This window comes from Geodermatophilus sp. SYSU D00691 (assembly GCF_054050275.1).
On record NZ_JBJGYZ010000015.1, the window covers coordinates 54,472 to 110,919 of the forward strand.

Below are 56,448 nucleotides of genomic sequence, written 5' to 3' on the forward strand. Positions count from 1 at the left end.
AGGCGACCGCGCGCGCGACGACCTCGGCGTAGACCCGCTCCCGCGCGGGGGCGGTGAGCAGCTTCGAGTCGGCCAGGCCGGGGACGCGGCCGCGGCGCCCCGCCGGGAGGATGCACGCCGCGGCGACGAGCGGTCCGGCGCAGGCGCCGCGGCCGGCCTCGTCGGCGCCGGCGATCGCGGCGAACCCGCGCCGGCGCAGGCGTCGTTCCATGTCCCACAAAGCATCGGCACGCTCGTCGGCCGGCTGCTCGGGGGAAGCGGAGCGGGCGGGGAGGGGACGCAGAGCCATCGCCGTCCGACCCTACGACGAGGCGGGGACAGGACGGCGGCGGACACCACCCGGCGGACACGGCTCGGGCCGGTCCCCCGCGAGGGGGACCGGCCCGAGCCGGGGTCGGACCGCCGAGGAGGCGGACGGTCCGTGCTGTGGGTGGTGCGGGTCAGGCGTCCGCGTCGACCTCGGCCGCGGCGGCGGTCAGCGCGTGCGCGCCGCAGGTGCAGGCGCCACCGGCACCGCCGCGCGAGGAGAGCACCAGCGACACCGCGTGGGCGCGGTCGCGGGCACCCAGCTTGCGCAGGATGGCCTTGACGTGGCTCTTGACCGTGTCCTCGCTGATGAACAGGTTGCGCCCGATCTGGCGGTTGGACTGACCCTGGATCAGCTCGTCGAGCACGTCCTGCTCGCGGCGGGTCAGCGGCACCTCGGGGACGAACGGCTTGCCCGCCGGCACGGCCGACGGCTCGACCCGGCGGATCTGCGGGTCGACGACGGTGCGGCCGGCGCGGGCGGCCAGGATCGCCCAGCCGAGCAGCGTGGGCGAGGTGTTCATGAGCAGGTAGCCCCGGACACCGGCGGCCACGGCCTCGTTGACGACGGCCGGGTCCTCGGAGGTGGCCAGCGCCACGATCGTCACGCGGGGGAACCGGCGACGCAGGTCGCGGCAGGCGTTGAGGGTGGCCGCCTTGCCCGAACCCAGCTCGACCACGACGGCGTCGGGGCGGGCGGTCTCGACCAGGGTCAGGGCCCGGCGCAGCTCGCCCGGGGTGCCCACGGACTGCATGCCGGCGGTCTCGTTGACCATGCTGACCAGGCCGCGACGCAGCACGGGGCTGTCGGCGAGGAGGAGCACGCGGGTCACGCCGCGGGCGGTGCTCGCCATGGGTGCAGACACAACTGACTCCGTTTCAACTCCGGGAAGTTCCAACACCTCCATCGGAAGGGTGAAACGGTTGCTTTACCCCTTTTCGGGAAATTTCTGGGACGGCGAGCAAATGCCGTTCCCTGCGTCCCGGGTCACACGCGAAACGGCGCTCGGCCATTCGGGAATGGCGGCGCGAATGGTTTCAGCGACGGCGCCGGCGGCGCCACAGCGCGAACGGCACCACGGCCGCCAGGCCCACGGCCTCCGGGGCGACGACCGCACCGGGCCTGCCGGCGGCCTCCAGCCCCTGGATGTCCGGGGAGGCGAGCAGGCCGAACCGGTCCAGCGGCCACACGATGACGGCGGCCTTGCCGATGACGTCGGACACCGCGACGGTCCCGGAGTACTCGTCGCCGACGTGGTTGCGGGAATCGGCCGAGGCCGACCGGTGGTCCCCCATCACCCAGAGCCGGCCGTCGGGAACGGTCACCGGGCCGAAACGGCGCGATTCGATCGGGTTGTCCTCGTAGATGTAGGGCTCGTCGAGCGGGTCGCCGTCGACGGTCACCCGCCCTTCGGCATCGCAGCACTCGACCGTCTGCCCGCCGGTGGCGATCACCCGCTTGACGTAGTCGTCCTCGCTGGGCGGCGCGACCCCGATCGAGCGGCCCAGCCACAGCAGGGCGCCCGAGAACCAGTTGCTGGGCTCGGAGACCTCGACCTCCGGCGACCAGGTGTCGGGGCCCTTGAAGACGACGATGTCGCCGGGCTCGGGTTCGCCGAACCAGTACGGCACCTTGTTGACCAGCACGCGGTCGCCGGTGCAGCCGGTGCAGCCGTGCAGGGTCTGCTCCATCGACCCGGAGGGGATGAAGAACGCCTGCACGAAGAAGGTCTTGACCAGCAGTGCCAGGACGAAGGCGATCAGCAGCAGGACCGGGAGCTCGCGCAGCAGCGAGCCCTTCTTCTTCGGCTCGTCCCGGCGCCTGCGCCGGGAGCGTGCCTGCCGCTCCGGCGTCGGTTCGTCCTCCGTGGTCTCCGGCTGACCGGAGCGGGGCTGGCCGTCGTCCCCCGGAACGCCGTCGGCGGGCCCCGCGGGCCGATCGCTGCTCATCGGGGACCAGCGTACGGCCGGGCAGGACCCGCCGTGGTCACCCCGGGGGACCCGGGTGCGACGAGTGGTGCGTGGGGTCAGCGCGCGACCGGCTCGCGCTTCTCCTTGATCTTGGCGGCCTTGCCGCGCAGCTCGCGGAGGTAGTACAGCTTCGCGCGGCGCACGTCGCCGCGGGTGACGACCTCGATCTTCTCGACGACCGGGGTGTGCACCGGGAAGGTGCGCTCCACGCCGACGCCGAAGCTCACCTTGCGCACGGTGAAGGTCTCGCGGATGCCGCCGCCCTGACGGCGGATGACGACGCCCTGGAAGACCTGGATGCGCGAGCGGTTGCCCTCGACGACGCGGACGTGCACCTTGACGGTGTCGCCGGGACGGAACTCGGGGATGTCGTCGCGCAGCGAGTCGGCGTCGAGTGCGTCCAGGGTGTTCATCTCAGCAGTCCTGTCGTCCTAGCGGTGGTTCGTTCCCGGTCCGGACAGCCGTGGTCCCCGGCTGGCCTTCGGCGGGGGCAGCGGCTCTCGCGGAGCGCGTGCGTCAGCGGCACTGACGTCTGCAGCAGCTCTCTACTGTGCCACAACTTCAGTCGACGCTGCGCGGCGGCCCCGTCCAGGGGCCCGCGAGCAGCTCCGGCAGCACCGCGGCGAGCTCCCGCGGGGCGAACTCCTCGCCGCTCGCGGCGACCTCCGCCGGCGTCCACCAGCGCCACGGCTGGTCCTCGTAGAGCTCCAGCTCGGTCTGGCCGCTGACGTCGACCTCGTGCTCGACGTCGCGGAGGACGAAGTAGGTCTCCCGCGCGTCGACCAGCTCGCCGAGGAACGGGACGACGACGCGGCGGATCCACACCGGCCCCTCGAGGACCGCCGGGTCGACGACGAGCCCGATCTCCTCGGCCAGCTCCCGCGCCGCGGCCAGCCGCACCGGCTCCCCCGCCTCGACCTCGCCGCCGGGCGTGTACCAGTACAGGACCGGCCCGGGCGGGGTGCTCAGGTCGACCAGCCGCGCGCCGAACAGCAGGACCCGTCCCCCCGGGTCGAGCAGGACCACACGCGCGCTGGCGCGGATCCGGGGTCGCTCAGCCACCCTCGAGGACCGCCCGGTCGGCGTCCGACAGCGCGTCCTCCGGCAGGCCGGCCAGCAGGTCGGGCCGGCGGGCGGCGGTGCGCCGCAGCGACTCGGCCCGCCGCCAGCGCGCGATCGCCGCGTGGTCGCCGGAGAGCAGCACCGGCGGGACGTCGAGCCCGCGCCACGACGCCGGGCGGGTGTAGGAGGGTCCCTCGAGCAGGCCGTCGGCGTGCGAGTCGTACTCGACCGACTCGCGGTTGCCGACGACGCCGGGCAGCAGGCGGGTGACCGCCTCGACCATGACCAGGACGGCGGACTCGCCGCCGGCCAGCACGTAGTCGCCCAGCGAGACCTCGGACACCGGCCCGGCGGCCGCGGCCCAGTCGGCGACCCGCTGGTCGATGCCCTCGTAGCGGCCGCAGGCGAAGACCAGCCCCGGCTCGGCGGCCCACTCCGCGGCCATGGCCTGGGTGAACCGGCGCCCGGCCGGCGTCGGCACGACCAGCCGGGTGCCCGGCGGGCGGACGTCGTCGAGCGCCCGTCCCCACGGCTCGGGGCGCATCACCATGCCGGGGCCGCCGCCGTACGGGGCGTCGTCCACGGTGCGGTGGACGTCGTCGGTCCACCGCCGCAGGTCGTGGACGGCGATGCTCACCAGTCCGCGCTCGGCGGCCTTGCCGAGCAGCGACTGGCGCAGCGGCGCCAGGTACTCGGGGAAGATCGTGACGACGTCGATGCGGTAGCCCATCAGAGCTCCAGCAGCCCCTCGGGCGGGTCGACCACGAGGTGCCCGGCCGCGAGGTCGACGGTGGGGACGATGGCCTTGGCGAACGGGATCAGCACCTCGCCGCCGTCCGGCCGGCGCACCACCAGCAGGTCGGCGCCCTCGTGGCGGACGGCCGCCACCTCGCCCAGGACCGTGTCGTCGGTCAGCCGCGCGGTCAGACCGACCAGCTGGTGGTCGTAGAAGTCGTCGGGGTCGTCGAGGTCGGGCAGCGCCGCGACGTCGACCAGCAGGAGGGTGTCGCGCAGCTCCTCGGCGGCCTCGCGGCTCGCGACGCCCTCGAACGTCAGCAGCAGCACGTCGCGGTGCCAGCGGGCGCTCTCGATGGTCAGCGGGCCGCGGGAGGCGGGGTCGGTGACCAGGGCGGCCCCGGGGGTGAAGCGCAGGTCGGGGTCGTCGGTGCGGACCTCGAGGGTGACCTCACCCCGGACGCCGTGGGGCCGGCCGATGCGGCCGACCACCACGGTGTCCGGGGTGTCAGGGGTCGTGCTCAGGTGCGTTCAGCGTCCGTCGGTGTCGACGACGTCGACCCGCAGGCCGCGGCCGCCGACGCCGGTCATGACCTGGCGCAGCGCCTTGGCGGTGCGCCCGCCGCGGCCGATGACCTTGCCGAGGTCGTCGGGGTGCACCCGGACCTCGAGGGTCTTGCCGCGGCGGCTGTTGAGCAGGTCGACGGTGACGTCGTCGGGGTGGTCGACGATGCCCTTGACCAGGTGCTCGAGCGCTTCTTCGAGCACGTCTTACTCGGCGGGCGTCGCAGCCGGCCCACCGGCGGCCGGGCCCTCGCCGCCGGCGGCCGCGGCCTCGGCCACGGTCTCGGCAGGCGCCTCGGCGGCCTTCTTCGGGGCGGCCTTCTTCCTCGGCGTGGTGGCGCCCTCGGCGGCCTCCTCGCCACCGGCGGCGCGGACGGCGGCCTCGTACAGGGCCTTCTTGTCCGGCTTGGGCTCGGCGACCTTCATCGGCGCCGGGGCCGGCTCGCCCTTGAACTTCTGCCAGTCACCGGTCACGCGGAAGATCGCGGCGACGGCCTCGGTCGGCTGCGCGCCGACGCCCAGCCAGTACTGGGCGCGCTCGCTGTCGACCTCGATGAAGGAGGGCTCCTCCTTCGGGTGGTACTTGCCGATCGTCTCGATCGAGCGCCCGTCCCGCTTGGTGCGGGCGTCGGCGACGACGATGCGGTAGTACGGCGCGCGCATCTTGCCCAGGCGCATGAGCTTGATCTTGGTGGCCACGGTGGGTGGTGTACTCCTCGAACGCAGTGTCGGTGCTCGCCGGACGCGACGTGTGGGGGTACGCCGGTGGCGGAGCCAGGGACACGGCCGGCAACGGTGAGAGGGCCGCCCACCGCCGTGTTCGACCGACCATCATGCCAGATGCCGGGACGACGCCTCGCGGCCGCGGGGTGATCCTCGTCGAGATCGGCGCTGTCGCACGGTTTCCGGGGCGGAGGCGTGCGAGAGCGCCGATGTCGACGTCCCCGACGGCGGCGGCCTCAGCCGCGGACGGCGGCCAGCACGCGGGCGGCGGCCTCGCCGACCGGCACCTCCTGGCGCTCCCCGCTCGCCCGGTCGCGCAGCTCGACCACGCCCTCGGCCAGCCCGCGGCCGACCGTGACGATCGTCGGCATGCCGAGCAGCTCGGCGTCCTTGAACTTCACCCCGGGGCTGACCTTGGGCCGGTCGTCGTAGAGCACGGTGAGCCCGGCGGCGACCAGCTCGTCGGCCAGCGCCTGCGCCGCCTCGAACACCGCGGCGTCCTTGCCCGTGGCGACCACGTGCACGTCGGCCGGCGCGATGCTCCGCGGCCAGCACAGCCCCAGCTCGTCGTGCGTGGACTCGGCGATCGCGGCGACGGCGCGGGAGACGCCGATGCCGTAGGAGCCCATCGTGACCGTGACGAGCTTGCCGTTCTCGTCGAGCACCTTGAGGTCCAGCGCGTCGGCGTACTTGCGGCCCAGCTGGAAGATGTGGCCCATCTCCACGCCGCGGGCGAGCTCGAGCGGGCCGGAGCCGTCGGGCGCGGGGTCGCCCGGCAGCACCTCGGCGGCCTCGATGACGCCGTCCCAGGTGAAGTCCCGCCCGGCCACCAGGTCGAAGACGTGCTTGCCGGCCTCGTTGGCGCCGGTGATCCACCGGGTGCCGGGCACGACGCGCGGGTCGACCAGGTAGCGGATGCCGGTCGCGCTGTCCTTGCCCAGCACCTCCGGGCCGATGTAGCCCTTGACCAGCGCCGGGTGCTTCTCGAAGTCGGCGAACGGCTCGACCTCGGCCGGTGCGACCTGCGCCTCGAGGCGCTTGGCGTCGACCTCGCGGTCCCCCGGGACGCCGATGACGAGCGGCTCGCGGACGCCGTCCGGGTGCACGAGGGTGACCACGACGTTCTTGAGCGTGGACGCCGCGGTGTAGCCCGCGTCGGGGAACAGCTGCTGCGCGACCGCGACGAGCGTCTCGATCGTCGGGGTGTCGGGGGTGTCCTCGACGTGCGCGTCGGGCAGGCCGTCGAGCGGCACGGGCTCGGGGACGACGGTGGTGACCGCCTCGACGTTGGCCGCGTACCCGCCGGGCGAGCGGACGAAGGTGTCCTCGCCGATCTCGGTCGGGTGCAGGAACTCCTCGCTCTTGGACCCGCCCATGGCGCCCGACATCGCCGAGACGATGACGTACTCCAGGCCCAGCCGGTCGAAGATCCGGATGTAGGCGTCGCGGTGGGCGGTGTAGGAGCGGTCCAGCCCGGCGTCGTCGACGTCGAAGGAGTAACTGTCCTTCATCGTGAACTCGCGACCGCGGAACAGGCCCGCCCGCGGACGCGCCTCGTCGCGGTACTTGGTCTGGATCTGGTACAGCGAGAGCGGCAGGTCCTTGTAGGACGAGTACATGTCCTTCACGAGGAGCGTGAACATCTCCTCGTGCGTCGGCCCGAGCAGGAAGTCGTTGCCGCGGCGGTCCTGCAGCCGGAACAGGCTGTCGCCGTACTCCGTCCAGCGGCCGGTCGCCTCGTAGGGCTCGCGCGGCAGGAGGGCCGGGAAGTGCACCTCCTGGGCGCCCATGGCGTCCATCTCCTCGCGGATCACCCGCTCGACGTTGCGGAAGACCCGGTAGCCCAGCGGCAGCCAGGTGAAGCCGCCGGGCGCGGCGCGGCGGATGTAGCCGGCGCGGACGAGCAGCCGGTGGCTCGGCACCTCGGCGTCGGCCGGGTCGTCGCGCAGCGTGCGCAGGAACAGAGAGGACATCCGCAGGAGCACGGACCCAGTCTCCCAGCAGACCTCAACCGATATCTGCGGGCCCGGCCGAGGACTCGGCCGGGCCCGCCCCGGGTGCCGTGCGGTCAGTCATCGGAGCCGCGGCCGCTGTTGCCGCTGTCGCCACCGTTGTCGTCCCCCGAGGCCGTGCTGCCGGTCCGGGTGGCCGCCGCCGACCTCGGCGCCGCGGTCGACGCGCTGCTGGGCAACGTCTTCGCGCACACCCCGGAGGGGACGGCGTTCCGGGTGGCGGTCCGCCCCCGCGCCGACGGCGGGGCCGAGGTGTCCGTCGCCGGCTCCGGCCCGGGCGTGCCCGAGGCGTCGCTGGAGCGCGGCCGCAGCGGCGGCGGCTCCACGGGCCTCGGCCTCGACATCGCCCGGCGGACGGCGGAGAGCTCCGGCGGGGCCCTGCGCGTGACGTCGTCCGCGGCCGGCGCGGTGGTCACCCTCTCTCGGGCCCCCTGCCTAGCGCGCGGCAAGTCCCGGGCAAGCGGGCCGGGCGACGGTGCTCCGCGACGGGCCGGCGGCCGTAACCGGAACGGAGATCCCATGCGCACCCCCCGACGGCCCGCCGCCCTCGCCCTGGTAGCGGCGGCCGCCGAGGCGAGCGAGACCGCCGACCCACCGCTCGAGGAGACCGGCTCGACCGGGACCGCCGACCCCACCGCTGCCCCGACCGGCACCGACGGCGAGCAGCTACCCGTCCCGGGGCAGGGCGTGCCCGGCGACGTGGGCCTCTGCCAGGCCGTCGCCGGCTGGTACGGCCACGTCGCGCTCGCCCTCTTCGGGGTGGACGGGACCGGCGCCATCGACCCGGCCGAGATCGTCCCGTGATCGACGAGGTCGAGGCCGGCACCCCGATCCTCGACGCCCTGCCGGTCCTCGACGAGCCCATCACCGCCTTCGGCGAGGCCTGCGTGGCCGCCGGGGTCAGCGTCTGAGCGCAGCGGAGTCCGAGGACCGCACTTCCCGCGCCCTCGGACTCCGCTCAGACGATGCGGCCGCGCAGGATGCGCAGCGCGGGGCGGGCCAGCACGTCGAGGTCGGCGCACGGGTCGGCGTCGTAGACGACGACGTCGGCCAGCGCCCCCTCCTCCAGGCACGGCAGCCCGAGCCAGTCCCGGGCGGCCCACGACCCGGCCGCCAGGGCGGCCTCGGCGGGCAGCCCGGCCGCCGCGAGGGCCCGGATCTCGTCGGCGATCCGGCCGTGCGCGATCCCGCCGCCGGCGTCGGTGCCGGCGAACACGGGCACGCCGGCGTCGTACGCGGCCCGGACGACGGCGCCGGCCGAGGCGTGCAGCCGGCGCATCGTGGAGGCGTACGCGGGGAACTTCTGCTCCCCCGCCGCGGCGAAGCCGGGGAAGTTCTCGACGTTGACCAGCGTGGGGACGACGGCGGTGCCCCGGGCGGCCATCCGGCCGATGAGCTCCTCGGTCAGCCCGGTGCCGTGCTCGATGCAGTCGATGCCGGCGTCGATGAGGTCGGGCAGCGCGTCGGTGCCGAAGGTGTGCGCCGTGACCCGCGCGCCCGCGGCGTGCGCGGCGGCGATCGCGGCCTCCACCGCCTCGCGCGGCCACTCGGGGGCCAGGTCGCCGACGCCGCGGTCGATCCAGTCGCCGACCAGCTTCACCCAGCCGTCGCCGCGGCCGGCCTGCGTGGTCACCTCGGCGGCGAGATCGGGGGGCGCGACCTCGACGGCCACGCCGGGCATGTAGCGGCGCGGCGCCGCGACGTGCCGGCCGGCGCGGATGATCCGCGGCAGCTCCGGGTCGTCGTCGAGGGAGCGGGTGTCGACCGGGACGCCGCAGTCGCGCAGCGCGAGGACGCCGGCGTCGCGCTCGGCGATGGCCTGCGCGCGCAGCTCCGCGGGGTCCTCCACGGGGGCGCCGCCCGGGCCGATGCCGACGTGGCAGTGGGCGTCGACCAGGCCGGGCAGCAGCCAGCCGCCGCGGCTGACCGTCTCGGCGCCGGGCACCGGGTCGAAGGTGATCCGCCCGTCGCGCACCCACAGGTCGCGGTGCTCCCCCTCGGGGAGGACGACACCGGCGAGGTGGACGGCGGGGGTCACCGGCCGCCGTCGTCCTTGAACTGGTCGAAGTTGAGCTTGGACAGGTCGGGCAGGCCCTGACCCGGGGGCAGGCTCGGCATGCCGCCGGGCATCCCGCCGGGGAAGCCGCCGGCGCCGCCGGGGAAGCCACCCGGCAGCCCGCCGGGCGCGCCCATGGGCCGGCGGGCGGGGCCGCTCTTGCCCTTCCCCTTGCCCTTCTTGCCCTTCTTCGACTGGGCCTGCATCTGCCGGCCCCGGGCCTTCTTCGACATGGGGCCCATCCCGGGCAGGCCCATGCTGCCGGCCATCTGGCCCATCATCTTCTGGGCCTGCGCGAAGCGCTCCAGCAGCTGGTTGACGTCGGTGACGCTCACGCCCGAGCCGTTGGCGATCCGGACCCGCCGCGAGGCGTTGATGATCTTGGAGTTGACCCGCTCCTCCGGCGTCATCGAGCGGATGATCGCCGCGGTCCGGTCGAGGTCGCGGTCGTCGATCTGCTTGAGCTGCTCCTTCATCTGCCCGGCGCCGGGCAGCATGCCGAGCAGGTTGGCGATCGGGCCCATCTTGCGGATCGCCATCATCTGCTCGAGGAAGTCCTCGAGCGTGAAGCCCTCGCGGCTGACGAGCTTGCCGGCCATCTTCTCGGCCTGCTCGGCGTCGAAGGCCTGCTCGGCCTGCTCGATGAGGGTGAGCACGTCTCCCATGCCGAGGATGCGCGAGGCCATCCGCTCGGGGTGGAAGACGTCGAAGTCGGTGAGCTTCTCGCCGGTGGAGGCGAACATGATCGGCTGCCCGGTCACGTAGCGGACCGAGAGCGCGGCACCACCGCGGGCGTCGCCGTCGAGCTTGGTGAGCACGACGCCGGAGAAGCCCACGCCGTCGCGGAAGGCCTCGGCCGTGGTGACGGCGTCCTGACCGATCATCGCGTCGACGACGAACAGCGTCTCGTCGGGCTGGACGACGTCGCGGATCGCCGCGGCCTGCGCCATCAGCTCGGCGTCGATGCCGAGGCGGCCGGCCGTGTCGACGACGACGACGTCGTGCATGGTGCGGCGGGCGTGGTCGATCGAGTCGGCCGCCACCCGCACCGGGTCGCCGATGCCGTTGCCGGGCTCGGGCGCGAACACGTCGACCCCGGCCTGGCCGGCGACGATCGACAGCTGGTTGACCGCGTTCGGGCGCTGCAGGTCGGCGGCCACGAGCAGCGGCGTGTGCCCCTGCGACTTCAGCCAGCGGCCCAGCTTGCCGGCGAGCGTCGTCTTGCCGGAGCCCTGCAGGCCGGCGAGCATGATCACCGTCGGCGAGGTCTTGGCGAACCGCAGCCGGCGGGTCTCGCCGCCGAGGATGCCGATGAGCTCCTCGTTGACGATCTTGATGACCTGCTGCGCCGGGTTCAGCGCCTGCGAGACCTCGGACCCGCGGGCCCGCTCCTTGATCGCGTTGATAAACGCCCGCACCACGGGCAGCGCGACGTCGGCCTCGAGCAGCGCGATGCGGATCTCCCGCGCCGTCGCGTCGATGTCGGCGTCGGTCAGCCGACCCTTGCCCCGCAGGCCGGTGAAGACCTTGTCCAGGCGGTCGGAGAGCGTCTCGAACACAGCACGTCCTCAGCAGAGATTCCGGGCACGGCCGAGCCGCGCCTCCTGCAGCCAGGGTATCCAGGCGGCTGCGGGAAAGCTCAGGCCGCGCGGGTCAGCCGCATCGCGACCACGGGGACGACGTCGCCGACCACCAGCGCGGTGCCGCAGTCCGCGCACGCCCACTCGGGGCACTCGCTGCCGTCCCCGGTGTGGCCGTCGACGCACGGCGGCTGCACGAAGTCGCGGTCGTCGCCGCAGGTCGGGCAGGGCCAGGTCCGGCTCTCCACGAGAACTCCCCCTCGTCGCTCGGCGGGACCGGTCCGTCCCGCGGCGTCGACACTCGCACGACCCACCGACGGGAGCCGGGAACCCGGCCCGGCGTGTCGCGCGACAGGACGGGGTCGCGTGCGCTAGGAGACGTCGGCCGGAGCCCCCCGCGCGGCGTCGACCAGCGCCGCCTCGACCCGCTGCCGCTGCTCGGCGTCGATCGGCCGCCCCTCGGGGTTCACCACGTAGAAGCTGTCGGCCGCGTCGGCGCCGAAGGTCTCGATCCGGGCGGAGGTCACGTCGAGCCCCTCGTCGGCGATCGCGGCGGTGAGCCGGTACAGCAGCCCCGCCCGGTCGCCGGCGCGGACCTCGACGATGCCCGTGGCCACGCCGCTGACCTCCGAGTCGTGCCACGAGATGCGCGGTGGCGCGCTGCGCCCGCCGTTCTGCCGGTAGTCGGCCTCCCGCTGGCGCAGCCGGTCGGCGAGCGAGAGCGTGCCCTCCAGCGCCGCCCGCACGCCGTCGGCCAGGATCTCGGGCACCGGCGCCCGCCCGAACCGCGGGCGCACGGCGAAGACGGCGGTCGCGTGCCCGTTCTCCGCCGACACCTTGGCCGCCCGCACGTCGAGCTGGTTGAGCGCGAGCACCCCGGCCAGGACGCTGAACAGGCCGTGCTGGTCGGGTGCGCCGATGGTCACCTGCTGGCCGTCGGCGACGTCCTCCACGCCGACGGTCAGCGCGCCGGGGCCGCCCGGCGCCGTCGCGCTCACCTGCGGCTCGGTGGGGTGCAGCACCGGCTCCGGATCGTCGGCCGCCGTCGTGCCGAGCCGCGCCTGCACCCGGGCCACGAGCCCGGCGACGAGGTGCGCCTTCCACGGCGACCACGCCGAGGCGCTGGTCGCCGCGCCGTCGGCCTGGGCGATCGCGTGCAGCAGCTGCAGCACCGCCGGGTCGCGGCCGATCGTGCCGGCCACCCGGTCGACCGTCGCCGGGTCGTCGATGTCGCGCCGGGTGGCGGTGTCGGGCAGGAGCAGGTGGTGCCGCACGAGCGCGGCGACCGTGGCGACGTCGGCCGGGGTGAACCCCATCCGCGCGGCGATGGCGGCGGCGATCGGCTCGCCGACGACGCTGTGGTCGCCGGGCCAGCCCTTGCCGATGTCGTGCAGCAGCGCCCCGACGAGGAGCAGGTCGGGCCGGTCGACGTCGTGGGTGAGCTCGGCGGCGGCCGCGGCGGCCTCCACGAGGTGCCGGTCCACGGTGAAGCGGTGCCACGGGTGCCGCTGCGGCAGCGAGCGCACCCGGTCCCACTCCGGCAGCAGCCGGGCGAGCAGACCCTCCTGGTCGAGCTGCTCCAGGACGGCGACGGCGGGCCGGCCGCTGGCCAGCAGTCTGAGGAACCACCAGCGCACCTCGGCCGGCCAGGGCTCCGGCAGCGGCGGCGTGTGCACCGCGAGCACCTTGAGCGTGTAGGGCGACAGCGGCACGTCGGCCCGGGCCGCGGCCGCCGCGGCGCGCAGCAGCAGCCCGGGGTCGGCGGCGGGCTTCGCGTCGCGGGCCAGCACGACCTCGTCGCCCTGCCGGACGACGCCGTCGGCCAGCGGCTCGCGGCGGACCCGGCGGTAGCGGCCGCGGGGACGGCGGACGAGCGCCGCGTCGACCCGCCGCCACGTCTCGTCGGCGACGAAGGCCAGCCGGCGCCCGGCCAGGCTCACCTCGCGCAGCAGCGCGTCCTCGTCGGCCAGCCCCAGGGCGTCGGCCACCGGCCGCTGCTCCTGGCGGACCAGGACGTCGCCGGGCCGGCCGCTGCGCCGGCGCAGCTCGTCGCGGACGTCGAGCAGGAAGGCGTAGGCCTGCTCGGCCTCGGCGGTCGGCTCGTCGGCCAGCTGGGCGGCGGCGATGGCGCGCAGCACCTGGCCCTCGCGCAGGCCGCCGTAGGCCTCCTTGAGGTCGGGCTCGAGGAGGAAGGCCAGCTCGCCGACCTGGCGGGCCCGGCCGCGCCGCAGGTCGCGCAGCTGCGGCAGCAGCTTCGACGCCGAGGCGCGCCAGCTGGCCAGCGTCGCCGCGCGCAGGCCGGCGGCCAGCTCGGGATCGCCGGCGACGAGGCGGGCGTCGAGGAGCCCCAGCCCGGCCTTGACGTCGGCCGAGGCGACCGAGACCGCCTCCGACACCGACCGCACCGAGTGGTCCAGGCGCAGGCCGGCGTCCCAGATCGGGTACCAGACGGCGTCGGCGAGGGCGGCGATCTCCGGCCGGCCGTCGTGGACGAGCACCAGGTCGAGGTCGCCGTGCGGCGGCGGCTCGCGCCGGCCCAGACTGCCGACGGCGACGAGCGCGAGGCCCTCGGTGCCGGAGCGGGGCGGCGGAGCCCCGCGGCGCTGCTTCGGCGGCGGCGTCCCCGCCGCGGCGTCGGCCAGCAGGCCGGTCAGCCAGGAGTCCAGCGCCGCCACCCGCTCGGCGCGGAGCATCCCCGGCAGCGCCTCGATGTCCAGCACGTCGTCCCCTCTGCGCGACCGGTCCGGCCTCGGTGGAAGTGCGTCGGCCGGGGCGACGGGTTGCCCCGCTGCCCCGGCCGACGGGTGTCCTCAGCTGCTCACGCAGCCCTGCTCAGAGCGCGTCGTCCCCGCGCTCGCCGGTGCGGACCCGGACGATCTCGTCGATCGTGGTGACCCACACCTTGCCGTCGCCGATCTGCCCCGTGGAGGCGGCCTCCACGACGGCGTCGACGACGCGGGCGGCGTCGAGCTCGCTGACGACGACCTCGATGCGGACCTTCGGCACGAAGTCCACCTGGTACTCCGCCCCTCGGTAGACCTCGGTGTGCCCCCGCTGGCGGCCGAAGCCCTGGACCTCGCTGACCGTGAGGCCGGCGATCCCGATCAGCTCGAGGGCGTTCTTCACGTCGTCGAGCTTGAACGGCTTGATGATGGCGGTGACCAGCTTCACGCCCCGACCCCTTCCGTGCTACGGGCCGAGACGGACGTCTGGCCGGTGACCGATGCTCCCCCACCGCCGCCGAGCGACGCGAAGTCGTACCCCGACTCGGCGTGCACGGCGGTGTCGATGCCGCTGACCTCGTCCTCCTCGGAGACCCGGAAGCCCATGACCTTCTGGATGGCGAAGCCGATGACGAAGGTGACCACGAAGGAGAACACCAGGACGGCGAACGCGCCGATGGCCTGCCGCCACAGCTGGTCGACGCCGCCGCCGTAGAAGAGCCCGTCGACGCCGGCCGTGGTGGCCGCCGAGGCGAACAGGCCGACCGCGAGGGTGCCCCACAGGCCACCGACGAGGTGGACGCCGACGACGTCGAGCGAGTCGTCGTAGCCCAGCTTGTACTTCAGGCCGACGGCGAGGGCGCAGAGGACGCCGGCGATCAGGCCGACGAGGATCGCGCCGACCGGCGTGACCGAGGAGCAGGCCGGCGTGATCGCGACCAGGCCGGCGACGACACCGGAGGCGGCGCCCAGCGAGGTGGCGTGGCCGTCGCGGATCTTCTCCGTGGCCAGCCAGCCCAGGGCCGCGGCGGAGGTCGCGACCAGGGTGGTCACGAACACCTCGGCGGCCTGGCCGTTGGCCGCCAGCGCCGAGCCGGCGTTGAAGCCGAACCAGCCGAACCACAGCAGGCCGGCGCCGGCCATGACCAGCGGCAGGTTGTGCGGCCGCATGGGGTCGCGGCCGAAGCCGCGGCGCTTGCCGAGCACCAGGGCGAGGGCGAGGCCCGCCGCACCGGCGTTGATGTGCACCGCGGTGCCGCCGGCGAAGTCGATCGCGAGGAGGCTGTTGGCGATCCAGCCGCCGGTCTCGGACTCCGCGCCGTCGAAGGCGAAGACCCAGTGCGCGACCGGGAAGTAGACGACCGTGGCCCAGATGCCCGCGAAGACCATCCAGGGGCCGAAGCGGGCGCGGTCGGCGATCGCCCCGGAGATCAGCGCGACGGTGAGGATGGCGAACATCCCCTGGAAGGCGACGAAGGCCATCGACGGGACGGTGAAGACGAGCTCGGTGGCCGCGAAGCCGTTGTCGATGCCCTCGGTGCCGAGCAGGCCGGAGAGGCCGAAGAACTCGAAGGGGTTGCCCAGCAGGCCGCCGCCGACGTCGTCGCCGAACGCCATCGAGTAGCCGTAGAGGACCCACAGGACGCCGATCAGCGCGAGTGCCCCGAAGCTCATCATCATCATGTTCAGGACGCTCTTCGCGCGGACCATGCCGCCGTAGAAGAGCGCCAGGCCGGGGGTCATCAGCAGCACCAGGGCGGCGCTGGCGAGAACCCAGGCGGTGTCGCCGGTGTCCACGGCAACCTCCTGACGGGATCGGTGGCCGTCACGGGGACGGCCACGAGGAAGGACGGACCCGGGACCACGGGGGCGCACCGGGGACGGATGGGTGGGGCCGGCGCCCCCGTCCCTGGGGGCGACGTGGCGTTCACGGTGCCGTCGACCTGTTTCGCCTGGGCGCGCGACGCTGTTTCGGGACGGTGAACTCCGCGCCGCGTGTCCGGCCCCCGTGTTCCAGTCGTGTTGCGCACGCTCCGATCCGTGGCGGGGCCCACACGGCGACCGACCCTGCGGGGTGTTGTTGCAAGTCGTTCGCACTAAGGTCGGGGCGTGCACCCAGCCGGCGCGACCGCCCCGCCCCCGTCCGCCGCGACCAGCCGCCGGTTCTCGGGGCGCGACCGGCGGGCCATCGCGGGAATGACCGCGTTCGTGCTCCTGCTGCACGTCATCGGCTGGGGTGTACTGGTCCTCGCGGTCGCCCCACACGGCTACAGCCTCGGCAGCACGGGCGTGCTGGGCGTCGGGGTCGGCCTGACGGCCTACATGCTGGGCGTGCGACACGCCTTCGACGCCGACCACATCGCCTCGATCGACAACACCACGCGCAAGCTCGTCGGCGAGGGGAAGTCCTCGGTCTCTTCCGGGTTCTGGTTCTCCCTCGGGCACTCGTCCGTGGTGTTCGGCGCCGCCCTGCTGCTCGTCCTCGGGGTCCGCTCGGTCGCCGGTGTGGTGCAGGACGAGGACTCCGGCGTGGGCCAGGCACTCGGCCTCGTCGGGACGGTCGTCGCCGGCGTCTTCCTCCTGCTCATCGGCCTGATGAACCTCGTCGCCGCGATCGGCATCGCCAAGGTCTTCCGACAGATGCGCAGCGGGGAGTTCGACGAAGCGGAGCTGGAGCGCCACCTGCACAACCGCGGCTTCCTCGCTCGGTTGCTCGGGCGCGTGACCCGGCGGGTGAGCAAGCCGTGGCACCTCTACCCCGTCGGGCTGCTCATGGGGCTGGGCTTCGACACGGCCACCCAGGTCGCGCTGCTGGTCCTCGCCGCGGGATCGGCCGCCTTCGTCCTGCCCTGGTACGCGATCCTCGTGCTGCCCGTGCTGTTCGCCGCGGGCATGAGCCTGTTCGACACCGCCGACGGCATCCTCATGTCGCGGGCCTATGGCTGGGCGTTCCTCAAGCCGGTCCGCAAGGTCTTCTACAACCTGACCGTCACGCTGCTGTCGGTCACCGTCGCCCTCGTCATCGGCACGCTCGTGCTGGCCGGGCTCCTCGTCGACCGGTTGGGCGTCGAGTCGGGTCCGCTCGCCTGGGCGGCGTCGTTGGACCTCGAGTTCGTCGGGATCGCCACGGTCGGCCTCTTCGCCGTCGCCTGGGGAGCGGCCCTGGCCGTCTGGCGGTTCGGGCGCATCGAGCAGCGCTGGGCGCCCGAACCGGCAGACGGCTAGGACGGCGCTAGGCGGCCCGGTCGGTCTCCGCGCCGCCGACCAGCGCCTCGGCGAACGCCTGCGGCTCGAACGGCGCGAGGTCGTCGGGCCCCTCGCCCAGGCCGATGAGCTTGACCGGGATGCCGAGCTCGCGCTGCACCGACACGACGATGCCGCCCTTGGCCGTGCCGTCGAGCTTGGTGAGGACGACGCCGGTGACGTCGACGGCCTCGGTGAACACCCGGGCCTGCACGACGCCGTTCTGGCCGGTGGTCGCGTCGAGCACGAGCAGCGTCTCGGTGACCGGCGCCTGCTTCTCCACGACGCGCTTGATCTTGCCCAGCTCGTCCATCAGCCCGGACTTGGTGTGCAGCCGCCCGGCGGTGTCGACGACGACGGTGTCGACCTCGCCCTCCATCCCGGTGCGCACCGCCTCGAACGCGACCGACGCCGGGTCGCCGCCCTCGCGCCCGCGCACGGTGAGGACGCCGACCCGCTCGCCCCACGTCTCCAGCTGGTCGGCGGCGGCGGCGCGGAACGTGTCGGCGGCGCCGAGAACGACGCTCTTGCCGTCGCCGACGAGGACGCGGGCGATCTTGCCGACCGTCGTCGTCTTGCCGGCGCCGTTGACCCCGACCACCAGGACGACGCCGGGCTTGCCGTCGTGCCGGTCGACGCCGAGGGAGCGGTCGAGGTCGGGGCCCAGGACGCCGGTGAGCTCGCGCACCAGCAGCTCGCGCAGCTGCTCGCCGGAGGCCGTGGCCAGCACCATGGACTGGGTGCGCAGCCGCTCGACGATCTGCGTGGTGGCGGCGACGCCGACGTCGGCGGTGAGGAGGGTCTCCTCGATCTCCTCCCAGTCGTCCTCGGTCAGCTTCTCGCGGGCCAGGACGGTGAGCAGGCCGCGGCCGAGCGAGGACTGCGAGCGGGCCAGCCGGGAGCGCAGGCGCACCAGGCGGCCGGCCGAGGGCAGCGGCGTCTCGAAGACCAGCCCCGGCTCGGGCTCGGCCGGCGGCAGCTCGACCTCGGGCGCCGCCTCGGGCTGCACGGTGTCGGGCTGGACCTGGTCGGCGGTGGCGGGTCGGGTGGGCGGCGGCGCAGCGGTGGCGCCCGACGGCTTCTCGGTCGGCGGCGCCTGGGGCGGGCGGGGACGGGTCAGCGTCGTGCCGCTCGCGGCGTCGTCATCCAGACGGGTGGTCCTCCGGCCGCGGTTGACGAGCAGCCCGACCCCGGCGATCAGCGCGACCACCAGGATCGCGATCGCGATGAGCACGAATTCCATGCCCCGATCCTCCCAGCACCGGGAGTGCGGGAGCTGGGCGAAACACGGGTTGGTAGGGAAAGGTGTCCGGTCGTGACCGCACCCGCCGACGGCGACACCCCCGTCCTGCTGCTCGGGCCGCTGCTGCGGCACGTCGACCCGGTGTCGGCGACCGTGTGGGTCGAGACCGACCGGCCGTGCGAGGTGTCGGTGCTGGACCGCCGCGCCCGCACGTTCTGCGTCAGCGGGCACCACTACGCCCTGGTGCTCGTCGAGGACCTCCAGCCCGGCTCGACCACGCCCTACGAGGTGCACCTGGACGGCGTGCGGGTGTGGCCCTCGGCGGCGTCGTCCTTCCCGCCCAGCCGGATCCGCACCCCGGGCCGGCCGGGGCCCTTCCGGATCGCGTTCGGCTCCTGCCGCTACGCCTCGCCGACGACCGTCGACGTCCGGGAGGGCATCCCGCCGGACGCGCTCGACGCCTACGCCACGCAGGTGGCCGCGACGCCGGAGGACGAGTGGCCCGACGCCCTGGTCCTGCTCGGCGACCAGGTCTACGCCGACGAGCTGACGCCGCACACCCGCCGGTGGCTGCGCCTGCGCCGCGGCGAGGAGGTGCGGCCGGACGCGCAGATCTCCGACTTCGAGGAGTACACCCGGCTCTACGCCGAGTCGTGGAGCGATCCGCAGGTGCGCTGGCTGCTCTCCACCATCCCGTCGTCGATGATCTTCGACGACCACGAGATGATCGACGACTGGAACACCTCCCGTGCGTGGCGCGACGAGGTCGCCACGTCGGACTGGTGGGAGGAGCGGATCAGCGGCGGGCTGGTCAGCTACTGGGTCTACCAGCACCTGGGCAACCTCAGCCCGCAGGAGCTGGCCGACAACCAGACCTGGCAGGCGGTGCGCGCGCTCGGCGACAGCGGGTCGGACGACGCCGAGCCGATCCTGCGCAAGATGGCGCACCAGGCCGACGCCGAGCCGGTCGGCGTCCGCTGGAGCTACGTGCGGCACTGGGGCAGCGCCCGGATGATCATGGTGGACAGCCGCGCCGGGCGGGTGCTCGACGAGCAGGACCGGCAGATGCTCGACGACGACGAGTTCGACTGGGTCGAGGCCGCCATGCGCCGCGCCGTCGAGGAGGACGTCGAGCACCTGGTGATCGGCACCTCGCTGCCCTGGCTGCTGCCCCCGGCGATCCACAACCTCGAGCGCTGGAACGAGACGCTCAACGTCCGGCACGAGGGACGCCCGCTCGGCCGTCTCTCGGAGAAGCTGCGGCAGGCCTCCGACCTGGAGCACTGGGCGGCGTTCGGCCGGTCCTTCGAGCGGATGGGGGCGGCGCTGGTCGCGCTGGCCCGCGGGGAGCACGGCCGGGCGCCGGCCAGCGCGCTGGTCCTCTCCGGCGACGTCCACCACGCCTACGCCGCGGAGCTGGTCGAACCGGGCGGGCTGACCACGCGGGTGCACCAGCTGACCGTCTCGCCGCTGCACAACCAGGCGCCGCACCCGATCCAGGTCGGCTTCCGGATCGGCTGGAGCCGGTGGGCGCGCAAGCTCACCGCCGGGATGGCCCGGCTGGCCCGCGTCCGGCGGATGCCCTACGCGTGGCAGAAGCAGGCCGGCCCCTTCTTCGGCAACCAGCTCGGCGAGCTGGTGCTCGACGGCCGGGAGGCCCGGTTCGTCCTGTGGCTCACCGACCACGACGGGGGTGCGGAGGGACTGCGCCGGGTGCTCGACCTGCCGCTGACCGACGCCTGATCAGACCGGTTCGAGGATGCGCGTGCGCGGTGTGCCGGACAGCGCCGGGGAGCTGTGCCGGGACGCCCAGACCGTCGTCTCCAGGAACGCCAGGAACCGCCGCGCCTCCTCCGGGGTCGCGAAGTCCAGGTCGACCACGACGTAGCGGGCGTCGTCGACGGGGTGCCGCACCCGCTCGCCGCGGACACCGGCGCGCCGCCGGTGCTCGGCGAAGCGGTCGTAGGCGTGCCGCCAGGTGACGAGGTCGGTGACCGGGTGCTCGATGTGCAGGGTGACCATGGCGGCGAGGCTAGGAAGCGGCCGCGGCGGGTTCCATCCCAGGGATGTGGGGTTCCGTCGCGGCCGGACGTCCCTACCCTGCCCTCGTGGCCGGGTCGGCGGCGGCGCGGGAGCGGGTCGAGCGGATCTGCGCGACCGGTGCGGACGCCCGCACCCTGCGGCTGCGCGTGCTCGCCGAGCTGCGCCGCGCCCTGGGGTTCGACGCCCACGCCTGGGTGCTCACCGATCCGCGGACGCGGGTGGGCTGCGCCCCGCTGGCCGACGTCCCGTGCCTGCCCGAGCTGCCGCGACTGGTCCGCCTGCGCTACCTCACCGCGCTGAACCGGTGGACCGGCCTGCCGTCGCCGGTCGCGTCGCTCGCCGCGGCCACCGGGGGCGACCTGGCGCGCAGCCGGCTGTGGCGGGAGCTGCTGTGCCGGTACGACGTCGCCGATGTCGCCACGGTGGTGTTCGCCGACCCCTTCGGCACGTGGGCGTTCCTCGAGCTGTGGCGGCAGCGCCCGCGCACCTTCGGGCCGGACGACGTGGCGTTCCTCGGCTCCCTCACCCCCGCCGTCACCGCCGCCCTGCGCCGCGGCCAGGCGCGGACCTTCGCGGCGGCCGCCCCGGTCGAGGACGTCGGCGGGCCGCTCGTGCTGCTCCTCTCGCACGACCTCGAGGTGGTCCGCCGGACCCCCGGCACCGAGGATGCGCTCCGGGTGCTGGTCCCCCGCGACGACGGCGGCCCGCCCGTGCCCGCCGGCGCCTACAACGTCGCGGCCCAGCTGCTCGCCGTCGAGGCCGGCGTCGACGCCGCGCCGCCGCGTGCGCGGGTGCACCTGGCCGGCAACCGGTGGCTCACGCTGCGCGCGGCCCGGCTGGACGGCGACGGGCCCGCCGACCTCCGCGACATCGCCGTCACCGTCGACCGCTCGAGCGCGGCCGAGCGGCTGTCGCTGTTCGCCCGGTGCACGGGGCTGAGCGCTCGGGAGACCGAGCTGCTCCGGCACCTCGCCACCGGCGCGGACACCCGGGACGTGGCGGAGCGCATGTCGGTCTCCCCGAACACGGTGCAGGACCACCTGAAGTCGGTGTTCGACAAGACCGGCACCCGCAGCCGCCGGGCGCTCCTGGCCCGCGTCCTCGGCGTCTGACCGGCCCGACCGCACCGTCGACGTCCCGGGCTTGAGAACCTGGGGCATGACCAAGCCCGCCCCCGGTCCGGACCAGCCGCCGATCCCGGTGCGGCTGGTCACGTTCAACATCCGCCACGGCGCCGGGCACGACGACCGCGTCGACCTGCCCCGCCTGGCCAAGGTCCTGCAGGCCGCCGACGCCGACGTCATCTGCCTGCAGGAGGTCGACCGCTACTACGGCGCCCGCAGCGAGGACGTCGACCAGGCCCTGCTGCTCTCCCGCGCGCTGGACATGCAGCTGGCCTGGGGTCCGGCGATCGACGAGCCGCGCAGCGGCGACCGCCCGGACAAGGAGTACGGCAACGCGCTGCTGTCGCGGCTGCCGATCCTGGTCAGCGACGTCCACCCGCTGCCCGGCGACGGCGAGCCGCGCAGCGCCCTGCGCACCCTCGTCGAGCTCGACGGCGGCACGCTGTGGGTGACGACGACCCACCTCAGCCGCGGGTCGGCCGACCAGCGGCGGGCGCAGCTGGCCGCGATCGCCGCGCTGCACACCGAGCGCATGGCCGGCGGGGTCGTCGTCGGCGACTTCAACACCGCCCCCGACGCCCCCGAGCTGGCGGCGCTGCAGCCGCTGTTCACCGACGCCTGGGAGCTGGCCCGCGAGCGCGGGGACCGCGCCGGCTGGCGGTTCTGGCAGCACGACGAGGGGTTCACCCACCCGGCCGGCTCCCCGCACCGGCGGATCGACCAGGTCTGGGTGACCGCGGGCGTCGCGGTCGCCTCGGCGCAGGTGCTCGACGGCCAGGGCGCCTCGGACCACCTGCCCCTCGCCGTCGACCTCGAGGTCCGCTCCGGGGTGTGAGGCGTGGGTCGCCTCAGGCCGATTCGAGCTCGGGCTCGCGCAGGCGCTGGCTGATGACGCCGGTGATGCCGTCACCGCGCATGCTCACGCCGTAGAGGGCGTCGGCGATCTCCATCGTCCGCTTCTGGTGCGTGATGACGATGAGCTGCGAGGTCGCCCGCAGCTGCTCGACCAGGGTGAGCAGCCGGCCGAGGTTGACGTCGTCCAGGGCGGCCTCGACCTCGTCGAGGACGTAGAACGGCGAGGGTCGCGCCCGGAAGATCGCCACGAGCAGCGCGACGGCGGTCAGCGAGCGCTCGCCGCCGGAGAGCAGCGAGAGCCGCTTGACCTTCTTGCCCGGCGGCCGGGCCTCGACCTCGACGCCGGTGGTGAGCATGTCCTCGGGGTCGGTGAGCACCAGCCGGCCCGAGCCGCCCGGGAAGAGGACGGCGAAGACCTGCTCGAACTCCCGCGCCACGTCGGCGAAGGCGTTCGCGAAGACGTCGTGGATGCGCTCGTCGACCTCGCGGACGACCGTGAGCAGGTCGCGGCGGGTGGCCTTGAGGTCCTCCAGCTGGGTGGCGAGGAAGCCGTGCCGTTCCTCCAGCGCCGCGAACTCCTCCAGCGCCAGCGGGTTGACCTTGCCCAGGGTGACCAGGTCGCGCTCGGCCTTGGCGGCGCGGCGCTCCTGGACGGCGCGGTCGTAGACGGTGGGCGCCGGCTCGGGTTCCCCCGCCGCCTCGGCCGCGGCGGCCTCCTCCGCCGCCGGCGGGACCGGCGCGGCCGGCCCGTACTCGGCGATCAGCGTCGGCAGGTCGACGCCGAACTCCTCGGCGGCGCGGGTCTCCAGCGACTCGATGCGGTAGCGCTGCTCGGCGCGGGCGACCTCGTCGCGGTGCACCTCGTCGGTGAGCCGGTCCAGCTCGGCGGTGGCGGTGCGCACCTGCGCGCGCACCTCGAGCAGCTCGGCCTCCCGGCCGGTGCGGGCCGCGGCCAGCGCGTCGCGCTCGGCGGCGGCGCGGGTCAGCGAGGTCTCGAGCGCCGCCAGCGCGACCTCGGCGTCGGCCCGGACGGCGGCCGCGACGCGCGCGCCGCGCTCGCGGGCGGCCCGGGCGGCGGCGGCGCGCTCGCGGGCGGCGCGCTCCTGGCGGGCCTGGCGGCGCAGCGACTCGGCGCGCCCGGACAGCGCCCGCGCCCGCTCCTCGGCGGTGCGGACCGCCAGCCGCGCCTCGGTCTCCGACTGGCGGGCGGCGGCGACCTCGAGGCGCAGCCGGTCGCGTTCCTCGGTCGACGGCTCCTCCTCGACCGGCTCCGCCTCGGCGGCGGCCAGCCGGGCCTCGAGCCCGGTCAGCTTCGCGGCGGTGGTCTCCAGGGCCTGCTCGGCGCGCACCCGGGCGGCCGCGGACCGCTCGGCCTCCGCCGCGGCGGACCGGGCGGCGGCGCCCAGCTCGGCCAGCGCGGCGGCCTCGGCGGAGCGGCTCTTGTCGGCGGCCTGGCGTGCGGCGAGGGCGGCGTCGACGTCGGCGGAGCGGGCCGTGGCCAGCTCGCGGGCGGCGGCGAGCTGCTCGGCGAGCTCGGCGGCGCGCCGCTCGGCGGCGCGCAGCTCGGCCTCGGCCTCGTCCACCCGGGCGCGCACCTCCAGGCCGGAGGGGGCGTCGGTCTGGCCGCCGACGGCCCAGTCGGCGCCGACCAGGTCGCCGCCGCTGGTGACCGCCCGGACGCGGGGGTGGGTGCGCACGAGGGCGACCGCCGCGTCGAGCGTGGGGACGACGGCGACCCGCTCCAGGGCCCGCGCGAGCGCCGGCTGCAGGTCGTCGGGGGCGGTGAGCAGGTCCAGCGCCCAGCGGACGCCCTCGGGCAGCTCTGGCCAGCCGTCGCGCGGCACCGGCGGCAGCCCGGCGGTGACCAGCAGGCCGGCGCGGCCGCCGTCGGTGTCCTTGAGGTGCCGCAGGGCGCCGGCGGCCTCGGCGACACCGGCGACGACGACGGCGTCGGCCATCCCGCCGAGCGCGGCCGCCACGGCGACCTCCCACCCGGCGTCGACCGACAGCTGCTCGGCGACCGGGCCGAGCACGCCCGGCAGCCCGGCGGTGAGGACGGTGGCGGCGCCGTCGGCGGGTGCGAGGCCGAGGGCGAGGGCGTCGCGACGGGCCCGCCACGAGGCGCGGTCGCGCTCGGCGGCCCGCTCGGCCTCGGCCAGCTCGGTGACCCGCTTCGCCGCGGTCCGGTGCGCGGCGACGGCGTCCTCGTGGGCGGCGACCAGCGCGAGGTCGCCGTCCTCCTGCTCGGCGACGGCGCCGCGGCGCTCGGCGAGCCGCTCGGCAGCGACGTCGGCGCGGTCGGCGGCCTCGCCGGCGGCCAGCGCGAGCCGCTCGATCTCGGCCTCGCCGGCGCCCACCTTCGAGCGGGCGGCGGCGACCTCGCCGGAGAGCCGGGCCAGCCGCTCGCGGCGGTCGGCGATCGCCCGCGCGGCGGCGACGACGGCGCGCTCGGCCTCGGTGAGCGCGGCCTCCAACCCGGCGCGTCCGGCGACGACCGCGGCCAGGCGCCCGCGCTCGGCCTCGACCTTGGCGGCCAGCTCGGCCTCGGTCGCGGCGGTCCGGTCGGCCTCGGCCTCGAGCTGGTCGGGGTCGCGGCCGGTGCCGGCTGTCGGGACGGCGGCGGAGAGGTGGCGGTGCCGCTCGGCGGCCAGCTGGCCGATCCCGCGGAAGCGCTCGCCGAGGGCGGAGAGGCGGTACCAGGTGTCCTGGGCGGTCTGCAGCCGCGGCGCGTCGGCGGCCAGGGCCGACTCCAGGGCCGACTCGCGCCGGGAGACCTCGGCCAGCTGCGCCTCGACGGTGCTGCGGCGGGCTCGGGCGGCGGCCTCGTCGGCGACGTCCTTGTCCAGCGCGTCGCGCAGCTGGACGAGGTCGTCGGCGAGCAGCCGCAGGCGCGCGTCGCGCAGGTCCGCCTGCACGCTCGCCGCCCGGCGGGCCACCTCGGCCTGCTTGCCCAGCGGCTTGAGCTGGCGGCGCAGCTCGGCGGTGAGGTCGGCCAGCCGGTCGAGGTTGGCCTGCATCCCGTCGAGCTTGCGCAGCGCCTTCTCCTTGCGCTTGCGGTGCTTGAGGACGCCGGCGGCCTCCTCGACGAAGGCGCGGCGGTCCTCGGGGCGACCGGAGAGGACGGCGTCGAGCTGGCCCTGGCCGACGATGACGTGCATCTCGCGACCGATCCCGGAGTCGCTGAGCAGCTCCTGGACGTCGAGCAGCCGGACCTTGTCGCCGTTGATCTCGTACTCGCTCTCGCCGGAGCGGTACATGCGGCGGGTGATCGACACCTCGGTGTAGTCGATCGGCAGGGCGCCGTCGGCGTTGTCGAGCGTGAGGGTCACCTCGGCCCGGCCCAGCGGCGGGCGGCCGGCGGTGCCGGCGAAGATGACGTCCTCCATCTTGCCGCCGCGCAGGCTCTTGGCCCCCTGCTCGCCCAGGACCCAGGCGATGGCGTCGACGACGTTGGACTTACCGGACCCGTTGGGGCCGACGACGGCGGTGATCCCCGGCTCGAGCCGCAGCGTGGTGGCGGACACGAAGGACTTGAAGCCCTTCAGCGTGAGGCTCGACAGGTGCACGGGAACTGGATCTTAGCCGCGATCTGCCTTCCGACCTCGGCCTTCCGGGGCCGGAGGGTGGTGTGGTGCGACTGTGACGGACGAGTTCAGGCCAGCGCCGGCTCGGCGCTCTCGTCCGCCAGCTTCATCAGCTCCGACGCGATGTGCGCGTCGCGCTCGGCGCGCAGCTGAGCGACTTCCTGCTCCAGCCGGCGCACCTTCGCCCGCAGGACGGCGTTCTCCTCGGCTACTCGGAGCTCCGCGGGTGCGACGACGTGACCGAACAGGGCCTTGGCCATGACTGAGGCGGCCTTTCCGCAGCGTGGAATCGGTCCCTGCGCCCCGGGAAGCGGTCGGCGCGGGAGTGGTGACTCCAGGGTGACAGGACAGGACACGCAGGTCAACGCCAAGAATGCCTACTCACCGTGTCGTGGCGGTGTCGCATTTGTCACAGCACGGTGAAGCGCCGAACCCCCTGCACCGGCTCGTGCCGGACGTCCACCCGGGTCGGGCTGCCGGGCGCCCGCGGGCCGTCGAGCTGCGCGACGACGCGCGCCACCGCGTCGTCCGCGCCCTCCAGCACGACCTCGACCCGGCCGTCGGGGAGGTTGGTCGCCGAGCCGGTGAGCCCGGCGTCCTCGGCCAGGCCGCGCACGAAGTACCGGTAGCCGACGCCCTGCACGTGCCCCGACACGACGGCGACGGTCCGGACGCTCATGCGCGTCGAGCGCGCGGCCGCGGCTGGCAGCGCGGGCAGCTGTAGCTGGAGCGGTTCATGAACGACTCGCGGCGGATCGGCGTCCCGCAGCGCGGGCACGGCCGGTCGGCCTGGCCGTAGACGGCGAGGAAGCGGGAGAAGTAGCCGCTCTGCCCGTTGACGTCGACGTAGAGGGAGTCGAACGACGTCCCGCCCTGGGCCAGCGCCTCCCCCAGCACGTCGCGGACCCCCTCGAGCAGCGCGGCGACCTGCGGCCGGGTCAGCTTGTCGGTGGGCCGGGCGCCGTGCAGCTGGGCCCGCCACAGCGCCTCGTCGGCGTAGATGTTGCCCACGCCGCCGATCAGCGTCTGGTCGAGCAGGGCGCGCTTGACCTCGGTGTGCCGGCGCCGCAGCTTCTCGCTGAACCCGGCCTCGTCGAAGGAGGGGTCCAGCGGGTCGATCGCGATGTGCGCCAGCCGCGGCGGGATCCCGTCCCCCTCGGCGTCCTCGACGGCCAGCCCGCCGAAGGTCCGCTGGTCGACGAAGCGCAGCTCCCGGCCGCCGTCGGTGAAGGTGAACCGGGCGCGCAGGTGGGTCTCGTCGGGCTGGGAGGGCTTCTCGACCAGCAGCTGGCCGCTCATGCCCAGGTGGCCGACGAGGGCCCGGCCGCTGGGCGTGCCGTCGGGCTCGGCGAGCGGGAGCCACAGGTACTTGCCGCGGCGGTGCGCCGCGGTGAGCGTGCGGCCGGTCAGCGCCGCGACGAAGTGGTCGGTGCCCTCCAGCTGCCGGCGGACCGCGCGCGGGTGGTGCACCTCGACGGCGGCCACGGTGCGCCCGGCCACCCACTGCTCCAGCCCGCGCCGGACGACCTCGACCTCGGGCAGTTCGGGCACGGTGTCAGGCCTCCGCGGAGATGGTCCGCCACGCGGCCTCGGCGGCCTCCTGCTCGGCGGCCTTCTTGGTCCGGCCGGCGCCCTTGCCGTAGACGGTGCCGGCGAGGACGACGGCGGCGGTGAACGTCTTGGCGTGGTCGGGGCCGTCGTCCTCGACCACGTAGCTGGGCGGGCCGAGCCCGCGGGCGGCCCCGAGCTCCTGCAGGCTGGTCTTCCAGTCCAGGCCGGCGCCCCGGGTGGCCGCCTGCACGAGCAGCGGGTCGAACAGCCGGTGCACGATCGCGCTCGCGGTGTCCAGGCCGCGGCCCAGGTGGATGGCGCCGATCAGCGCCTCGAGCGCGTCGGCGAGGATCGAGTCCTTCTCCCGGCCGCCGGTGGTCTCCTCGCCGCGGCCCAGCAGCAGCTGCGGGCCGATGCCGCCGTCGCCGAGCGACCGCGCCACCCGGGCCAGGGAGGTCATGTTGACCACCGAGGCGCGCAGCTTGGCCAGCTGCCCCTCGGGCAGGTCGGGCTGGCTGCGGTAGAGCTCGTCGGTGACCACCAGGCCCAGCACCGAGTCGCCGAGGAACTCCAGGCGCTCGTTGGTGGGCAGGCCGCCGTTCTCGTAGGCGTAGGAGCGGTGGGTCAGCGCCAACGCCAGCAGGCCGCCGGGCAGCACGACCCCGAGGGCGTCGTGCAGCCAGGCGGCCGCGGCGTCGGCGTGCTCCTGCCCAGCCGGGGACGTGCCGCCGTCCGGGCCCTGGGACGGTCCGGCAGCGGTGGCCACGGCGAGCGGGGTCAGCAGGTCAGACGGAGAGGACCTGGCGGCCGGCGTACTGGCCGCAGTTCGGGCAGGCGGTGTGCGGCGGCTTCAGCTGGCCGCAGGCACGGTTCGGGCACGGGGTGAGGGACGGCGCGCTGGCCTTCCACTGCGAGCGCCGGGCGCGGGTGTTGGAGCGGGACATCTTCCGCTTCGGGACGGCCACGTCAGTTCTCCTCTGGGTTGTCCGCGCCGGGGGTGCCCGACGGGGAAGCGAATCGGTCGGCGAGCCCCGCCCAGCGGGGGTCGACGACCTCGTGCGAGTGGTCGGCAGGCAGGTCGTCGAGGCGCTGGCCGCAGTCGGCGCAGAGCCCGGAGCAGTCCTCGCTGCAGACCGGCGAGAGCGGCAGGGACAGCACGACGAGGTCGCGCACCATGGGCTCGAGGTCGATGCGGTCGTTCTCGACGAGGCGGACCTCGTCCTCCTCGCTCGTCTCCTCGGTGGTGCTGCCCTCGTAGGCGAACAGCTCCTGGACGTCGAGCTCGAGGGTGTCCTCGACCGGGTCGAGGCAGCGGGCGCACGAGCCGACGACCGGGACGTCGACCTCGCCGGAGACCAGCACGCCCTCCATGACCGACTCGAGGCGCAGCCGCAGCCGGACCTCGGCGCCCCCGGGGACGCCGATCAGCTCGACCTTCCAGCCGTCGGGGGCGGGCAGCACCTTCTCGAAGGGCTGCATCGACCCGGCCCGTCGGCCGAGTTCGCGCAGCTCGACGACCCAGGGGTTGCCTGCGGGACGCCGGACGTCGGTGGACGCGGCGCCTGGGCGGTGCGGAACTGGGGCAGGCATGTCGGTACTCGCGGTCGGGATCAGGAGGGTCGGCCGGCCGGGCGGGGTGCCGCCGGCGCTCGGACCGGCCTACGAGACTACCCGATGCCGGGAGGCGAGGTGGTGGAGCGGCCCCCGTGCAGGGCCCGCCGCGAGCTCGCGAGCGGTGGGGGGCACGGGGGCCCTTCTAGGAGCGGAGGCTGCCCCGGGCCGCCTCGACCGAGCGGAGCATGCGCTCCAGCGTGCTGCCGAAGTCGGCCAGCCGGGTGTCGACGTACTCGTCGACCTCGGCGCGCATGCGGGTGACCTCGGCGACCGTCCGGGCGCCCAGCTCGTCGGAGCGGGCCACCGCCGTGCGGTAGACCTCGGTCTCGGTGACCAGCTGCGCGTGCTCGGCGTGCGCGGCGGCCAGGATCTGCTCCTGCTGCTCGCGGGCCTGGGCCAGCAGGGCCTCGGCCGCGGCGCGCGCCTCGGCGACGATCTGCTCGGCCTCCGCGTCGGCCTGGGCGAGGACCTCCTCGGCCTCCGCGCGCGCCTCGGCGATGAGCTCGTCGCGCGACCGGCGGGCCATGCCGAGCACCTCGTCGCGGGTGCGCTCGGCCTCGTCGACCATCTGCGCGCTCTCGGCCCGGGTGGCCTCGGTCAGCCGCTCGGCCTCGGCCTGCGCCTGCTCGAGGATCTCCGTGCGCTGCTCGACGATCCGGCCGGCCCGCTGCACCTCGGCCGGCAGCGTCTCGCGCAGGTCGTCGAGCAGGTCGAGCAGGTGGTCGCGGGGCACCATGCAGGAGCCCGACATCGGCACGCTGCGGGCGTTCTCGATGACCGTGGTGAGCTCGTCGACCGTCTCGTACAGCCGGTAGACGACCTCGGTCGAATGGCTCCGCGTCACGCCCCCTCCTCGCTAGCGCTCGTCGTGGTCGTGCGGGGGCGTGCTGCGTCCCTGCGTGAGCTCGCACGCCCGGTCACGTTCAGCTCCCGCCGTTGCGCAGGTGCACCAGCCGGTCGAGGACCGCCTTGGGCACCAGGGTCGAGACGTCCCCGCCGAACTGCGCGATCTGCTTGACCAGGCTCGAGGACAGGTGGCCGACCTGCGGCGCCGTCGGGACGAAGAGCGTCTCCACGCCGGCGAGCTCGCGGTTCATCTGCGCCATCTGCAGCTCGTACTCGAAGTCGCCCACGGCGCGCAGGCCCTTGACGATCACCGGGATGCCGTGGGCGCGGCAGTAGTCGACCAGCAGCCCCTGGAAGCTGTCGATCCGCACGTTGGGCAGCTCGGACACCGCGTCGCGGAGCAGCTCCATGCGCTCCTCGACGGTGAACAGCCCGGCCTTGCCGGGGTTGACGAGCACCGCGACGACCAGCTCGTCGTACAGCGCGGCGGCCCGGGTGATGACGTCGACGTGGCCGTTGGTGACCGGGTCGAACGATCCGGGGCAGACGGCACGCCTCACGGCAAGCGACCGTACCGGAGCAGCGCCTCTCCGTAGCGGCGGTTCCGCAGTCCGGTCAGGGGTGTCGGCCACTCCCACGGCTCCTCCCGCGCCGACCGCTCGACGACGACGACGGCGCCGCCGGCCAGCCACCCGCCGGTGACCAGCGCGCGGAGCACGCCGAGCACCTCGTCGGCGGTCGTGGCGTAGGGCGGGTCGGCCAGCACGAGGTCGAACGCGCCGAGCGACGCCGTGGCGACCACCGAGGGCACCGAGCCGGCGACGACGCGGGCGCCGGGCAGGCCGACCGCGGTCACGTTGGCCCGGAGGACCGGCAGCACGCGCGGTCCGGACTCGACGAGCACGACCTCGGTGGCGCCGCGGGAGAGCGCCTCCAGCCCGAGCGCCCCCGAACCGGCGTACAGGTCGAGCACCCGGGCGCCGTCGAGGTCGAGCAGCGAGCCGAGGGAGTTGAACAGGCCCTCGCGGGCCCGGTCGCCGGTGGGGCGCACGCCCGACGGCGGCACCTTGAGCCGCCGCCCGCCGGCCGCGCCGGCGATGACGCGGGTCATGCCTTCTCCAGCCACTCCGCGCGCTCGTCGGTGGCCAGCGCGGCCACCTCGGCGGCGAGGCCGGGGTGGTCGGCCAGGCCGCGGTCGGTGGCCAGCAGCGCGTTCGCCTCGGCACGGGCGGTCGCGATGAGCTCCTCGTCCTCCAGCAGCGACAGCAGCTTGACCCCCGACCGGCTGCCGGACTGCGCGGCGCCCAGGATGTCGCCCTCGCGCCGGGTCTCGAGGTCGAGGCGGGCCAGCTCGAACCCGTCGGAGGTGGCGGCCACCGCGGCCAGCCGCTGCCCGGTGGGCGAGGACGTGGGCGCGTCGGTGACCAGCAGGCACAGCCCCTGGTGCTTGCCGCGGGCGACCCGGCCGCGCAGCTGGTGCAGCTGGCTGACGCCGAACCGGTCGGCGTCCATGACCACCATCACGGTGGCGTTGGGCACGTCGACGCCGACCTCGACCACGGTGGTGGCGACCAGGACGTCGAGGTCGCCGGCGGCGAAGGCGCGCATCCGGGCGTCCTTCTCCTCGGGCGTGAGCCGCCCGTGCAGCACGTCCAGCCGCAGGCCGGCGAGCGGCCCGGCGCGCAGCATCTCGGCGACGTCGAGCACGGCCAGCGGGGGCCGGCGGTCGCCGCCGCGGCCCTCGTCGTCGGCGGGGGCGCCGTCGTCGGCGTCGGGCTCGTCGGCGTCGGCGCCGTCCTCGCCGATGCGCGGGCAGACGACGTAGGCCTGCCGCCCCTCGGCGACCTCCTCGCGCAGGCGCGCCCAGGCGCGGTCCAGCCAGGCCGGCTTCTCACCGGCCGGCACGACCGAGGAGGCGACGCCGCCGCGGCCGCTCGGCAGCTGCCGCAGCGTGGAGGTCTCCAGGTCGCCGTAGACGGTCATCGCGACCGTCCGCGGGATCGGCGTCGCGGTCATGACCAGCACGTGCGGCGGCCGGTTGCCCTTGGCCCGCAGGGCGTCGCGCTGCTCGACGCCGAAGCGGTGCTGCTCGTCGACGACGACCAGGCCGAGGTCGGCGAAGTCGACGCCCTCCTGCAGCAGGGCGTGCGTGCCGATCACGATGCCCGCGCTGCCGTCGGCGACGGCGGCCCGGGCCTCCCGGCGGGCGGCGGCCTTCTGCGACCCGGTCAGGAGCACCACCCGGGTCCCCTCGGGGTCGCCGTCGAGCTCGCCGGCCCGGCCGAGCGGGCCGAGCAGCGCGGAGATGCCGCGGTGGTGCTGGGCGGCGAGCACCTCGGTGGGCGCCAGCAGCGCCGCCTGCCCACCGGCGTCGACGACCTGCGCCATGGCCCGCAGCGCCACGACGGTCTTGCCCGAGCCGACCTCGCCCTGCAGCAGCCGGTGCATCGGCTGCTCCTCCGCGAGCTCGGCGGCCAGCTCCTCCCCCACGGCCCGCTGACCGTCGGTGAGCGCGAACGGCAGCGCGGCGTCGACGGCGTCGAGCAGGCCGCCGGCCGTGCGCGGGCGGGCCACGCCGGGCTCGAGAGCCGCGGCCCGGCGGCGGGCGGCGAGGGTCAGCTGCAGGACGAGCGCCTCGTCCCACTTGAGCCGGTGCTGGGCGCGCTCCACGTCGTCGGCGGAGGTGGGGCGGTGGATGTCCAGCAGCGCCGCGTCGAGGGACAGCAGGCCGTGGCGCGCCCGCACCTCCTCCGGCAGCGGGTCTGTGACGATCCCACCGAAGCCGCCGGGCGAGTCGAGCAGCAGCTTGAGCGAGCGCTGGATCACCCAGCTCGAGACGTCCTTGCTGGCCGGGTAGATCGGGATGAGCGCGCGGGCCCAGTCCTCGTCGTCGTCGCCGGTGAGCAGGTGGAAGTCGGGGTGGGCGAACTGCAGCTTGCTGCGGTACTGCCCGACGGTGCCGGCGAACAGTCCCCACGCGCCCTCGCGCAGCGACCCGTGCTTGCGGTTGAAGAAGACCAGCTGCATGGAGTTCGCGCCGTCGCCGACGGTCACCTCGGTCATGCTGCCGGGGCGGTTGCGCATCCTGCGCGACTCGACCTTGCGGATCTGCGCGAGGACGGTCACGCGGTCGCCGACCTGCAGGTCGTCGAGCCGCGCGATCTCGCCGCGCCGCGCGTAGCGGCGCGGGTAGTGGCGCAGCAGGTCGCGCACCGTCCGCAGCTCCAGCGACTCCTCCATCGCCTGCGCGGTCTTGGCGCCGAGGACCTTGGACAGCGGGGTGTCCATGGTGATGCCGACCTTCACTCGACCCCCACGAGCAGCGGGACCCCGGGCGGTGCGCCGTGGTACCGGGCCACCTCGACCGTCGGGTGCACGGTGGCGAGGTGGGCGCAGACGGTGTCGCCCAGCGCCTGGTCGGCCCCGACGACGAGCGTGGCGAGCTCGCCCCCGGCGGAGAGCAGCCGGTCGAGCAGCTCGCAGGCGACCGCCGGCAGCTCCGGGCCGACGACGACGACGTCGCCCTCGGCCGAGCCGAGCGCGTCACCGGGCCGGCAGCGGCCGGCGGAGGTCAGCGCCTCCTGCTCGGCGACGGTGACCTCGGCCCAGCGCGTGGCCGCGGCCGCCTCGGCCATGGCGATGACGTCGTCGCCGAAGCGGCGGCCCGGGTCGGCGACGGCGATCGCGGCCAGGCCCTGCACCGGCGAGCGGGTGGGGACGACGGCGACGTCGCGGCCCTCCTCGCGGGCCCGCTCCGCGGCGCGGGAGGCCTGCGCGGTGAGCGCGGCGTCGTTGGGCAGGACGACGACGTCCGCGGCGGTGCAGGCGAGCACCTCGGCCAGGACGTCGTCCTCGGCGACCCCGTCGGGACCGCAGGTGACCACCCGGACGCCCTCGCCCGAGAACAGCTCGGCGAGGCCGGGGCCGGGGACGACCGCCACGATCGCGCGGGTGCCGGGCACCGGCGCCGGCGGCCGCACGGGGGCCAGCGGGGTGACCGAGATCCGGTAGGGGCGGCCGGCCTCGATGCCCGCCTCGATCGCCGCACCGATGTCGGTGACGTGCACGTGCACGTTCCACTCCCGGCCGGTGGGGGTGTCGACGCCCACGACGACGAGGCTGTCGCCGAGCGCGGCGAGGCGCTCCTGCAGCCGGGTCACCGACTCCTCGTCGGCCTCGGCGAGCAGGTACTGCACCTCGCTGCCGGGGCCGGCCGGGGGCTGGTGCGGCGGGTCGTCGTGGCGGTGCGCGGGGGCCGGCGAGCGGCGGGCCAGCGGCGGCCGGGCCGGCTCGACGCCGGTGACGGTGGTGACCAGCGCGTCGAGCACCAGGCAGAGACCTGCACCGCCGGCGTCGACCACCCCGGCGTCGCGCAGCGCCGCCAGCTGGTCGGGGGTGGCCTCCAGGGCGGTCCGGGCGCCGTCGGCGGCGGCTCGGACGACGTCGGCGAGCGCGGTGCGCCCCGCGTCGACGGCGGCGACCGCCGCCCGGGCGCCGCCGCGGGCGACCGTGAGGAAGGTGCCCTCCTCGGGGTCGGCGACCGCGGCGTAGGCGGTGTCGGCGGCCTTCTGCAGCGCGAGGGCGAGCGTGGGGCCGTCGGCAGGGACCTGACCGGCGAGCTGGTCGGCCAGGCCGCGGAAGAGCTGGGCGAGGATCGTCCCGGAGTTGCCGCGGGCACCCAGGACGGCGCCGCGGGCCAGCACCGCCCAGCTGGACTCCGCCGTCGCCCCGCCGGCCGCGTCGAGGGCGGCCAGCGCCGCCTGCGCGGTCAGCAGGAGGTTGGTGCCGGTGTCGCCGTCGGGCACCGGGAAGACGTTGAGGTCGTCGAGGCGGGCGCGGGCCTCGGACAGCGCGACGCACGCGGCCCGGCACCACCGGCCGGCCGCCTCCTCGTCGAGCGCCTGCAGCACGGCCGGAGGGTACCCAGGAAGGGCGACGGAGCCGCCGGATCGTGGGGATCGGCGCCCGCTCGGGTGCCTGCGGCGACGTCCTCGCCGGGGAACGGTTAGACTGACCGACGGACTTCTTCGCGGGCGCTCTCGCGCACCGCTGATCTGCAACGACCCCCTGGGAGTGATCCACCGTGGCTGCCAACTGCGACGTCTGCGGCAAGGGCCCCGGTTTCGGTATGTCGGTGTCGCACTCGCACCGCCGCACGCCGCGCCGTTGGAACCCGAACATCCAGTCCGTGCGCGCCCTCGTGGCGCCGGGCACCCGCAAGCGCATCAACGCCTGCACCTCGTGCATCCGCGCGGGCAAGGTCGTCCGCGCCTGAGCTGACGGGCTCACGCCCTGGAACCCCGGAGGTCACGGATCTCCGGGGTTCTTCGCGTCCGCCCACGAGCGATGTGCGCCGGCGGCGCGTTCTCCCGCGAGGAGTGCGCCACGTCCGCACACTGCCTCCGGCCGACGCCTCAGCGGGGACCGATCCCCCGTGCGGTCGCGGCGAGCACGACGACGTCCTCCACCGTCTCCAGCGGCAGGACGGTGCTGTCGATCACCAGGTGGTAGTGCCGCGCCGAGGCCGGGTTGCAGCGGTAGAAGTGCCGCACGTAGGCCTCCCGGGTGCGGTCGGTGGCCTCCATCTCGCGGCGCACCTCCGCCTCCGGCCGGCCGGAGCGCGCCACGGCCGCCGCCAGCCGCCGTTCGGGCGGGCCGTCGAGCCGCACGTGCAGCGCGTCGAGGCGGTCCCTGAGCACGAGCGCGGCCGCCCGTCCCAGCACCACTCCCCCGGCGCCGTCGGCCATCTCGGCCAGCACCTTCTCGGTCTGGTGGCGGTAGGCCCGCTCGTCCGGCAGGGACGACGAGGGCACCACGCCGCCGACCGGGTCGGGCATGGTGCCCAGCGAGGCGACAAGGCGCCACAGGCCGCGCACCACCGTCTCGTCGTTGGCCTCGGCCTCGGCCACCGGCACGCCCAGCCGGCCGGCCACCTGGGCGGGGATGGCCCGGTCGTGGAACGGCAGCCCCAGCCGCTCGGCCACGGCCCGCGCCACCTCGGCACCCGCGGCTCCGTACGCCGCGGAGATCGTCACGACGCCCACGAGCGCTCCTCTCCCCGGACCACCGACGGCAGCTCCTTGCCGAGGAAGACGGCGTCCGGCGCGTCGGCGTAGATCCCGTACCCAGGCACCGGGCCGTATCCCGCGTCGGCGTACAGCGCGAGGGCCTCGGGCTGCCGGTTGCCGGAGTTCAGCACGGCCGCCCGGTGCCCGGCCGCGGCCGCGCTCGCCTCCAGCGCCGCCAGGACGACCCGGGCCAGCCCCAGCCGCCGGAAGCCCGGCTCGACGTACATCCGCTTGACCTCGACCACGCCGTCCCGGTGCACCCGCCACGCGCCGCACCCGGCCGGGACGCCGTCGACCTCGGCGACCAGGAACAGCCCGACGGGCGGCACGAACTCGGCCGGGTCGACGACGGCCTCGTCCGGTCCGCCGTAGCGGACCGTGTACTCCTGCTGCACGCGGGCGACCAGCTCGCGCGCGACCGGTTCGTCGTACGGCACGGCCCGCAGCCGCACCGCGCGGCCGTCGCGCAGCACCGCCTCAGCCGAAGTGGACATGCCCGGGGGCCTCCGCGCCGACCGCCCGCGCGGCCTCGGCCGCCGGCTCTCCGCTCACCTGCACCGCCGGATCCTCCCCCGCCGCGTGCACCGACCCGACGGCCACCCACCCGTCGGGGAGGGCAGTGCCCCCCGGGAAGGTGGCGACCAGGGCGTGGTCCTCCCCGCCGGTGAGCACCCACGCCATCGGATCGGCACCCAGCGCCGACGCCACCTGCTGCAGCGGGCCGGGCGGTTCCAGGCACACGCGCACCAGCGCGGCCCGGTCCAGGTCGACGAGCACGCCGCTGGCCCGCGCGATGTGCCCGACGTCGGCCAGCAGCCCGTCGCTGACGTCGCACATGGCCGTGGCGCCGGCGGCGGCCGCGGCCGGTCCCGCGGCGTACGGCGGCGCCGGGCGCCGGTGCGCGGCGACAGCCGCGAGCGGGCTGGCGAAGCCGCGGCGCAGCACCGCCAGGCCGCACGCCGACCAGCCGAGCCGGCCGGCCAGCGCGACGACGTCCCCCGGGCGGGCGCCCGACCGCAGGACCGGCGCCCGGCCGCCCAGGTCGCCCAGCGCCGTCACCGACAGGACGACGGCGGAGCTGTCCGGCGCGGTGGCCACCGTGTCGCCGCCGACCACCGCCGCACCGAGCGGCGCGCACTCCTCGGCCAGGCCGGCGGCGACCCCCTCGAGCCACGCGGTCGGCGTGTCCGGCGGGCAGGCCAGCCCGACCAGCAGCGCCGTCGCCACCCCGCCCATGGCCGCGACGTCGGCGAGGTTGGCCGCGGCGGCCTTGTGCCCGACGTCCTCGGCCGAGGACCAGTCCCGCCGGAAGTGCCGGCCCTCGACGAGCACGTCGGTCGTCGCCACCACGCGGCCGTCGGGGGCGCGCAGGACGGCGGCGTCGTCCCCGGGCCCCACCTCGGCCGCGGTGGCGTGGCCCGACCGCGCCACCACGCGCGCGATGACGCCGAACTCGCCCACCACCTGGACGCTGTCGGCCGGGTCGCCGCGCGGGACGAGGGGGCGCGGGCGACTCACGGGGTGACTCCCGTCGCTCCCGTAAGGTGGCGCAACGGCGGGCACACCGCCGCTCGCCCACGCCCGCTCCGCCGCACGTCCCCATGGCAGCGCTGCCCCAGGAAGGGTCTTCCGTGGTCCACGCCTACATCCTCATCCAGACCGAAGTCGGCAAGGCCGCGCAGGTCGCCTCGACCATCAGCGAGATCGACGGCGTCACCAAGGCCGAGGACGTGACCGGGCCCTACGACGTGATCGTCCGCGCGGAGGCCGAGACGGTCGACGAGCTGGGGCGCCTGGTGGTGGCGCGGGTCCAGTCGGTGGACGGCATCACCCGCACGCTCACCTGCCCGGTCGTCAACCTCTGACGCCCTGAGCACGCAGATCGCGCCCGGGACGACCGACCGCGACGACCAGCCCCGCGACCCCTTCCGGCGGCTGGCCGTGATCGCGACCGCCGTCCTCGTGCCGCTGGTGGCCGCCCTGGTCGTGCTGGTCAACGTCCTCGGCGGCGGCGGGTCCGACGACGTGGCGCAGGTCGAGGGCGCGCCGACGCTGCAGCGGGAGGACCTGCCCCCGCTGCCGGTCGAGGCGCCGCCGGCGGCCCCCGGGGCCGAGGCGCCCTGCACCACGCTGCTGGGCGCGATGCCCCTGGAGCTGGCCGGCGAGCTGTCGCGGCCGGTGCAGTCCGACTCGCCGTTCGTCTACGCGTGGGGCGATCCGCCGGTCGTGCTGCGGTGCGGCGTCGACCGGCCGGCCGGGTTCGACGTGACGGCCAGCCTCATCCAGATCAACGCCGTTCAGTGGTTCGTCGACGACTCCGACCCCGACGTCGTCGTGTGGACGGCCGTCGACCGGCCGGTCCACGTCGAGGTGCGCATCCCGAGCTCGATCGACAGCGGCCCCGCGACGGCGCTGAGCACGATCATCGCCACGACCCTGCCGTTCCAGGAGCCGCAGCCGGCGCAGTGAGTCAGGACGGCGGCAGCCGCTCCAGCTGGTCCGCCAGCAGCGCCTCCACCTCGGCGGCGGCCGCCTCCGGGGTCCCGGCCACCGCCGTCACCGAGACGCTGAACACCCCGGCCCCGCACCACGCCAGCACCGCCGGGCCGGGCAGGTCGTCCGCGGGCTCGGGCACCTCGATCAGCCGGCAGCCCCCCGGCACCCCGGGCGCGTCCTCGCGGAGCACGCCGCCGTAGTGCTCGGCGTCGTTGCCGGCCAGGTCGTGGGCGTAGGCCGCCGCTCCGGCGCGGCTCTCGAACTGGTAGACGAACACGCTGGTCACCGGGCCGCGGGCGGCGTCGGTGCCCCAGAAGCGCTCCCACCCGAACCGGAAGCCGTAGCCGGCCAGCGCCTCCCGCTCGTCGGAGGGGTCGCCGGCGTAGGCGGCGACGTCGGGCGGCCACTTCTCCCCCGCGGGCGGCGACAGGGCGTCGTCGGGCAGGCGGGGCAGGCCCGAGGGCACCTCGGTCACGACCAGCCGTTCGAGCTCCTCCGGCGACGACGGCGGCGCGGTCGTCGGTGCGGCGGTGGCCGAGCCGGCCGTCGTCCGCCAGCAGCCGGTCAGGGCGGGGACGGCGCAGAGCAGCAGGGAGGCCAGCAGCCCGCGGATCCCGACCCGGCCGGCCACCCGTCAGACCGCGTCGAGTGCGGCCGCGAGGTCGGCGACGAGGTCGGCGGTGTCCTCGATCCCGCAGGAGAACCGCACGAAGCCGGGCGCCACCGCGTCGCCGCCCCACTGCGCCCGGCGGTCGGCGGTGCTGTGCACCCCGCCGAAGCTCGTCGCGGCGGTCCACAGCCGGCTGGCGGCCAGCACCCGGCCGACGGCGTCCTCGCCGGGCAGCGTCGCCGACACCACGCCGCCGGGCCGCAGCATCTGCCGCGCCGCGAGCTCGGCCGACGGGTCGCCGGCGCGCCACGGCCACCGCACGCCCGTCACGGCGGGGTGGTCGGCGAGCAGGTCGGCGACGGCGGCGGCGGTGGCGGCCTGCCGGGCCAGGCGCAGGTCGAGGGTGCTCATCGAGCGGTGCCCCAGCCAGGCCTCGAACGGCCCGGGCACCGCGCCGGTCGCGTCCCGCCAGGCCTTCATGCGGGCGTGCAGGTCGTCGTCGGTCGTGCTGACGTGCCCGAGGAGCAGGTCGCTGTGCCCGGTCAGCGCCTTGGTGTCGCTGCCGATCGTGACGTCGGCGCCGAGCTCGAGCGGGCGCTGGCCGAGCGGCGTCGCCGTCGTGTTGTCCACGGCCAGGACGGCGCCGGCGGCCCGGGTCGCGGCGGCGACGGCGGCGATGTCGCACACGTCGAGCTGCGGGTTGCTCGGCGTCTCCAGGAGCACGAACCGCGCGCCGTCGAGGTCGCCGCGCGCGGCCACCTGCCCGATCCCGGTCGTGGTGACGTACTCGACGCGCATGCCGAAGCGGCTCAGCTCGGCGGCGGCCAGCACACGGGTGGCGTAGTAGCCGTCGGCGGGCAGGACGACGCGGTCGCCGGCGCCCGCGCAGGCCAGCACGGCGGCGCTCACCGCGGCCATCCCGGTGGCGAACGCCAGGCAGCGGCCGCCGTCCAGCTCGCCGATCGCGTCCTCGAGCACCCGCAGCGTCGGGTGCTCGGTGCGCGCGTAGGCGTCGGCGCCACCGGCGCGCGGCGGGACGTCGCCGAGGTGGAACGGCGCGGCGAGCACCGGCGAGGGCCGCAGCGGCGCCCCCGGGACGGCGGGCGGCTCCCCGGCGCGGACCGACCGCGTCCCGTCCCCGTACGGAGGACTCACTCCGGCTTGGCCTCCCGGCTCATGATCTCGCGGACCAGGTTCTTCGGGGACTCGCCCTCGTGGCACACCCGGACGACGGCCTCGGTGATCGGCACGTCGACGCCGTGGGCGCGGGCGAGGTCGAGCACCGAGCGGCAGCTCTTGACGCCCTCCGCCGTCTGCCGGGTGCTCCGCTGCACCTCCTCGACGCTCATCCCCTGCCCCAGCTTCTCCCCGAACGTGCGGTTGCGCGACAGGGGCGAGCTGCAGGTGGCGACGAGGTCACCGAGCCCGGCCAGGCCGGCGAAGGTGGTCAGCTCCGCCCCCAGCGCGAGGCCCAGCCGGGCGGTCTCGGCCAGCCCGCGGGTGATCAGCGAGGCGCGGGTGTTGTCGCCGAAGCCGAGGCCCTCGGCGATGCCCGCGGCCAGCGCGATGACGTTCTTCACCGCCCCGCCGAGCTCGCAGCCCACCAGGTCGGTGTTCGTGTACGGGCGCAGGTAGCGGGTGTGGCAGGCCGCCTGCAGCGCCTCCGCCCGGCCCGGGTCGGCGCAGGCGATCACGGTGGCGGCCGGCTGCTCCTCGGCGATCTCGCGGGCGAGGTTGGGCCCCGACAGCGCGGCCACCCGCTCGGGCCCGGCGCCGGTCACCTCGCAGATCACCTCGCTCATCCGCTTGGTGGTGCCCAGCTCGATGCCCTTCATCAGCGACAGCAGGCTGGCGTCGGGCGGCAGCACCGGAGTCCACTCGGAGAGGTTGGCGCGCAGCGTCTGCGAGGGGACGGCGAGGACGACGACGTCGGCCGCCACCAGCGCCTCCCCCGCGTCGGCGGTGGCCCGCACGCCGCCGGGCAGCCGGATGCCGGGCAGGTAGTCGCGGTTCTCGCCGTCCTCGGTGATGGCCTTGGCCAGCTCCGGCCGCCGGGCGAACAGCGCCACCTCGCAGCCGGCGTCGGCGAGGACCTTGGCGAACGTCGTCCCCCAGGAGCCCGCGCCCAGGACCGCCGCCCGCGTCACGCCGCGCTCCCGGAGACGTCGCCGGGCAGCTCGCGCCGCGGACGGGGGTGGAATGAGGCGGGCGGCGTCTCGCCCCGGAGCTCACCGAGCAGCTCGCGCACGCGGGTCATGACCAGGTCGGTCGTCTCGCGCAGCAGGTCGGGGGTGAGCGGGCGTCCGGCGGCCACCTCGGCGCGCAGCGCGGACAGGTCGACCGGCTCGCCGACGAGGTAGTCGGCCGGGGAGCGCAGCCGCAGGTGCCACTTCTTCGTGTGGTAGTCGTGCAGCCGCTGGGGACCCCACTGGGCGACCGGGACGACGACGGCGTCGGTGGTCAGGGCGAGCCGGGCCACGCCCGTCCGCGACTCCATCGGCCACCAGTCCGGGTCGCGGGTCACCGACCCCTCCGGGTAGATCACGATGACGTTGCCGGCGGCGAGGTCGGCCTGCGCGGCGGACACCGAGCCGCGGGCCTCGGTGGTGAAGCGGGCGACCGGGATCTGGCCGGCGTGCCGCAGGATCCAGCCGACGACGCCCTTGAACAGCGACTCCTTGGCCAGGAAGTGCGGGATGCGGCCGTTGTCGAAGACCAGCCGCGCGCAGGCGAGGGGGTCGAGGACGGAGACGTGGTTGGCCACCACGAGGACCGGGCCGGTCGGTGGGATGCGCTCGCCGTGCCGGTAGCGCAGCCGGAACAGCAGGGACGCCGTCGGGTAGACGGTCAGGATGCACAGGGCCATGCCGGCCGGCACGGGCCCGCGCGTCCGCCACTTCGAAGGTCGCGGCTGCTCCGCCACCGGCACCACCCCTCCCTCGGTGTGATCCCGCCCATGATCGACCCTGGGGGGCCGGAGCACCGCAGGCGGGTCCCCGGCGTGGCGCCACTGGTGTGCTCACATTGTGGGTGTGACGACCTGGTCGGTGGTGGTGCCGGCGAAGCTGCTGGCCCGCGCCAAGACCCGGTTGCGGCCGCTCACCGCCGGCCTCGGCGGCAGCGCGCACACCGACCTGGTGCTGGCCTTCCTCGCCGACACCGTCGCCGCGGCCCTCGACTGCCCGCGGGTGGGGCGGGTGCTCGTGGTCACCGACGACCCGGCCGCGGTCGAGACGGCGCGCGCCCTCGGGGCGGCCACGGTGCCCGACGTGCCGGACCGGGGCCTCAACCCCGCGCTGGAGCACGGGGCGCGGGCGGCCGGGACGACGGCGGTGGCCGCGCTCTCCTCCGACGTCCCGGCGCTGCGCCCGGAGGAGCTGGCCGCGGCCCTCGACGCGGCCGCCGCGGCGCCGCGCTGCTTCGTGCCCGACGCCGACGGCACCGGCACCACGCTGCTCACCGCCGTCGGCACCGCCCTGGACCCGCGCTTCGGCCGGGACTCGGCGCGGGCGCACGCGGCCAGCGGCGCGCGGCGGCTCGAGGGCGACTGGCCGGGCCTGTCCCTCGACGTCGACACCGCCGACGCGCTGCACGCCGCGCTGCGGCTGGGCGCCGGCCCGGTCACCACGGCTCTCGCCCGGCGGACGGGGTTGACCGGCGTGACGCCGTGAGAGGCGGGCACGCCGTTCACGTTCGTGCGGCACGATGACGGCGTGGCACCGGAAACCGCGTCCGCCCGGACCTCTTCAGTCGAGCAGCGGCTGCCCCCTGACCGTTTCCTGAACCGCGAGCTGTCCTGGCTGGACTTCAACGCCCGCGTGCTGGAGCTGGCCGAGGACGAGTCGAACCCGCTGCTCGAGCGGGTGAAGTTCCTGGCGATCTTCGCCAGCAACCTCGACGAGTTCTTCATGGTGCGCATCGCCGGCCTCAAGCGGCGGCAGAGCACCGGCCTGACGGTGCGCTCGCCCGACGGGCTGACGATCCGCGAGCAGCTGGCCCGGGTCATCGAGCGCACCCAGGACCTCGTGCACCGCCACACCAACGTGTTCCTCAAGGACGTCGCGCCGCGCCTGGAGGACGCCGGCATCCGGATCGTCCACTGGGAGGACCTCGCCGAGGCCGACACCAAGCGGCTGCGCGAGTACTTCCGCGACCAGGTCTTCCCGGTCCTGACGCCGCTCGCGGTCGACCCCGCGCACCCGTTCCCCTACATCAGCGGGCTCTCGCTCAACCTCGCCGTCTCCGTGCGCGAGCCCGAGGGCGGGACGTCGCACTTCGCGCGGGTGAAGGTACCGAACAACGTGCCGCGGTTCGTGCCGGTGGGGCCGGTGGACGGCGGGGCGACGTTCCTCCCCCTCGAGGACCTCATCGCCGCGCACCTGCCGCAGCTGTTCCCCGGCCTGGAGGTGCTCGCCCACCACCTGTTCCGGGTGACCCGCAACGCCGACCTGGAGGTCGAGGAGGACCGCGACGAGGACCTGCTGCAGGCCCTCGAGCGCGAGCTCGCCCGGCGCCGGTTCGGCCCGGCGGTGCGGCTCGAGGTCACCGACACGATGGACCCGCAGATCCTCGAGCTGCTGCTCTCCGAGCTGGAGATCGGGCCGGAGGACGTCGTCGAGGTGCCGGGGCTGCTCGACCTCGCGTCGCTGTGGGGCCTCTACGACCTCGACCGCCCGGAGCTCAAGGACGAGCCGTTCGTCCCGGCGACCCACCCGCGGCTGTCGGAGGGCGAGACGCCCAAGAGCGTCTTCGCCACGCTGCGCGAGGGCGACGTCCTGGTCCACCACCCGTACCACTCGTTCGCCACCAGCGTGCAGCGCTTCATCGAGCAGGCGGCCGCCGATCCCAACGTGCTGGCCATCAAGCAGACGCTGTACCGCACCTCCGGTGACTCGCCGATCGTCAACGCGCTGATCGACGCCGCCGAGGCCGGCAAGCAGGTCGTCGTCCTGGTCGAGATCAAGGCGCGGTTCGACGAGGAGGCCAACATCAGCTGGGCGCGCTCGCTGGAGCGCGCCGGCTGCCACGTGGTCTACGGGCTGGTGGGGCTCAAGACCCACTGCAAGACCGCGCTGGTGGTCCGCCGGGAGGGCGGCGTGATCCGGCGGTACTGCCACATCGGCACCGGCAACTACAACCCCAAGACGGCGCGCACCTACGAGGACCTCGGCATCCTCACCGCCGACCCGCGGGTGGGCGCCGACCTCACCGACCTGTTCAACACCCTGACCGGCTACTCGCGGCAGACGGCCTACCGCTCGCTCATGGTGGCCCCGCGGGGGATCCGCAGCGGCCTGATCGACAAGATCCGGCGGGAGATCCGGCACGCCGAGGAGGGCCGGCCGGCCGGGATCCGGATCAAGGTGAACTCGCTGGTCGACGAGCGGATCATCGACGCGCTCTACGAGGCGTCCAACGCCGGGGTCCCGGTGGACCTGGTCATCCGCGGCATCTGCGCGCTGCGGCCCGGCGTGCCCGGCCTGTCGGAGAACATCCGGGTGCGCTCGATCGTCGGCCGCTTCCTGGAGCACTCGCGGCTGATGGCCTTCGTCAACGGCGGGGAGCCGGAGTTCTGGCTGGGCAGCGCCGACCTCATGCACCGCAACCTCGACCGCCGCGTCGAGGTGCTGCTCAAGGTCTGCGACGACGCCGCGCGGCAGGAGCTGCAGGAGATCGTCGACTTCGCCATGGCACCCGACGTCCGGTGCTGGCAGCTCGGCGCCGACGGCGCGTGGACCCGTCGCGGCGACCGCGACTACCAGGCCCAGCTGCTGGCCCGGGCCGGTGAGCACGCTGGCTGAGGGGCTGGTGCTGGCCGCGGGGGGCGCGGTCTGGCGCCCCACGCCGGAGGGCGGCCTGGAGACGGTGGTGGTGCACCGGCCGAAGTACGACGACTGGTCGCTGCCCAAGGGCAAGCTCGACGCCGGCGAGCACCCGCTGCAGACCGCGGTCCGGGAGGTCGGCGAGGAGACCGGGCTGGCCGTCGTCGCGGGCCGGCGCGGCGTGCGCACCCGGTACCGGGTGGCGGAGGGCGACAAGGAGGTCGACTACTGGCTGATGCAGGCCGTCGGCGGGGAGTTCACCCCCAACCACGAGGTGGACGAGCTGCGCTGGCTGACCGTCAAGGAGGCCGTCGACCTGGTCACCCACGACCACGACCGCGCCGTCCTGGCCGACCTGGAGCGCGACGACGTCCCGCGGGCGCCGTCGCTGCTGCTGGTGCGGCACGGCAGCGCCGGGAACAAGCAGGAGTGGGACGGCCCCGACGACCTGCGCCCGCTGGACGGCAAGGGACGCCGGCAGGCCGCCCGGCTGGCCGAGGTGCTGCCGCTGTTCGCCCCGACGACGGTGCTCTCGGCCGAGCGCACGCGCTGCCGGGAGACCGTCGAGCCGCTGGCCGAGCGCCTGGGGGTCGACGTCCTCCCGTGCCCGGAGCTCGGCGAGGAGGAGTTCTCCGCCGACCCCGAGGCCGGCCTGGCGGTCGTCGAGCGGCTCCTCGGCCCGCGCGAGCCGGGGGTCACCGTGCTGTGCAGCCAGGGCGGCGCGATCCCCTCGGTGGTGCAGAGCCTCGGGGTGCGCTGGGAGGGCGTGAGCGGGGCGCTGTGGCCGCCGTCGGCCAAGGGCAGCACCTGGGCCCTCGGCGGCCGCCCCGGCGCCCTCGCCGCCGACTACTACCGCGACTTCTCCGCGCCGTCCTGAGCGGCCCCTCTGCAGGGTCCCGCCGCGGGCCCGCGAGCGGTGGGGGCGGAGGGGTCCCTTCTCAGCGGGCCGGGAGGGCCTGCGGCTTCCAGGAGGGCCGCTGGGCCTCGTAGGCCTCGATGTCGGCGAGGTGGCGCTCGGTGAGGCCGACGTCGTCCAGGCCCTCGAGCAGCCGCCAGCGCACGTAGTCGTCGATCTCGAACGGCACGACGGCGTCGGCGTAGGAGACCGTCTTCGCCTGCAGGTCGACGGTCACCGGCAGCGCCGGGTCGGCCTCGATCGCCGTCCACAGCTTCTCGACCTCCTCCTGCGGGAGGATCACCGTGAGCAGGCCCGACTTGGTCGAGTTGTTGCGGAAGATGTCGGCGAACCGCGAGCTGATGACCACCCGGAAGCCGCCGTCGAGCAGCGCCCAGTTGGCGTGCTCGCGGGAGGAGCCGGTGCCGAAGTCCGGGCCGGCGACCAGGATCGAGGCGTCGGCGTACTCCGGCCGGTTGAGCACGAAGTCCGGCTCGTTGGTGCGCCAGGCGATGAACAGCCCGTCCTCGAAGCCGGTGCGGGTGATCCGCTTGAGGTACTCGGCCGGGATGATCTGGTCGGTGTCGACGTTGCTCCGCCGCAGCGGGGCCGCGGTGCCGGTGTGGGTGGTGAAGGCGTCCATCAGGCGGGGGTCTCCGAGGGGGTGGCGGGGCGGGCTGGTCAAACCGTCTCGAGGTCGGCGGGGGCGGTCAGGCGGCCGGTCAGCGCGGTCGCCGCGGCGACGGCCGGCGACACCAGGTGGGTGCGCCCGCCCTTGCCCTGCCGGCCCTGGAAGTTGCGGTTGCTGGTCGAGGCGGAGCGCTCGCCGGGCTGGAGCTGGTCGGGGTTCATGCCCAGGCACATCGAGCAGCCCGCGCCGCGCCACTCGGCGCCGGCCTCCAGGAAGACCTGGTCCAGCCCCTCGGCCTCGGCCTGCGCCTTGACGCCCACCGAGCCGGGGACGACGAGCATCCGGGTGTCGGCGTCGATCCGCTTGCCGCGCAGCATCTCGGCGGCGACGCGCAGGTCCTCGATCCGGCCGTTGGTGCAGGAGCCGAGGAAGACGGTGTCGACCTTGATCTCGCGCAGCGGGGTGCCGGCGGTCAGGCCCATGTAGGCCAGGGCGTCCTCGGCGGCGCGGCGGTCGCTCTCGTCGGCGAAGTCGGCCGGGTCGGGCACCCGCTCGGAGATGGGCAGGCCCTGGCCGGGGTTGGTGCCCCAGGTGACGTACGGGGTCAGCGACGAGGCGTCGATGTGCACCTCGCGGTCGAAGACGGCGTCGTCGTCGGTGCGCAGCGTCCGCCAGTACTCGACCGCGGCGTCCCAGTCGGCGCCCTGCGGCGCGTGCGGCCGCCCCTTCAGGAACGCGAACGTGGTCTCGTCGGGGGCGATCAGCCCGGCGCGGGCGCCGGCCTCGATCGACATGTTGCAGATCGTCATGCGCGCCTCCATCGAGAGCTTCTCGATGGCGCTGCCGCGGTACTCGATGACGTGGCCCTGGCCGCCGCCGGTGCCGATCTGCGCGATGACGGCCAGGATGACGTCCTTCGCCGAGACGCCTGGGGGCAGCTCGCCGTCGACGGTCACCGCCATCTGCTTCGGCCGGTACTGCGGCAGGGTCTGCGTGGCCAGCACGTGCTCGACCTCGCTGGTGCCGATGCCGAACGCCAGGGCGCCGAACGCGCCGTGGGTCGAGGTGTGGCTGTCGCCGCAGACGATCGTCGTGCCGGGCTGGGTGAGGCCGAGCTGCGGGCCGATGACGTGCACGATCCCCTGGTCGCGGTCGCCCATCGGCGCCAGCCGGATGCCGAACTCGGCGGCGTTGCGGCGCAGCGCCTCGACCTGCGCGCGGCTGACCGGGTCGGCGATCGGCTTGAGGATGTCGAGCGTCGGGACGTTGTGGTCCTCGGTCGCCATCGTGAGGTCGGGACGGCGGACCGTGCGGCCGGCCGCGCGGAGGCCGTCGAACGCCTGCGGGCTGGTGACCTCGTGCACGAGGTGCAGGTCGATGTAGAGCAGGTCCGGCTCACCGTCGGCGCTGCGCACGACGTGGGCGTCGTACACCTTCTCGGCCAGGGTCTTCGGCACGGCGGGTCCTTCCGGGGGATCTCACTGGCCATCCCATTCACTGGGATGCGAGTATTGCTGTGTGGGACAGCCTAACCCCGTCGCCGTTCTGGACAAAGCGGTGGCCATCCTCCGCGCCGTCGCCGACGAGCCGGCCACGCTCGCCGACCTCGTCGCGCGCACCGGCCTGCCCCGGGCGACCGCGCACCGGCTGGCCGTCGCGCTCGAGGGGCACCGGCTGGTGGAGCGCACCGACGGCGGCGCCTGGGCGACCGGCCCGGGGCTGCGCGAGCTGGCGCGCAGCGGTCCCGACCTGGCCGAGCTGGCCGAGCGCCACCTGGTGACGCTGCGCGACCTGAGCGGGGAGAGCGCCCAGTTCTACGTCCGCGACGGCGCCTCCCGGGTCTGCGTCGCCGCCGCCGAGCGCGCCCACGGGCTGCGCGACACGGTGCCGGTGGGCGCCCGGCTGCCGCTGACCGCCGGGTCGGCCGCGCACGCGCTGCTGGCCTTCGCGCCGGCCGACGAGGTGACGCCGCTGCTGCCCTCGGCCAGCTTCACCGCCCGCACGCTGCTCGACGTCCGGCGCCGGGGCTGGGCGCACAGCGTGGCCGAGCGCGAGGCGGGCGTGGCCTCGCTGTCGGCCCCGGTCCGGGACGGCACCGGCGGCGTCCTCGGCGCGGTCTCCATCTCCGGGCCGGTCGAGCGGCTGGGCCGCCGTCCCTCACCGGAGGTCATCGGTGCGGTGCTCGACGCCGCCGCGGCCATCTCCCGCGCCGCGCGGTAGCCGCGCCCGTACCGCTGGGGGCCGGAACGGTCCAGACTCGGGACTCCTCCACCGATCCGTCCGAGGAGGAACCCGATGACTCCCGGAGCCGGCCCGACGACGTTCTCGACCCCCTTCGCGCGGGCGAACCCGCTGCACCGCTTCATGCGGCGCACGGCCGGGACGGCCCCGGTGTCGTGGGTGTACGTCCGCGTGCTGCACCACCTCGACCGCGCGGTGTTCCGCGTCACCCGGGGGCGGGCCACGTTCGCCTCCCTGGTGACCGGGCTGCCGGTGGTCATGCTGACCACCACGGGGTCGCGCAGCGGACGGCCGCGGACGGTCCCCGTGCTCGGCCTGCCCCTGGACGCGCCGCTGCCCTCGGCCGGCGCACCCCGGCGGGCGGCCCGGGGACGGCTGGCGGTCCTCGCGTCCAACTGGGGCCAGGCCGCGCACCCGGCCTGGTACCACAACCTGGTGGCGCACCCGGAGGCATCCGTGACCACCGGCGGCCTCGACTGGCCGGTGCGCGCCCGCCTCACCGACGGCGACGAGCGCGAGCGGCTCTGGCAGCTCGGCCTGGCGATCTACCCGGCGTGGCAGGCCTACGCCCGCCGCGCGTCCGGGCGCCGGATCCCGGTCTTCGTGCTCGACCCGGCGTGACCGCGGGGCCGGACCCGGCTTCCCCTGCACCGGTCGACGGGCGAACACTGCTCCCATGACCGCCACCGAGACGTCCACCGGTCGCGCGCGGATCGCCGAGCCCGGTGAGGGCGTCGGCCTCGACGAGCTGGCCCTGGCCACCCGCAACCACGGGATGCCGCTGGAGGCGCTGCGCTACGACGTCACCCCGCCGGGGCTGCACTACGTGCTCACCCACTACGACATCCCGGCGGTCGACCCGGGGACGTGGCGGCTGGAGATCGGCGGCGCGGTGGCGCGGCCGGGGGCGCTCGGCCTGGCGGAGCTGCAGCGCCGTCCCCAGGTCACCGCGCGCGTGCTGCTGGAGTGCGCCGGCAACGGCCGGGCCCGCTACGAGCCCCGCCCGGTGAGCCAGCCGTGGCTGCTGGAGGCGGTCGGGACGGCGGAGTGGACCGGCACGCCGCTGGCGCCGCTGCTCGAGGAGGCCGGCGTCTCCCCCGACGCCGTCGACGTCGCCTTCACCGGGGCCGACCACGGCGTCGAGCGCGGCGTCGAGCAGGACTACGCGCGCGGGCTGCCGCTCGCCGAGGCGCTGCGCCCGGACGCGCTGCTGGTCTGGGGCATGAACGGCGCCCCGCTGCCGCCCCAGCACGGCGCCCCCCTGCGGCTGGTCATCCCGGGCTGGTACGGCATGGCCCACGTGAAGTGGCTGCGGCGCATCGAGGTGCTGGAGCGGCCGTTCGACGGCTTCCAGAACGCCACGGCCTACCGGATCAAGGTCGACGCGCACGAGCCGGGCGAGCCGGTCACCCGCATCCGGCCCCGGGCCCTCGTGGCCCCGCCCGGCTGGCCGGACTTCATGACCCGCGAGCGGTTCGTGCGCCCGGGACCGGTGACGCTGACCGGCCGGGCGTGGTCGGGGCAGGCACCGGTGCAGCGGGTGGAGGTCAGCACCGACGGCGGCGCGACGTGGGCCGACGCCGTCCTGGCCGCGGCCGACCCCGAGCACCCGTACGCCTGGCGGGCGTGGAGCTTCGAGTGGACGGCGTCCCCCGGGCGCGCCGAGCTGCTCGCCCGCGCCACCGACGCCACCGGGGAGACCCAGCCGGTCGAGCAGGAGTGGAACCGGCAGGGCATGGCCAACACCCTCGTCCAGCGGGTGCCGGTCACCGTCCTCGAGGGGCCGTGACCCGAAGCCCCTAATGGGCGGGGCGGTCGCCGTCCTCGGCGTGCGCCCGCGCCAGCTCGGCCTCGTCGACGACGACCGGCCGCACCCGCGCCCACACGAAGAACGCCACCGCCACCACCACCAGGCCGATGCCGGTCCAGAGGTTGGCGTTCACCCCGCCGGTCTTCTCGGTCTCGGGGTCGGCGAACAGGCCCATGAGGACCAGCACGATCCCGTAGACCCCGAGCAGCCCGGCGATGACGACGCGGACGTCGAAGGCGCCGGCCTTGTGCTTGCCTGTGTCGCTCATGCCCGGCTCCTCAGCGGAAGATGACGTTCAGGGCGATGACCATCGCCAGCGAGATCCCGGCCAGCTTGGTGGGTGACCGGTACCAGGGCAGCCGGCCCGCGTCGGGGTCGGTGCGCTGCTCCCTGGGGGTCTCCGAGTAGACGAGCCCGACCAGCTCGGCGACCGGCTTCGGGCGCGTGACCATCGTGACGGCCACGCTCACCACGATGTCGACGACGAACGCGGCGCTGGCGGCCACGAAGCTCGCGCCCTGGCCGCTGAGCGGGATGACGCCCAGCGACGCCGCACCCAGCGCGTCCTCGCTGAGCACCGCGACCAGGACCGCGGCCAGCGTGCCGGACACCAGGCCGGTCCAGCCCGCGGTCGCCGTCATCCGCTTCCAGAACATGCCCAGGATGAACGTGGCGAACAGCGGCGCGTTGAAGAAGCCGAACAGCGTCTGCAGGTAGTCCATCAGGTTCGTGTAGCCCGACGCGATCAGCGCCGTCCCGATCGCGACCACCGTGGCCCCGACGGTGGCCCAGCGGCCGACCCGCAGGTAGTAGTCGTCGGGCCGGTCCTTCTTGACGTACTGCTGCCACAGGTCGTAGCTGAAGACGGTGTTGAAGGCCGAGATGTTGGCCGCCATGCCGGCCATGAAGGCGGCCAGCAGGCCGGCGATCGCGATGCCGAGCAGGCCGTTGGGCAGCACCTCCTCGATCAGCGCGAGCATCGAGTCGTTGTAGGTGAGGCTGCTGCTCTCACCCGCCTTGAGCTGCGCGATCTCCGGCACCAGGACGCCGGCGATGATGCCCGGGACCACCACCACGAACGGGATGAACATCTTCGGGAACGACCCGATGACCGGCGTGCTGCGCGCAGCGGACATCGACTTGGTGGCCATCGCCCGCTGAACCTCGACGAAGTTCGTCGTCCAGTAGCCGAACGAGAGCACGAAGCCGAGGCCGAAGACGATGCCGACCACCGACCACACCGGGTTGTCGAAGGTGGACAGCTCGGTACCCGGCCAGGACTGCAGCTGGTCCGCGTTGCCCGCCTCCGTGACCTCGTCGACGAGGCCGCCGATGCCGCCGACGCGGTTGAGGCCGATCAGGGTCAGCGGCAGCAGCGCCGCCACGATGACGAAGAACTGCAGGACCTCGTTGTAGATCGCCGCCGACAGGCCGCCGAGGGTGATGTAGCTGAGCACGACCGCCGCCGCGACGACCAGGGACACCCACAGCGGCCAGCCGAGCAGCGACTCGACGATGGTGGCCAGCAGGAACAGGTTGATGCCGGCGATGAGCACCTGGGCGACGGCGAAGGACAGCGCGTTGACCAGGTGGGCCCCGGTGCCGAAGCGGCGCCGCATGAACTCGGGGACGCTGCGGACCTTCGACCCGTAGTAGAAGGGCATCATCACGACGCCGAGGAACAGCATCGCCGGGACCGCGCCGACCCAGAAGTAGTGCATGGTCGGCATGCCGTACTGGGCGCCGTTGGCCGACATGCCGATGATCTCGACCGCGCCGAGGTTCGCGGAGATGAACGCCAGCCCGGTCACCCACGCCGGCAGCGACCTGCCGGAGAGGAAGAAGTCGAGGCTGTCGGACACCCGGCGCCGGGCGGCGAACCCGATGCCGAGGACGACGGCGAAGTAGACGAGGACGAGCGCGTAGTCGACGAACGAGGCGTCGAGCCTCAGGGTGTCCACGCAGGCCTTCTTCCTCCCGCGGACGCGGGGTTCACGCGAGCCGCCGGGCTCCCGCGGACGGGACGGCGACGAAGCTGCGCGGAGGCGGGGCCCCCTCGCGGCCGAACTTCTCGGTGACGGCCGCGACCACCGCGTCCACCCGGTCGGCGTCGACCAGCGCGATCGCGCTGCCCCCGAACCCGCCGCCGACCATGCGGGCGCCGTACGCCCCTGCCGCCGTCGTGCTCTCCACCACCGCGTCGAGCAGCGGGGTCGAGATCTCGAAGTCGTCGCGCAGGGACGCGTGGCCGGCGGTGAGCACCGGCCCGATCGCCCGGACGTCGTCCGTACCCCGCAGCGCCGCGACGACCTCGAGCACCCGTGAGTTCTCGGTCACGATGTGCCGCGCCCGGCGCAGTAGGACCGCCCCCTCCGGTGTCCCGTCGTCGAGGACGGCGAGCGCGTCGACGTCGGGCACCTCGCGGAGGAACCCGACACCGAGCCGCTCGGCCGCCTGCTCGCACTCGCGGCGGCGGTCGCCGTACCCGCCGCCGGCGTGCTCGTGGGCCTGGCCGGTGTCGACGACGAGCAGCGCCAGCCCGGTGGCCGCGAGGTCGAAGGGCACCTGCTCGCTGCTGCGGTCGCGGGTGTCGAGGAACAGCGCGTGCCCGGCGGTGCAGAGCACCGAGGCGGACTGGTCGAGGATGCCGGTCGGGGCGCCGACGAAGTCGTTCTCCGCCCGCCGGGCGACGTCGACCAGGTCGGTCGGGGTCAGCTCCGGCAGGCACAGGTCGCGGACGGCGAGCGCGACGGCGCACTCGAGGGCGGCCGAGGAGGACAGCCCCGCGCCGGCCGGGACGTCGCTGTCGACGAGCACCGAGAGCCCGCCGGCCGCGCCGACCGCGTCGCGCAGCTCGTGCACGACCCCGGCGGGGTAGCCGGCCCAGCCGCGGGGGTTGCCCGGGGCCAGCTCGGCGATCGGCACGACGACGTCGTCCTCGGGCTGCTGCAGCGAGGAGAACGCGACCGCGCCGTCGGTGCGCGGCGCGACCGCGGCCCGGGTGGTGTGCGGCAGCGCCACGGGCAGCACGAAGCCGCCGTTGTAGTCGGTGTGCTCGCCGATGACGTTGACCCGTCCGGGCGCCGCCCACACGCCCGCGGGCTCGCCGCCGAAGCGGGCGCGGAACGCCTCGGCCGCGGCCCGGGCCGCCTGCCCGTCGCTCACGGGAGCACCACGGCCCGCAGCTGCTCCGCGACGTCCTCGGGGTTGGTGTCGGTGATGAACGCGCCCATGCCCGACTCCGAGCCGGCCAGGTACTTCAGCTTCCCGGGGGCCCGGCGGATCGAGAACAGCTGGAGGTACAGCCACCACTCGTCGCGGCCGTCGCCCACCGGCGCCTGGTTCCAGGCGGCGATGTAGGGCATCGGGGTGTCGAAGCGGTGCCGGAAGCGGCCCAGGACGTCGAGATAGACCTCGACGAAGGCGTCGCGCCGGGCGTCGTCGAGCGCCGGCAGGTCGGGGGCCCGCCGGGTCGGGAAGAACTGCACCTCGTAGGGCCAGCGGGCGGCGGCCGGCACGAACGCCGTCCAGTGCTCGTTCGCGGTGACCACGCGGGGGCCCTGCTTCTCGCCCTCGACCAGCTCGGCGAACAGGTCGCCGCCGGTGCGCTCGCGGTGCCGGCGCACCGAGTCGAGCACCTTGGCCGCCCGCGGCGGCAGGTACGGGTAGGCGTAGATCTGCCCGTGCGGGTGGGAGAGGGTGACGCCGATCTCCTCGCCGTGGTTCTCGAACGGGAAGACGTACTCGATGCCGTCGATCGCGCCGAGCTCGGCCGTCCGGTCGGCCCAGACGTCGACCACCAGCCGGGCGCGCTCCGCGCCGAGGTCGGCGAAGGCGCGGTCGTGCTCGTCGGTGAAGCAGACGACCTCGCAGCGGCCGAAGCCCGGTCGCAGCTCGGCCAGCGGGGCGCCCGGCGCCGTCGGCGGCACGTCGCGCTCGACGGCGGTGGCCAGCGACGGGAACCGGTTCTCGAAGACGACGACCTGGTAGTCGCTCTCGGGGATCTCGGTCGGCCGGCCCGGCGCGGACGGGTCCAGCGGGCACTCGTCGGCCGGCGGCAGGAAGGTGCGGGTCTGGCGGTGCGAGGCGATGGCCACCCACTCGTCGAGCAGGGCGTCGTACCGCAGCTGCGAGCGGGTGCTGACCGGCGGGAGGTCGCGGGTGTCGACGGCGTCGCGCGGCCGGGCGTCGTCGTCGCTGTCGAAGTACAGAATCTCCCGGCCGTCGGCCAAGCGACGGCTCGTCCGGATCACCTTGCCGACCTCCACGTCTCCGGGGCCGGTTCCGGCCCACTGGACGCTATCCCCGGCTCCTGATCAGGGGCCACTCGGGGCACGGCCCCCCCGGGACGCGGCAGAGCCCCCGGCCGGATGGCCGGGGGCTCTGCGCGGTGTAGCCCCGAGGGGATTCGAACCCCCGCTACCGCCTTGAGAGGGCGGCGTCCTGGGCCGCTAGACGACGGGGCCGTGCGGGTGGTGCGTGAGGAACTGTGCTGCCAGGACGTCAGCTTCCTCGCTGGGGTACCAGGACTCGAACCTAGACTAACGGAGCCAGAATCCGTCGGGCTGCCAATTACCCCATACCCCAAGGTTGGCGTGGCACCTCGCGGCGCCGGAGACGACCATACCTGACGTTCCGGGAGCGCCGGTCACCGGCCCCAGGGCGTGGCGGCCGCCGGTGCCGGCGGGCGCAGGTCCAGCGCCGGGGTCACCGTCTCCGGGTGCAGCCGGCGGCGCGACCGCGCCACGACCGCCACGTACGCGCCCAGGGCCAGCAGGTCGACCAGGACGACGAGGAACGCGGGGCCGGAGACGCTCTCGGTGGCGACCGCCTCGCCCAGCGCGCCGGCCAGCAGGAAGACCAGCACGTTGTTGACCGCGTGCAGCACGATCGCCGCCTCCAGCCCACCGGTGAGCCACACGACCGCCGAGGCCGCCAGCCCGAAGCCGAAGCGGCTGAGGAAGGTCAGGAAGTCGGGCGGGACGTGGGCCAGCGAGAACAGCGCCGCGGTGACCACCCCGGCGACTACGGCGCCGGTCGTGGGGCTGCGGATCCACCCGGCGATCGCCTGGCTGAGGTAGCCGCGGAACAGGTACTCCTCGGCCGCCGACTGCAGCGGGGTGGTCAGGATCACCACCAGCAGGAGCCAGCCGTACCCGCTCACCGGCCCGCTGACCGACTCCGGGTCGATGGCGACGCCGATGCCCACCGTGAGCGCGATGCCGACCCCCAGCGTGGCCAGCGCCCGCAGCGTGAACGGCGCGAACAGCCGCCAGCGCAGCCGCGCCAGCACCGACGCCGACCAGCCGACCTGCATGCCGTGCGCCACGCCCCAGGCCAGCCACACGGTCGGGATGGCGACGATCAGCGTGAGGTTGGTGACCAGCAGCGTCGCCGGGTCGATCAGGTTCTGCATGGCCAGGTCGGGGCCGATCCCGGTGACGATCGCCACCAGGACGACGACGACGTCGGCCACCGCGAACACCACGGCGAACAGCAGCAACCCGAGCAGCGGCCGCCACCACCGCCAGTCCCGCGCCCGCATGGCGTGCAGGAACGGCTGCGGGACGTCGTGCGGCGGGGTGCCCGGCGGGGGCGCCCAGCGCACGTCCGGCGGCGGCTGCCACGGGACGGGGGCGGGCGGGTACTGCTGCGGGACGCCGGCCCACGGCCCGGGCGCGTACGGGGCCGCGTACGGCTGGAGCGGGTGCGGCTGCGGCGGGTGCTGCTGGGGCGGGTACGGCTGCGGCGCGGCGCCCCACGGCGGCTGCGGGGCACCGGCCCACCCGGCGCCGATCCCCGCCACCACCGGCGGGGCCCCGTAGGGGCCGGTCGGCGGCGGACCGGTGTAGGGCTCCGGCTCGGTCACGCTTCCCGCCTTCCCTCGTGGCCGCGCGGCTACGCGCCGGTGCCGAGCGCGCGCGCCCGGTCCAGCCGGGCGAGCGTGCGCTCGCGGCCCAGCAGCTCGATCGACTCGTACAGCGGCGGGGACACCGTGCGGCCGCTGACCGCCACCCGCACCGGGCCGAACGCCTGCCGC

General features: G+C 75.1%; 59 protein-coding genes and 2 tRNA genes (2 of these 61 cut by a window edge). 14 read left to right on the forward strand and 47 right to left on the reverse strand.

The window, feature by feature from the left end:
• The 10 genes from ACI797_RS13010 to ACI797_RS13055 form a co-directional block, all read right to left on the reverse strand.
• Positions 1-289: the beginning of a ribonuclease HII gene (locus tag ACI797_RS13010; RefSeq protein ID WP_456859052.1), read on the reverse strand. It extends 479 nt beyond the left edge of the window; the window shows 289 of its 768 coding nt (coding positions 1-289); the start codon lies at positions 287-289; its stop codon lies off the left edge, out of view.
• A 151-nt stretch (positions 290-440) separates the two neighbouring features.
• A complete protein-coding gene (locus ACI797_RS13015) occupies positions 441-1,160 on the reverse strand; it encodes a LuxR C-terminal-related transcriptional regulator (RefSeq protein WP_456859053.1) in 720 nt (239 codons plus the stop codon).
• Positions 1,161-1,344: 184 nt separating this feature from the next.
• Positions 1,345-2,256 carry a signal peptidase I gene (gene lepB, locus ACI797_RS13020; RefSeq protein WP_456859054.1) on the reverse strand — a complete coding sequence of 304 codons (912 nt, stop codon included), beginning with the start codon at positions 2,254-2,256 and terminating at the stop codon, positions 1,345-1,347.
• 77 nt (positions 2,257-2,333) lie between these two features.
• Positions 2,334-2,690 carry a 50S ribosomal protein L19 gene (rplS, locus tag ACI797_RS13025; RefSeq protein WP_456540282.1) on the reverse strand — a complete coding sequence of 119 codons (357 nt, stop codon included), beginning with the start codon at positions 2,688-2,690 and terminating at the stop codon, positions 2,334-2,336.
• A 148-nt stretch (positions 2,691-2,838) separates the two neighbouring features.
• Positions 2,839-3,339 carry an NUDIX hydrolase gene (locus tag ACI797_RS13030; RefSeq protein WP_456859055.1) on the reverse strand — a complete coding sequence of 167 codons (501 nt, stop codon included), beginning with the start codon at positions 3,337-3,339 and terminating at the stop codon, positions 2,839-2,841.
• On the reverse strand, positions 3,332-4,069 hold the full coding sequence (trmD, locus tag ACI797_RS13035) for a tRNA (guanosine(37)-N1)-methyltransferase TrmD (protein WP_456859057.1): 738 nt from the start codon (positions 4,067-4,069) through the stop codon (positions 3,332-3,334). The genes ACI797_RS13030 and trmD overlap by 8 nt, the downstream gene beginning before the upstream one ends.
• A complete protein-coding gene (gene rimM / locus ACI797_RS13040) occupies positions 4,069-4,569 on the reverse strand; it encodes a ribosome maturation factor RimM (RefSeq protein ID WP_456859058.1) in 501 nt (166 codons plus the stop codon). Before rimM ends, trmD begins: the two co-directional genes overlap by 1 nt.
• Positions 4,570-4,605: 36 nt before the next feature.
• On the reverse strand, positions 4,606-4,842 hold the full coding sequence (locus ACI797_RS13045; RefSeq protein WP_448627359.1) for an RNA-binding protein: 237 nt from the start codon (positions 4,840-4,842) through the stop codon (positions 4,606-4,608).
• 3 nt (positions 4,843-4,845) lie between these two features.
• Positions 4,846-5,337 (reverse strand): 30S ribosomal protein S16, encoded by a 492-nt coding sequence (rpsP, locus tag ACI797_RS13050; protein ID WP_456859060.1) that lies wholly within the window; start codon positions 5,335-5,337, stop codon positions 4,846-4,848.
• 260 nt (positions 5,338-5,597) lie between these two features.
• Positions 5,598-7,334 (reverse strand): proline--tRNA ligase, encoded by a 1,737-nt coding sequence (locus ACI797_RS13055; protein WP_456859061.1) that lies wholly within the window; start codon positions 7,332-7,334, stop codon positions 5,598-5,600.
• A gap of 138 nt (positions 7,335-7,472) precedes the next feature.
• Here ACI797_RS13055 and ACI797_RS13060 point away from each other — a divergent pair, with 138 nt between their 5' ends.
• Positions 7,473-8,177 carry an ATP-binding protein gene (locus tag ACI797_RS13060; RefSeq protein WP_456859062.1) on the forward strand — a complete coding sequence of 235 codons (705 nt, stop codon included), beginning with the start codon at positions 7,473-7,475 and terminating at the stop codon, positions 8,175-8,177.
• Positions 8,178-8,331: 154 nt separating this feature from the next.
• Here ACI797_RS13060 and ACI797_RS13065 read toward each other — a convergent pair whose 3' ends face one another.
• The 6 genes from ACI797_RS13065 to ACI797_RS13090 all read right to left on the reverse strand — a co-directional run bounded on the left by ACI797_RS13065 (position 8,332) and on the right by ACI797_RS13090 (position 15,529).
• The gene (locus tag ACI797_RS13065; RefSeq protein ID WP_456859064.1) at positions 8,332-9,411 is read right to left on the reverse strand and encodes an amidohydrolase family protein; all 1,080 of its coding nucleotides are present in this window, start codon (positions 9,409-9,411) and stop codon (positions 8,332-8,334) included.
• The gene (gene ffh, locus ACI797_RS13070; protein WP_456859065.1) at positions 9,408-10,988 is read right to left on the reverse strand and encodes a signal recognition particle protein; all 1,581 of its coding nucleotides are present in this window, start codon (positions 10,986-10,988) and stop codon (positions 9,408-9,410) included. Before ffh ends, ACI797_RS13065 begins: the two co-directional genes overlap by 4 nt.
• Positions 10,989-11,068: 80 nt before the next feature.
• Positions 11,069-11,257, reverse strand: coding sequence for a hypothetical protein (locus tag ACI797_RS13075; RefSeq protein ID WP_456859066.1), 189 nt, complete (start codon positions 11,255-11,257; stop codon positions 11,069-11,071).
• Between the two features lie 123 nt (positions 11,258-11,380).
• On the reverse strand, positions 11,381-13,729 hold the full coding sequence (locus ACI797_RS13080) for a [protein-PII] uridylyltransferase (protein ID WP_456859067.1): 2,349 nt from the start codon (positions 13,727-13,729) through the stop codon (positions 11,381-11,383).
• A gap of 112 nt (positions 13,730-13,841) precedes the next feature.
• Positions 13,842-14,180 (reverse strand): P-II family nitrogen regulator, encoded by a 339-nt coding sequence (locus tag ACI797_RS13085; RefSeq protein WP_456540269.1) that lies wholly within the window; start codon positions 14,178-14,180, stop codon positions 13,842-13,844.
• Positions 14,177-15,529, reverse strand: coding sequence for an ammonium transporter (locus tag ACI797_RS13090; protein WP_456859069.1), 1,353 nt, complete (start codon positions 15,527-15,529; stop codon positions 14,177-14,179). Before ACI797_RS13090 ends, ACI797_RS13085 begins: the two co-directional genes overlap by 4 nt.
• A 312-nt stretch (positions 15,530-15,841) precedes the next feature.
• Between ACI797_RS13090 and nicT the strand changes: the two genes are divergently transcribed.
• A complete protein-coding gene (gene nicT / locus ACI797_RS13095; protein WP_456859070.1) occupies positions 15,842-16,957 on the forward strand; it encodes a Nickel transporter NicT in 1,116 nt (371 codons plus the stop codon).
• A gap of 7 nt (positions 16,958-16,964) precedes the next feature.
• Here the strand turns inward: nicT and ftsY are convergent, their stop codons facing one another.
• Entirely contained in the window at positions 16,965-18,218 is a 1,254-nt protein-coding gene (gene ftsY, locus ACI797_RS13100; RefSeq protein WP_456859071.1) for a signal recognition particle-docking protein FtsY, read from the reverse strand.
• A 72-nt stretch (positions 18,219-18,290) separates the two neighbouring features.
• Here ftsY and ACI797_RS13105 point away from each other — a divergent pair, with 72 nt between their 5' ends.
• Positions 18,291-19,961, forward strand: a complete 1,671-nt coding sequence (locus ACI797_RS13105; protein WP_456859073.1) for an alkaline phosphatase D family protein — start codon at positions 18,291-18,293, stop codon at positions 19,959-19,961.
• Here the strand turns inward: ACI797_RS13105 and ACI797_RS13110 are convergent, their stop codons facing one another.
• Entirely contained in the window at positions 19,962-20,240 is a 279-nt protein-coding gene (locus tag ACI797_RS13110) for a hypothetical protein (RefSeq protein ID WP_456859074.1), read from the reverse strand. It abuts the gene before it with no gap.
• 86 nt (positions 20,241-20,326) lie between these two features.
• Here ACI797_RS13110 and ACI797_RS13115 point away from each other — a divergent pair, with 86 nt between their 5' ends.
• Both ACI797_RS13115 and ACI797_RS13120 read left to right on the forward strand, forming a co-directional pair.
• A complete protein-coding gene (locus tag ACI797_RS13115) occupies positions 20,327-21,373 on the forward strand; it encodes a LuxR C-terminal-related transcriptional regulator (RefSeq protein WP_456859076.1) in 1,047 nt (348 codons plus the stop codon).
• A 46-nt stretch (positions 21,374-21,419) separates the two neighbouring features.
• On the forward strand, positions 21,420-22,220 hold the full coding sequence (locus ACI797_RS13120; protein WP_456859077.1) for an endonuclease/exonuclease/phosphatase family protein: 801 nt from the start codon (positions 21,420-21,422) through the stop codon (positions 22,218-22,220).
• 13 nt (positions 22,221-22,233) lie between these two features.
• Here ACI797_RS13120 and smc read toward each other — a convergent pair whose 3' ends face one another.
• The 12 genes from smc to ACI797_RS13180 form a co-directional block, all read right to left on the reverse strand.
• The gene (gene smc / locus ACI797_RS13125) at positions 22,234-25,806 is read right to left on the reverse strand and encodes a chromosome segregation protein SMC (RefSeq protein ID WP_456859078.1); all 3,573 of its coding nucleotides are present in this window, start codon (positions 25,804-25,806) and stop codon (positions 22,234-22,236) included.
• Between the two features lie 86 nt (positions 25,807-25,892).
• On the reverse strand, positions 25,893-26,084 hold the full coding sequence (locus tag ACI797_RS13130) for a hypothetical protein (protein WP_456540257.1): 192 nt from the start codon (positions 26,082-26,084) through the stop codon (positions 25,893-25,895).
• A gap of 149 nt (positions 26,085-26,233) precedes the next feature.
• A complete protein-coding gene (locus ACI797_RS13135; protein WP_456859079.1) occupies positions 26,234-26,503 on the reverse strand; it encodes an acylphosphatase in 270 nt (89 codons plus the stop codon).
• Positions 26,500-27,375 carry a bifunctional DNA-formamidopyrimidine glycosylase/DNA-(apurinic or apyrimidinic site) lyase gene (gene mutM, locus ACI797_RS13140; RefSeq protein WP_456859080.1) on the reverse strand — a complete coding sequence of 292 codons (876 nt, stop codon included), beginning with the start codon at positions 27,373-27,375 and terminating at the stop codon, positions 26,500-26,502. Before mutM ends, ACI797_RS13135 begins: the two co-directional genes overlap by 4 nt.
• A 4-nt stretch (positions 27,376-27,379) precedes the next feature.
• Positions 27,380-28,141, reverse strand: a complete 762-nt coding sequence (gene rnc / locus ACI797_RS13145; RefSeq protein ID WP_456859082.1) for a ribonuclease III — start codon at positions 28,139-28,141, stop codon at positions 27,380-27,382.
• Positions 28,142-28,160: 19 nt separating this feature from the next.
• The gene (gene rpmF / locus ACI797_RS13150; RefSeq protein WP_456540253.1) at positions 28,161-28,340 is read right to left on the reverse strand and encodes a 50S ribosomal protein L32; all 180 of its coding nucleotides are present in this window, start codon (positions 28,338-28,340) and stop codon (positions 28,161-28,163) included.
• A 1-nt stretch (position 28,341) separates the two neighbouring features.
• The gene (locus ACI797_RS13155; RefSeq protein WP_456859083.1) at positions 28,342-28,854 is read right to left on the reverse strand and encodes a YceD family protein; all 513 of its coding nucleotides are present in this window, start codon (positions 28,852-28,854) and stop codon (positions 28,342-28,344) included.
• 277 nt (positions 28,855-29,131) lie between these two features.
• Entirely contained in the window at positions 29,132-29,833 is a 702-nt protein-coding gene (locus tag ACI797_RS13160) for a hypothetical protein (RefSeq protein ID WP_456859084.1), read from the reverse strand.
• Between the two features lie 79 nt (positions 29,834-29,912).
• Positions 29,913-30,395, reverse strand: coding sequence for a pantetheine-phosphate adenylyltransferase (gene coaD / locus ACI797_RS13165; RefSeq protein WP_456859085.1), 483 nt, complete (start codon positions 30,393-30,395; stop codon positions 29,913-29,915).
• Positions 30,392-30,946: a 16S rRNA (guanine(966)-N(2))-methyltransferase RsmD gene (gene rsmD / locus ACI797_RS13170; protein ID WP_456859087.1), complete on the reverse strand. Its 555-nt coding sequence runs from the start codon at positions 30,944-30,946 to the stop codon at positions 30,392-30,394. Before rsmD ends, coaD begins: the two co-directional genes overlap by 4 nt.
• A complete protein-coding gene (gene recG / locus ACI797_RS13175) occupies positions 30,943-33,141 on the reverse strand; it encodes an ATP-dependent DNA helicase RecG (RefSeq protein WP_456859090.1) in 2,199 nt (732 codons plus the stop codon). Before recG ends, rsmD begins: the two co-directional genes overlap by 4 nt.
• The gene (locus tag ACI797_RS13180) at positions 33,138-34,745 is read right to left on the reverse strand and encodes a DAK2 domain-containing protein (RefSeq protein WP_456859093.1); all 1,608 of its coding nucleotides are present in this window, start codon (positions 34,743-34,745) and stop codon (positions 33,138-33,140) included. Before ACI797_RS13180 ends, recG begins: the two co-directional genes overlap by 4 nt.
• 173 nt (positions 34,746-34,918) lie before the next feature.
• On the opposite strand from ACI797_RS13180, the gene rpmB reads away from it, so the two are divergent.
• Positions 34,919-35,110: a 50S ribosomal protein L28 gene (gene rpmB / locus ACI797_RS13185; protein WP_456859094.1), complete on the forward strand. Its 192-nt coding sequence runs from the start codon at positions 34,919-34,921 to the stop codon at positions 35,108-35,110.
• 139 nt (positions 35,111-35,249) lie between these two features.
• Here rpmB and ACI797_RS13190 read toward each other — a convergent pair whose 3' ends face one another.
• From ACI797_RS13190 to ACI797_RS13200, 3 genes are read right to left on the reverse strand one after another with little or no spacing between them, the layout of a single operon-like run.
• Positions 35,250-35,879, reverse strand: coding sequence for a cytidylate kinase-like family protein (locus tag ACI797_RS13190; RefSeq protein ID WP_456859095.1), 630 nt, complete (start codon positions 35,877-35,879; stop codon positions 35,250-35,252).
• Positions 35,867-36,397: a GNAT family N-acetyltransferase gene (locus tag ACI797_RS13195; protein WP_456859097.1), complete on the reverse strand. Its 531-nt coding sequence runs from the start codon at positions 36,395-36,397 to the stop codon at positions 35,867-35,869. The genes ACI797_RS13190 and ACI797_RS13195 overlap by 13 nt, the downstream gene beginning before the upstream one ends.
• Entirely contained in the window at positions 36,381-37,421 is a 1,041-nt protein-coding gene (locus tag ACI797_RS13200; protein ID WP_456859098.1) for a thiamine-phosphate kinase, read from the reverse strand. The genes ACI797_RS13195 and ACI797_RS13200 overlap by 17 nt, the downstream gene beginning before the upstream one ends.
• A gap of 113 nt (positions 37,422-37,534) precedes the next feature.
• Between ACI797_RS13200 and ACI797_RS13205 the strand changes: the two genes are divergently transcribed.
• Positions 37,535-37,768, forward strand: coding sequence for an Lrp/AsnC ligand binding domain-containing protein (locus ACI797_RS13205; RefSeq protein ID WP_179715053.1), 234 nt, complete (start codon positions 37,535-37,537; stop codon positions 37,766-37,768).
• 76 nt (positions 37,769-37,844) lie between these two features.
• Positions 37,845-38,372, forward strand: coding sequence for a DUF3515 domain-containing protein (locus ACI797_RS13210; protein WP_456859099.1), 528 nt, complete (start codon positions 37,845-37,847; stop codon positions 38,370-38,372).
• A 1-nt stretch (position 38,373) separates the two neighbouring features.
• Here ACI797_RS13210 and ACI797_RS13215 read toward each other — a convergent pair whose 3' ends face one another.
• Genes ACI797_RS13215 through ACI797_RS13230 form a run of 4 tightly spaced genes read right to left on the reverse strand, consistent with a single transcriptional unit; the run spans position 38,374 to position 41,875 of the window.
• Positions 38,374-39,030 carry a DUF7373 family lipoprotein gene (locus ACI797_RS13215; RefSeq protein WP_456859100.1) on the reverse strand — a complete coding sequence of 219 codons (657 nt, stop codon included), beginning with the start codon at positions 39,028-39,030 and terminating at the stop codon, positions 38,374-38,376.
• Positions 39,031-39,033: 3 nt separating this feature from the next.
• A complete protein-coding gene (locus ACI797_RS13220; RefSeq protein WP_456859101.1) occupies positions 39,034-40,164 on the reverse strand; it encodes a cystathionine gamma-lyase in 1,131 nt (376 codons plus the stop codon).
• On the reverse strand, positions 40,161-41,156 hold the full coding sequence (locus ACI797_RS13225) for an NAD(P)H-dependent glycerol-3-phosphate dehydrogenase (protein WP_456859103.1): 996 nt from the start codon (positions 41,154-41,156) through the stop codon (positions 40,161-40,163). Before ACI797_RS13225 ends, ACI797_RS13220 begins: the two co-directional genes overlap by 4 nt.
• Positions 41,153-41,875 (reverse strand): lysophospholipid acyltransferase family protein, encoded by a 723-nt coding sequence (locus tag ACI797_RS13230; protein WP_456859104.1) that lies wholly within the window; start codon positions 41,873-41,875, stop codon positions 41,153-41,155. Before ACI797_RS13230 ends, ACI797_RS13225 begins: the two co-directional genes overlap by 4 nt.
• 166 nt (positions 41,876-42,041) lie before the next feature.
• Here ACI797_RS13230 and cofC point away from each other — a divergent pair, with 166 nt between their 5' ends.
• The 3 genes from cofC to ACI797_RS13245 are packed head-to-tail and all read left to right on the forward strand — an operon-like array spanning position 42,042 to position 45,708.
• Entirely contained in the window at positions 42,042-42,680 is a 639-nt protein-coding gene (cofC, locus tag ACI797_RS13235; RefSeq protein ID WP_456859105.1) for a 2-phospho-L-lactate guanylyltransferase, read from the forward strand.
• 42 nt (positions 42,681-42,722) lie between these two features.
• Entirely contained in the window at positions 42,723-44,810 is a 2,088-nt protein-coding gene (locus tag ACI797_RS13240; protein ID WP_456859106.1) for an RNA degradosome polyphosphate kinase, read from the forward strand.
• The gene (locus ACI797_RS13245; RefSeq protein WP_456859107.1) at positions 44,794-45,708 is read left to right on the forward strand and encodes an NUDIX hydrolase; all 915 of its coding nucleotides are present in this window, start codon (positions 44,794-44,796) and stop codon (positions 45,706-45,708) included. The genes ACI797_RS13240 and ACI797_RS13245 overlap by 17 nt, the downstream gene beginning before the upstream one ends.
• Before the next feature lie 61 nt (positions 45,709-45,769).
• On the opposite strand, the gene leuD is transcribed toward ACI797_RS13245, so the two are convergent.
• Both leuD and leuC read right to left on the reverse strand, forming a co-directional pair.
• Positions 45,770-46,369: a 3-isopropylmalate dehydratase small subunit gene (gene leuD / locus ACI797_RS13250; protein ID WP_456859108.1), complete on the reverse strand. Its 600-nt coding sequence runs from the start codon at positions 46,367-46,369 to the stop codon at positions 45,770-45,772.
• 38 nt (positions 46,370-46,407) lie between these two features.
• The gene (gene leuC / locus ACI797_RS13255; protein WP_456859109.1) at positions 46,408-47,814 is read right to left on the reverse strand and encodes a 3-isopropylmalate dehydratase large subunit; all 1,407 of its coding nucleotides are present in this window, start codon (positions 47,812-47,814) and stop codon (positions 46,408-46,410) included.
• 100 nt (positions 47,815-47,914) lie between these two features.
• On the opposite strand from leuC, the gene ACI797_RS13260 reads away from it, so the two are divergent.
• The 3 genes from ACI797_RS13260 to ACI797_RS13270 all read left to right on the forward strand — a co-directional run bounded on the left by ACI797_RS13260 (position 47,915) and on the right by ACI797_RS13270 (position 50,387).
• A complete protein-coding gene (locus ACI797_RS13260) occupies positions 47,915-48,577 on the forward strand; it encodes an IclR family transcriptional regulator (RefSeq protein ID WP_456539979.1) in 663 nt (220 codons plus the stop codon).
• Between the two features lie 75 nt (positions 48,578-48,652).
• Positions 48,653-49,219, forward strand: coding sequence for a nitroreductase family deazaflavin-dependent oxidoreductase (locus ACI797_RS13265; RefSeq protein WP_456859110.1), 567 nt, complete (start codon positions 48,653-48,655; stop codon positions 49,217-49,219).
• A 55-nt stretch (positions 49,220-49,274) separates the two neighbouring features.
• Positions 49,275-50,387 carry a sulfite oxidase gene (locus ACI797_RS13270; protein ID WP_456859111.1) on the forward strand — a complete coding sequence of 371 codons (1,113 nt, stop codon included), beginning with the start codon at positions 49,275-49,277 and terminating at the stop codon, positions 50,385-50,387.
• Positions 50,388-50,397: 10 nt separating this feature from the next.
• On the opposite strand, the gene ACI797_RS13275 is transcribed toward ACI797_RS13270, so the two are convergent.
• From ACI797_RS13275 to gltX, 8 genes are all read right to left on the reverse strand, one after another.
• Positions 50,398-50,676: a hypothetical protein gene (locus tag ACI797_RS13275; protein ID WP_456859112.1), complete on the reverse strand. Its 279-nt coding sequence runs from the start codon at positions 50,674-50,676 to the stop codon at positions 50,398-50,400.
• 10 nt (positions 50,677-50,686) lie between these two features.
• Positions 50,687-52,369, reverse strand: a complete 1,683-nt coding sequence (locus ACI797_RS13280; protein WP_456859113.1) for a sodium:solute symporter family protein — start codon at positions 52,367-52,369, stop codon at positions 50,687-50,689.
• Positions 52,370-52,400: 31 nt separating this feature from the next.
• Entirely contained in the window at positions 52,401-53,573 is a 1,173-nt protein-coding gene (galK, locus tag ACI797_RS13285; RefSeq protein WP_456859114.1) for a galactokinase, read from the reverse strand.
• Positions 53,570-54,640, reverse strand: coding sequence for a galactose-1-phosphate uridylyltransferase (galT, locus tag ACI797_RS13290; RefSeq protein ID WP_456859115.1), 1,071 nt, complete (start codon positions 54,638-54,640; stop codon positions 53,570-53,572). The genes galK and galT overlap by 4 nt, the downstream gene beginning before the upstream one ends.
• A 161-nt stretch (positions 54,641-54,801) precedes the next feature.
• Positions 54,802-54,874: transfer RNA gene (locus ACI797_RS13295), tRNA-Glu, on the reverse strand.
• A gap of 49 nt (positions 54,875-54,923) precedes the next feature.
• Positions 54,924-54,995, reverse strand: a tRNA-Gln gene (locus ACI797_RS13300).
• Positions 54,996-55,056: 61 nt separating this feature from the next.
• Entirely contained in the window at positions 55,057-56,277 is a 1,221-nt protein-coding gene (locus tag ACI797_RS13305) for a CPBP family intramembrane glutamic endopeptidase (RefSeq protein WP_456859116.1), read from the reverse strand.
• Between the two features lie 29 nt (positions 56,278-56,306).
• Positions 56,307-56,448, reverse strand: the 3' end of a protein-coding gene (gltX, locus tag ACI797_RS13310; RefSeq protein ID WP_456859117.1) for a glutamate--tRNA ligase. Its footprint extends 1,334 nt past the window's final position; only the last 142 of its 1,476 coding nucleotides appear in the window; its start codon lies beyond the right edge, outside the window; it ends in the stop codon at positions 56,307-56,309.

Bases quoted from the DNA above. Each gene is read 5' to 3' on its own strand.
- ACI797_RS13015 (WP_456859053.1), bottom strand. From the start codon at position 1,160: ATGGCGAGCACCGCCCGCGGCGTGACCCGCGTGCTCCTCCTCGCCGAC.
- lepB (WP_456859054.1), bottom strand. From the start codon at position 2,256: ATGAGCAGCGATCGGCCCGCGGGGCCCGCCGACGGCGTTCCGGGGGAC.
- rplS (WP_456540282.1), bottom strand. From the start codon at position 2,690: ATGAACACCCTGGACGCACTCGACGCCGACTCGCTGCGCGACGACATC.
- trmD (WP_456859057.1), bottom strand. From the start codon at position 4,069: ATGGGCTACCGCATCGACGTCGTCACGATCTTCCCCGAGTACCTGGCG.
- ACI797_RS13055 (WP_456859061.1), bottom strand. From the start codon at position 7,334: ATGTCCTCTCTGTTCCTGCGCACGCTGCGCGACGACCCGGCCGACGCC.
- ftsY (WP_456859071.1), bottom strand. From the start codon at position 18,218: ATGGAATTCGTGCTCATCGCGATCGCGATCCTGGTGGTCGCGCTGATC.
- ACI797_RS13110 (WP_456859074.1), bottom strand. From the start codon at position 20,240: ATGGTCACCCTGCACATCGAGCACCCGGTCACCGACCTCGTCACCTGG.
- ACI797_RS13120 (WP_456859077.1), top strand. From the start codon at position 21,420: ATGACCAAGCCCGCCCCCGGTCCGGACCAGCCGCCGATCCCGGTGCGG.
- ACI797_RS13130 (WP_456540257.1), bottom strand. From the start codon at position 26,084: ATGGCCAAGGCCCTGTTCGGTCACGTCGTCGCACCCGCGGAGCTCCGA.
- ACI797_RS13135 (WP_456859079.1), bottom strand. From the start codon at position 26,503: ATGAGCGTCCGGACCGTCGCCGTCGTGTCGGGGCACGTGCAGGGCGTC.
- ACI797_RS13155 (WP_456859083.1), bottom strand. From the start codon at position 28,854: ATGCAGCCCTTCGAGAAGGTGCTGCCCGCCCCCGACGGCTGGAAGGTC.
- rsmD (WP_456859087.1), bottom strand. From the start codon at position 30,946: ATGACCCGCGTCATCGCCGGCGCGGCCGGCGGGCGGCGGCTCAAGGTG.
- ACI797_RS13195 (WP_456859097.1), bottom strand. From the start codon at position 36,397: ATGTCCACTTCGGCTGAGGCGGTGCTGCGCGACGGCCGCGCGGTGCGG.
- ACI797_RS13230 (WP_456859104.1), bottom strand. From the start codon at position 41,875: ATGGCCCTGTGCATCCTGACCGTCTACCCGACGGCGTCCCTGCTGTTC.
- leuD (WP_456859108.1), bottom strand. From the start codon at position 46,369: ATGGACGCCTTCACCACCCACACCGGCACCGCGGCCCCGCTGCGGCGG.
- ACI797_RS13265 (WP_456859110.1), top strand. From the start codon at position 48,653: ATGACTCCCGGAGCCGGCCCGACGACGTTCTCGACCCCCTTCGCGCGG.
- ACI797_RS13270 (WP_456859111.1), top strand. From the start codon at position 49,275: ATGACCGCCACCGAGACGTCCACCGGTCGCGCGCGGATCGCCGAGCCC.
- ACI797_RS13275 (WP_456859112.1), bottom strand. From the start codon at position 50,676: ATGAGCGACACAGGCAAGCACAAGGCCGGCGCCTTCGACGTCCGCGTC.